This window comes from Collinsella sp. LCP19S3_F2 (assembly GCF_052121015.1).
In the GTDB taxonomy this organism is placed as follows: domain Bacteria; phylum Actinomycetota; class Coriobacteriia; order Coriobacteriales; family Coriobacteriaceae; genus Collinsella.
In genome coordinates, this window is record NZ_JBQKFA010000002.1 from 288,357 (window position 1) to 340,739 (window position 52,383).

Below are 52,383 nucleotides of genomic sequence, written 5' to 3' on the forward strand. Positions count from 1 at the left end.
CTTAATCTCTACTTTTGGAGTGATTTGGGCCGCTGACGGTGTCTCGGGGCGATGCACTCGCGCGGATGGGGCCGCTCGTTGTACCATAGCTGCAACTGACTCGTAAGGAGCATCCATGCCCATTCGCATCCCCGACGCCCTCCCTGCCGCCGCGCAGCTCGAGAGCGAGAACATCTTTGTCATGACCGAGTACCGCGCGCTGCACCAGGACATCCGTCCGCTGCGCGTGCTCATCCTCAACCTCATGCCAACCAAGATCGCCACCGAGACGCAGATCATGCGCAAGCTCTCCAACACGCCGCTGCAGGTAGAGGTGGACCTGCTGCGCACCAAGACGCACGAGGCCACGCACGTGAGTGCCGGCCACCTGGAGACGTTCTACCGTACGTTCGACGACATCCGCGATATCCACTACGACGGCCTGATCATCACGGGCGCGCCGGTGGAGCAGATGCCGTTCGAGGAGGTCGACTACTGGCCCGAGCTCTGCCAGATCATGGATTGGTCCACCACGCACGTGCACTCTACGCTGCATATTTGCTGGGGTGCACAGGCAGGGCTCTACCATCATTACGGTATCCAGAAGTGCGACCTGCCGGCCAAGGCGAGCGGCGTGTTTGAGCATTATCTGGTGAAGCCGCAAAGCCCGCTGGTCCGCGGCTTTGACGACCGCTTCTATGCCGTGCACTCACGCAATACCGATGTGCGCCGCGAGGACGTGGAGGCCGAGCCGCAGCTTGAGGTCGTGGCCGTATCAGATGAGGTGGGCCTGTACATCGTCAAGTCGACCGACAGTCGCCGCTTCTTTGTCTTTGGCCATCCCGAGTACGATACCGACACGCTGCGCCTGGAGTACGAGCGCGACGTGAAGCGCGGGCTCAACCCCCAGGTGCCGGCGCATTACTTCCCAGGTGACGACCCCACCGCCGAGCCGCGCAACGTCTGGCGCAGCCAGGCTCAGCTGTTCTACACCAACTGGCTCAACTACTACGTCTACCAGACCACGCCCTACGACCTGGCCCGCGCCGGCGAGGAGCACTAGGCTACGGCCGCGGTTGCGGTTGTGGCTTCGGCTGCGGCGTGACGAGCGTGGATTTTCGGATGCCCATCTTGCGGGTGCGATACAACGGCGGTTAGGCGCTGATGATGTGGGGTAGCGGCAGGTCGTGGGTGTCGGTGGGAACGTGGTCGACACGCTGCTCGTCAAAGGCGATGCCGATGATTTGGCATGCGGGCGAGATCGTGGGCAGGTAGCGGTCGTAGCAGCCGCCGCCGTAGCCCAGGCGCGCGCCGGTGTGGTCGAAGGCTACGAGCGGCACGACGATCATATCGAGCGCCTCGGCAGGCACGATAGGAAAGCGGCTGCTGTCGACGTCCATGGCTGCGAAGGCCCGCGTAGGGTGGGCGATAAACGGGGCCTCGGACGCATCGCCGGCAGCAACTGCCCGCATGCACATGCGCTGGCCACAAGCCACGGTGTCAGCTGCCGAGAACATGCACGGATAGGCCACGCGCCAGCCGTGTTTTGCGGCCGCTGCGGCAAACGCGGCAGGATCTGCCTCGGAGCCCATGGCGGCATAGACGGCAACGGTGCGCGGGGCCGCGGGACCCGAGCCGCCCAGCAACTCAACGAGCCGCGCGCATACAGCAGCAGACTTTGCCGCCCGCATATCCAAATCTAGAGCGTCGCGCCGGGCAATTATCGCCCGCCGCAACTCGGCCTTATCCATCCCGGCCCCTCTCTCAAACCTACCAAAAAGGGACAGGTTTATTTTGGTAGGTTTTATCTGGTCAAATGTCGAAACCACCACGCAAACCATCGCAAGGGGAGCAGTTCATGGACACCTTCGTGGGTTTTGACGAAGAGTGGGTGTTCGCGGCGGTGTGTCTCGATCTGTAACAGTAACTCGGCAAAATCGGGCCTAGATGTTACAGATTGAGACAAAGGGCCGGCGTCATCCGAAAACGTCTCGATTTGTAACATCTGGAGCCAATATTGCCGCCTAGATGTTACAGATTTAGACAAACTGGTGTGACGGGCTGAGCTGCCCCGCCCAAGCAGCGGCAAAAGAAAAGGTAGATTTTCAGGCATGTCCCAAAAATCTACCTTTGCTGTGCGTTAGCCCAGCAGGTCGATGACGTTGAAGCCGGCGTTGCTCTTGGCGATGACGTCTCGGCCGCCAAAGACGCAGGTGGGCGAGACGGCTGCGATGCGCGTCACGTCGGCGGCGAGTGAGCGCAACTCACCGGGCGTGGCGGCGAGCATCTGGGCGCGGCGCTCCTCGCGTGCATGTGGATCGAGTCCGGCCAGGTAGGTCGTGTTGCGGCGTTTGGTGAGCGCGTACGGCTTCACCGGCGCATCCATGCCGCTCACGCAGCTCACGATAAAGCCCTCAAAGGCTGCCTCGTCGGGCTCAAAACCGCCGAGCCATTCGCCTGCGCGCGCCACGCGCTCAATCGAGGGGTCGATTGCCGGGTCGCGGTAGGTGTAGAACGCCGCCTGACGCTCACCTGCCGCGCGGAATCCGCAGCCGTACGCCCCGCCTTTCACGCGGATCTCGTTCCACAGGTAGTCGTAGGAGAGCGCGTTGGCGGCAACCGCCCAGGCGCCCGTCACGTCAATGCCCAGGCGACGCGGGTCGCATGCGCTTGCCGCAAAGCAGATGTCGCTGGGGATGACAAAAGCCTCGTGGCGGTTGCACGGCGTCGGCACCACGAGCGTGTCGCGGCCGGCAACAGCACCGTCGCCCGCACCCAACCCCAGGTCGCCCGCGGCGGCCCAGTACGCGTCAAAGTCCTCATCGCTGCCGGTAAAGCTCGCCAGACAGCCGTCGGCCACAAAGATGCGGCCTGCCAGCTCGGCAAGCTTGGCGCGCAGATCGTCCAGGCGCTCGTCAAAGTGGTCGAGCAGATCGCGCAGGAACAAGTAGAAGTCCACGCCCGAAAGCTGCTCGCGCACCACGGCCGAAGGCGAGCTGTAGCTCATCGCGCGACCAAGCGCCGCCGAGTGGCCGTTGTTAATGAAGCCCTGCTCAAGCCCAATGCGAATCTGCGTGAGCACGTCGCGCACGCGGTCGGCGTCGGCATCGAGCAACAGCGTGCTCGACCACACCTCGCGCGGCAGGCTCGCCAGCGCATCGATCTTCTCGGACAGGGCGCCGGCGCTCACCAGCAGGTAGGGGCGCACGCCGTCCACGTCGGGCTGGGTCATGACCTCGGTCGTAAAGCTCAAAAAGCCCAGCTTGCCGGCGATAAGGTTGTCGAGCTCCTCGGCCGAGTGTTCGCTCGTGGGTAGCTGTTTGAGCAGGCGACAGAGCAGGGTCACATAGGGCAGGTCCTCAAACGCGACGCAGCTCAGGTCGAAATACTGCATGGCGTAGGCCAGGCGGTTGGTGGGGATGCCGTGGCGCAGGCAGGGGATGGGCGCGGTCGTGTCCACGACCAACGGCGGCTCGGGGCGCGCCTCGCCAATGTCGGACACGCGCAGGCGTGGCAGCGTGGCCTTGGCCTCGGGCGCGTCATCCGCCTCCTGCGCGGCGCGCAGCGCAGCCGTGCGCTCGACCACATCGGCCAGCTCGGCATCGGTCATGGCATCGCGCTTGGCTGCCAGCTCGGCGGCCTCGGCACTCTCCGCACCCTCGGCGGCATCCACCGGCACCAGCTCGACCAGCGCCATGTGGTCGTTTTCCAGCACGAGCTCGCGCAGCAGGTCCTCAAAATGGCTGCCGTCCAGCTCGCCGCGCAGCTCCTCGTACACCGGGCCGTACTTGAGCGCCAGCGTCGCGGCGTCGTCATCGTAGAGCCAGGTGCTCAGCGCGTCGCACGCAATGGCCACGCCGTCGGCGATACCGTAGTCGCGCTGGCGCAGGTCGTATTCGTTGCTGCTGATGATGGCCTCCAGGCGCTCGCGCGGAACGCCGTGCTCGCACAGGTCGCGGCAGGCGTCCTGGAACACGCGGCGCAGCTCGCGCGCCACGCCGGGCTGAGCGTTTTGCAGCATGATGAGCTCGTAGGGCTGCAGGCTCTCGGCCGCGGTGTAGCTCACCACGTTGCCGCCCAGGCCGGCGGCAAGAATGGCCTTCTTAACCGGTGCTTCGTTGGAGCCCAGCAGCGCCTCGAACAGGATGTCCGCGGCGATCGTGCGCTTGCGGTCGAGCGCGCTGCCCAGCACAAGACCCAGGCCCACCAGGGCGTTCTCGGGTGTGGTGGCCATCTCGACGCGCTTGTACTCGCAGGTCACGGGCGCCTGCACGACCAGCGGATTGGGCGCCAGCGTGGACGGGTCCTCGCCGGCGGCGACGGCTGCGTCCATGCGGCGGCTCGCGGCACTCGGCTGCGACAGATAGCGCTCGTCCAAAAAGGCCAGTGCACGGTCCACGTCCAGGTCGCCGTAGAGCGTGATGTAGGAGTTGGAAGGATTGTAGTGGCGCGCGTGCGTGTCCAGGAACTGCTCGTAGGTGAGCGCAGGGATCGCGCGCGGGTCGCCGCCGCTCTCGTGCGCATAGGCGGTGTCGGGATAAAGCGCGGCGTTGACGGCATCGTCCAGCACGCTCATGGGGTCGGACAGCGCGCCCTTCATCTCATTGAAAACCACGCCGTTATAGCGTAGGGTTCCCTCGCGCAGGCTTGCGGAACTGCCGTTGCCCTCGCCCTCGGCGCCCTTCGGCAGGTCCAGCTCGTAGTGCCAGCCCTCCTGCTCAAAAATGGTGGGCTTGGTATAGATGGCCGGGTTGAACACCGCGTCCAGGTACACGTCCATCAGGTTGTACAGATCCTGCTCGTTGGTGGTGGCGACGGGGTAGATGGTCTTGTCGGGGTAGGTCATGGCGTTGAGGAACGTCTGCATGGAGCTCTTGATCAGGTCGACGAACGGCTCCTTGACGGGAAATTTGGCCGATCCGCACAGCACCGAGTGCTCGAGGATATGGAACACGCCGGTGGAATCAGCCGGCGGCGTCTTAAAGCCAATAGCAAAAGCCTTGTTTTCGTCGTCGCACGCCAGGTACAGCAGGCGAGCGCCCGAGGCGGTGTGGCGCAGCACGTAGGCGTCCGAGTCGAGCTCGGGCACGGTCTCGCAGCGCTCGACGGCAAAACCGTGGCAGGTGGTGCCGGGCACCAGCAGCGCGGCGGCAGCGGTGCGCGGGTCGGTTGAGGTGGTGGGCATATGCAGTCTCCTTTGACGCCCCAGCGGGGGCGAATCGAGTCGAATCCTCGTGAGTATACCCATATGGGGCCGCGGCTCTGCGGCGAACTGGAGACGATGCCGGCGGATTGGACAAAGGCCCCGCGTGCCCGCCGCGCGAGCGTGGATATTCGGTCACACGAGCGCGGATTTTCGGACCGTCCAAAAATCCTCACTCACGTGGCGGCAACCAAGATAAGGCGGCCAGCGCCGGCTTGATGAATAGTGCCGAAAGACGTCCTATGCCTGCGCGTCCGCGTGTCCGGCCATCAGGAACAGCCTAAGAACCAGCTTGATGGCATATCCCGGTTTGATTTCTGCCGCGTCAAAGACGTGGCGCTCGGTGAGCTCGCTGCAGTATGCGTAGATATCGCGGATAAGGTCCGCGCCCGAAAGCGTAAACATGTAGCCTGCGTCCGAAAGCGCATTGGGCGCGGCGGGCAACTTGGCCATGTGGCAGAACGTTTGCAGGTCGGGCGCCATAACATTCTGGTAGTCGAGGTGGCCGCTGGCATCCTGTGCGGCAAGCTCCAATTGGCGCATAAAATCCAGCGCCGCCGCTAACACAAAGCTCGGCGTAGGCGCATTGACGTCCTGAGTAGTCGCCACAAGCCTGCCCGCTGCCTGCGTGACAAGCCAAGCGACCTCGCGCTGGCAACGCACGGCCTTGCGCGTCACCGGCTTGATGGACGAAGAAGAAACGCTTCCCTTAGGCGGATTCGAAGCAGCCATAAGACCCTCCCATGAACAATCCGGCCCAATAAGCCCGGATGAAACACGTGCTACATCAGTATACAGGGGAGTGGGATAGCGGGGTACGAGCGCGCCAGCGGCAAACCGAGAGCATCAACGATGTGCCGATCGCGGAAGAGATCTCGTAATAATTGACTCTCGGCCATATTATTGAGGGGCATGACTCGCGTTCGTATGGTTGTAGGTGCTGGCGATGAACGACATTGACCTTGCTGTTCCGTTGATGGATGGACCAAGCTATGACCGTGCCTGCAGTCTCGTGCCTTCCGAATACGTTGAGGCATGGGAGTGGTTTCTGGGTGAGGAGCAGCGCGGCGGCGTTTGGACCAACCTTCCGCACCGCACCAAGGAAGATAGCCCTCAGTATCAGTATCGTTTGAGAATTGGCGCGGACTTCTTTCCCGTAACGCGGGATTCAGGGATCTTCTGGCCGGGTCAGGACCGGGTGAAGCAAGATCCCAATAAGATCTTTGCGCTTTCGGTCCATAACTCTAAAAAGAGCTTCTACACCGATGTTCCTCCGCTCTATTTGGATGACGGTACGTGGGTCATTAAGTATTCGGTTCAAGCGCCAGGCGCCGTTGGTTCTCGAGACCAGAATTACAACCGTAAAATGCTCAACTGCATGGAATATGGCGTTCCAGTTGGAGTCATATTTGCAACCGAGGTGGGCTATAAGGTGCTCGGCCTTGCGTTTGTTGAACGGTTTGAGCCCGAAAACGGCTGGTTTGTTCTGCATGGTCCCGTTCATAAAGGCGGGCCTGATCCTCGTTTTGCGTCCGACATGAGCTATCTGAAGCACATGTCAGCCGACATTGAGTTTGCCGGGCAGAGTGCGACCGATGACGAAAAAGCTCGCTATGCGTTGAGACGCGAGCGATTGGGGCAGCAATGGTTCCGCAAGCAGCTCATTGCCGCCTATGATGGTCGCTGCGCGGTGTCGGGTTGTGGGGTTAACGAGGCACTGGAGGCTGCACATATCGAGAATTACTCGGGACCCAAATCGCAGGTTGCCAGCAACGGCATTCTGCTTCGGCGCGACTTTCATGCTCTATTCGATGCTCATCTGATTTCGTTTGAGCCTGTTTGCGGCGAATATCGGCTGTGCGGATCGTACCTGCTGGATAAGACCGACTACGCTTTCTTTGCAGGTGCGACGCTAAGGCAGCCGAATGAGCGTCAGTGGCGACCCAATGCGGTGTTTCTTGAGGCCCATCGCATTGAGTTTGATCGCTCGGAAAAGAAGCGTGAAAAGGCGGGGCTTCTGCCGTATTAGCGTATTTGGCTTTGGCGGTCTTTTACGATCGTGTTGTTTGATCGGATCGCGTGGCGATGCAATCTCGTGCACGCCCGCCGGTGCATGCTCTTCCTGATTTGGATAGCGAGAGAGGAGCGCGTGTGAGCTGGCGAGGCGATATTGCGATGGGGAAGTACGGAAAACTGCCGTGTGCCCTTATCGACAACAATATGTTTCCGGGAGTAGAGGTTGATTGCGGGTCGTTTGCCGTCGCCTGTCCTTATTGCGCCTCACAAATATCGTGTCTCGATATTCGGTTCATCGATGCGCGCGACAGACTCAGCGACGAAGTGAGAAAACGGACGGGCGTTCATATGCCGGTGTATCCGGAGAAATGCCCTGTTTGCGGCCTCGATATCGTGTATGACGTTTGCGACGAGGGATAGGCGATGCGGAGGAGCTGGCTGTGAAGGCCTCTCCGTCTCTACAAATAAACCCCCTCACCGAGCTTCTTGTGGAACTCGGCGTGATGGTCGCGTGCCCAGGTAAAGAGTGCCTGGTCAAAATTGGTATGCGTGGCCGGAACGCCAAAGACGCCGGCAACTTCGACGCGCACAAACTCCAGTGCCGGCAGCTTGTTGATGGCAGTGAGGGCAAACGGGGACGTGGGTTCTTCGAACAGATAGCGGCTGCCTTGCAGTGCGCCGCAACTGGTGCACGTGTTGCCGAGTGACGGGGCTTTGGAGGCTCGCGCGCCTACGGGCTTGTAGCCACAGCGCTTAGAAAGATAGTCGCGGATCTCGCCCGGGACGCAGCCAAGAGCGGGAACAATGGCGAGTGCGTTGGCATTGGTCGTGTCGATGGCAATGTGCCCGGCCTTGTTGGGTGCGTGCGCGATGGCGATGCCCTCGTCGTTATCGGTTCGATAGGGAATGCCGAAGGCCGCGACCGAGGTCTCTTTGTGACACTTCCAGCACTCGCGCTTGCCCAGTACTAGATATATATACGGCGCAGAGGGGTCGGATCGGTCAACACCGGGCAGCCACTCGGCAAAGGGCTCGGGGTTGACGCCGCTGGGTACATACCAGATCTTCTTGGTCCGGTCCCATTTGGCGCCCAGCGCCTTGGCTTCTTCTTTGCGCGAAAAGGGAACATCGAGCTCGGTGCGCATGGTGGCTCCTTGGTGCTGCAGGTGTAAGTGGCTCAAGGATACCGCAGGGTGTGGACGTTGTGGCGTTCTGCCGAGAAGCCGCGGTGCGGACTGGTTGGTTACGCCTTGGATAAACTGGCAAGTAGATGGTCGGCTTTTGGCCAGTTGGGCGGCAACCTTGCCAAAAACTTGACGGATTGCGGTTTGGGCATCGGCGGATGAACACTTTGGCGCACCTCGGCGAAAAAACCGCCGGTCGTTTACCGGAAACTTAACAGAACCGCCAGCCGCCGCCGGCGTGCGTGCTATCTTCGCGCCATGAGGTACTTTATCGTTTCACATAACGCCGCATTGGCGCTGTTGGCGCACATGCCGAACCCTCGCTTTGGGGATTCGGAGCCAGAGGTCGTGTCGATTGCAGGTGCCTGTGCGCTCTTGGACCAAGAAGCGCAGGAGGTTATCGATCGCTATGACCTGGGGATCGAAACGCTGGATTTGCTGGTGCCGTCGCGCGCCGGCCGTCGGCAGAGCAAGCATGTTAAGACGCATCTGTGCACCAACGAGCTCCCGGCGGGTTCGTTTATCTCGCTGGGCCACTGGATGGGCGACCTTGATGCGTATGTGTGCTCTCCCGAGCTGGCGTTTTTGCAGGCTGTGCACGATGGCGATGTGGCAGCGGCCGTCTATGCCGGCTATGCGATGACATCGGATTACCGGCTGGATAACCTTGCTCCCGGTGGGGTAACAGGCAGGGATACGGGCATGCGCGATAGCAGGCTCACGACTAAGGAGCTCATCGCGGCGTATATCGAGAAGTCACCCAAGGTGAGGGGTATTGCGAAGGCAAAGGCGCTGCTTGCATATGTGATCGAGGGGTCGCGCTCTCCGAGGGAGTCGGGGCTCTGCATGTTTATGTCGCTGCCTGCGCGCTACGGCGGGTATGCATTGGGTAAGGCCGAACTTAACAAGAAGGTCTTCATTCGCGATGGATACAATGACGGACGCGATCACAAGCTTCGCGTGTTGGAGCGCACACCCGACATAACGCTTACGGCTAAAGTCGAGGTGGGCATGGATAAAGTAAAGGCCGGACTGCTGCCAGAGGTGCTGACCGCGATGGTCGATTACGACAGCGATGCCATTCATGACGGACGCGAGAAGATTTACAAGGATGCCGAGCGCCGCAACGAGTTGGAGCTGTTAAGCGGCGTGGCACACTTCACCGTGACGACTGAGCAGGCAAATGACTACGACAAGCTCATCCGGCTGTGCGAACGCATCCGACGGAAGCTGCACCGGAACAAGCGACCCATTTTTAACAAGCCCATGAGCGAGGAGCAGCGATACTTTGCCCTCAAGCGCGTCGAAGTGAAGCGGTTTAAGCTTTGGCAGGCCGTAATCGAGGCGCGTCAACATTGGTAGGGGCGGTTGCTGGGCATGGGGCCAAGGGTCTCATTGTCAGGTCTAATACTTTCCCGAGAAGTGAACGAGTCAAAACGGACCCCCGAAACATCGACACTTTTGGTGGCTTATTTCCTGCGGTTTTATCATTGGAATCCTGCGGTTTTGGCTGTAAAAAGTGTGGATGCTTCGGGGGTCCAAATAAGGTCGTTCACTTCTCGGGAAAAGTATTAGACCTGATTATGGGAAGGCTGTCCGGATGTGGCCGCGAGGCTTGCGAAGGCCAGATCGGGGCAGTCGCCAAGGCTGTTTGGGTAATTTTGGGGCTGATTGGGGCGGTCGCCGGGGTTGTCTGGGCGACTTTGGGTGTGGCAGGGGTAATTGCCGGCGATACCGAAGCAACTTGGGGTCTGCCGGGATGATTACCGGTTATGTAGAGGCGGTATCAGCCTCGATTGGGATAGTTATTGGAGCTGCCGAAGCGGTTTTGGGTGCCACGGCGCCCTTTTGGCTTAGCACATAAAACAAAACAGCCCAGAGGCATAGCCTCTGGGCTGCGAACATTTGGTGGGCGTTAGAAGATTTGAACTTCTGACCTCTTCCGTGTCAGGGAAGCGCTCTCCCCCTGAGCTAAACGCCCGATCAAGGGTGCGCAAGTGCGCAAGGGATAATATAACGGAGCTTGAACTCGGTGGCAAGAATATTTTTTAAAATCGCTAACGTTGTGGAATCAAAGGGCTTTGTCGCGCCCATTTTAAAAGAGCTCGCTGCCGTGATTTGGCTGTCGCATAATGCAAATCCGTTGCGATGCCGAACAATGGAAGAGACGCCTGCGGAATTGTCCTACCGATAAGCGGACAAGCCCCCAGCTGGTGCCTTCGCCGTGGTAAGGTAAGCCGAATTGTTTCCAGACTGTTTCGGGGGAGCGGGATGAGCAAAGAGCGTGTCGAGCAGGTCGAAGGCGCAGGGACTTCGGTGCCGATGACCGATATATCGAACATTGATGTGCCCGAGGGCACCGATGAGCTCAGCCGCAGCACCCGCCGTGCATGGCGCGACCGCCTCAACGACGCCCAGACGCGCAAGATGATCGTGGGCATGTTGGCTACGCTCGTGGGCGGCTCGTTTTGGGGCTTCTCGGGCACCAGCGCGAGTTTTTTGTTCGATACCTACCATGTCGATACGCTGTGGCTTATGAGCATACGACAGATTCTCGCCGGCCTGCTCTTTATGGCTGTGGTTGTCACGCGCGACCGCGCACGCCTGGTTAAGCTCTGGACGACGCCGACCGACCGCAAGCAGCTGTTGCTCTTTACCGCCTTTGGCCTGCTGTTCAACCAGTTTTGCTATCTTTCGGCCGTGCGCCTGACCAACGCCGGAACCGCGACGGTCCTTCAGTGCCTGCAGCTGGTCATCATCATGGGATATACCTGCATCACCGATCGCCGCAAACCGCGCATGCGCGAGGTTATCGGTATTGGCCTGGCCCTTGGCGGCACGTTTTTGATCGCCACCGGCGGCGACCCCACGAGCCTGAGCATCTCGCCGCTCGGTCTGGTGGCGGGTTTTATGTGCGCGGTGAGCGCCACCTGCATGGCGGTGATTCCCGCCAAGATCCTGCCCGAATACGGCAGCCCCATCGTTACAGGCTCTGCCATGCTCACGGCAGGCGGGGTCTCGTGCGTTTTCGTGCAGCCGTGGGCTCATATGCCGGCCCTCGATACTGCTGCCGTCGAAGCGCTCGCGGTGTTTGTGGTCGTGGGCTCGTTTTTGGCGTACATGCTCTATATGCAGGGCGTCAAGGACATCGGCTCGGTGCGCGCGAGCCTCATCGGGACCGTGGAGCCGGTCTCGGCAACCATTACCAGCGCCGTTATGCTGGGCACGGTATTTTTGCCGACCGACCTTATCGGCTTTGCCATGATTATCGTAATGATGTTTTTAACGGTGTAGCCCCCGCGGTTGCTATTAAAGGATAATGGGCTGGCGGCGCGTTGCTTTGGCGGCGCGCCTTTGTCTACGGAAAGGACCTCTTATGAAGTACTTTGGCACCGACGGATTTCGCGGCGAGGCCAACGTTGGGCTGACCGTGGAGCACGCGTACAAGATCGGCCGCTTTGTGGGCTGGTATTACGGCGCCAGGCGCGGGGCCAAGGCACGCGTGATCGTGGGCAAGGACACGCGTCGTTCGAGCTACATGTTCGAGGCGGCGCTGGTGAGCGGCTTAGTCGCGAGCGGCGCAGACGCCTATATGCTGCACGTGATCCCCACGCCGGGCGTGGCGCACCAGACCGTGGAGGGCTGCTTCGATTGCGGCATCATGATCAGTGCGAGCCACAACCCGTTTTGCGATAACGGCATTAAACTGGTCAACAGCGACGGCTTTAAGATGGACGAGGACGTGCTGGAGCTCATCGAGGACTACATCGATGGCAAGAGCGAGGTGCCGCTGGCCACGGGCAACCACATTGGCGCCACGGTTGACTACATGCAGGGTCGCAACCGCTACATTGCCTCGCTCATCGCGAGCGCGAACTTTTCGCTGCAGGGCGTCAAGATCGGCATCGACTGCGCCAACGGCTCGGCGTCCTCGGTGGCCAAGCCGGTGTTCGATGCGCTCGGCGCCGATGTGCGCGTGATTAACGCCGCGCCCGATGGCTTTAACATCAATGTGGACTGCGGCTCTACGCATATGGAGCGCCTGCAGCGCCACGTGGTGGAGCAGGGCCTGGACGTGGGCTTTGCCTACGACGGCGATGCCGACCGCTGCCTGGCCGTGGACGAGCGCGGCCGCGTGGTCGACGGCGACCAGATTCTGTACGTGTGCGGCGTGTATCTTAACAAGCACGGGCGCCTCTCGGGCGGTACCGTGGTGCCGACGATCGCCAGCAACTTTGGCCTGATTAAGTCGCTGGAGCTTGCCGGCCTGAGTGCCGTGACCAGCGGCGTGGGCGACCGCCACGTGTATGCCAAGATGCGCGAGGGCGGCTACAGCCTGGGTGGCGAGCAGACAGGCCATACGATCTTTGGCGATATCGAGCGTACGGGCGACGGCATAATGACCTCGCTGCGTGTGATGGAAGTGATTCGTGCCGAACGCGAGACGCTTTCGCAGCTCGCGGTGCCGTGCAAGCTGCTGCCGCAGGCGCAGGTTGCCGTACGCGTGGCGGACAAGGATGCTGCGCTGGGCAACATGGGCGTGCAGGCCGCCATTGCCGAGGCCGAGGCGGCGCTGGCAGGCGAGGGCCGCGTGCTGGTGCGCAAGAGCGGAACCGAGTCGGTGATTCGCGTTTTGGCCGAGGCCCCCGACCAAGACGCCGCCGACGCCGCCATGAAGCGCATCGCCGCCGCGCTGGAGGCTCTGTAGTTACGCGGTTTTACCAAACCGCGTAACCGCTCGACGCTACAAACGGCCCCAAGCGGCAATCTGGCGTTCAATTTCAAGGGCGCGACCAGAAGGTCAGCGCCCTTTCATTTCACGTCACCTTGCTCGCTTGGGGCCGTTTTCGCTGACGTTGCCAAGACATCGACGTCAACATGGTTGGCGTTGGCGATGGCGTGCTGGTCAATCCTTACAGCTGGTACAGCGTGGTGAACTTGTCCTGCAGGTAGCTGCAGTAGTAGCGGGCATCGAATGCCATACCGCACGCGCCCTTGATGAGCTCCGGCGCGTCCTTGGCGCGGCCCCACTGCCAAATGTGCTCGCCCAGCCAAGCACGGACGGGTGTCAGGTCGCCGCTCGCACAGGCGCCGTTAAGGTCGACACCGTCGCGGCACATGGCCGGCACAAACATGGCATCGTAGGCGCTGCCCAGCGCATACGTGGGGAAGTAGCCAAACGAGCCGCCGCTCCAGTGCGTATCCTGCAGGCAGCCGCGCGTGTCGTCGGGAACAGGAATGCCCAGGTACTCGTCCATAAAGCGATTCCAAAGCGCAGGGATGTCCTTTGCCGTGGCCTCGCCGGCAAACAGCATGCGCTCAATCTCGTAGCGCACCATAATATGCAGCGGGTAGGTGAGCTCGTCGGCCTCGGTACGGATCAGCGACGGCTGAGCGATGTTCACGGCGTGGTAGAGCGTGTCCTCGTCCACGTTGCCGTAGACCTCGGGCGCGTGACGGCGCAGCACTTCGAGCAGCGGGCCCATAAAAGCGCGACTGCGGCCTACGGTGTTCTCGAAAAAGCGGCTCTGGCTCTCGTGAATGCCCATGGAGGTGCCGCCCTCCAGACACGTGCGCGCGTAAGCGGGGTTCACGCCCAGCTCGTACATGGCGTGCCCCGCCTCGTGGATGATGCTATAGACGTTGGAGATGCAGTCGTCCTCGTAGATGTGCGTGGCGATGCGCGCATCGCCCACCGAGAAGCCCTCGCTAAACGGGTGCTCGGTAAAGGCGAGCGTGGTGTCGTCCAGGTTAAGGCCGACGAGCTTCATCAGGTCGAAGCTCATGGCGCGCTGGGCGGCCTCGGGCACGCGGGCATGCAAAAAGTCGGCAGTAGGCTGCTGCCCGCGCTCGCCGATGGCGTGAACGAGCGGCACGACGGTGGCCTTGACCTCGTCACAAAACGCATCGAAGCTCTTGGCGGAAAGGCCGCGTTCGTACTGGTCGAGCCAAACATCGTATGGGTCGCGCTTGGGGTCCATGAGCTCGGCCTGATGCTTGAGCTGGGCGACGATTCTATCCACGTAGGGCTCAAAGCTCGCCCAGTCGTTGGCCGTCTTGGCCTTGTGCCACACGGCGTCGGCCTCGCAGGTGAGCCTGGTCCAGGCCTCGGCCTCCTCAGTAGGGATAACGCTGGCCTCGCGCTGGTCGCGGCCGAGCACACGGATCTCGTCGAGCAGCTGCGGGTCGTCGATCTTGCCGCCGGCGACGGTCTCGTGTGCCAGCGAGCCTACAAGCTCGACGGACTTTTTGCTGGTCAGGAGTTTGTGATGTTCGCCGGCAAGGGTGCCCATAGCATCGGCGCGGGCCGCAGCGCCGTTGGCGGGGGCAATCGTCGCGCCATCGAACTCGGCAATCTTGAGCAGGTACTCGCGGGTCCATAGTTTGCCTTCGAGCTTGCGGAGCTTCTTGATGCCCTTGCCCGCCTTGGCGTTCTTAGAGGCCTTGGCCACGGCGGCCTTGGCCTTCTTATCGAGTTTCTTTCCCATACCTATATCCTTGATCTCGCAGACCGGACGCCACGGGTGGGCGTGCGGCCAGTTTGCACAGCTACCTGCCTTGTACCCAGTGCGAACAAAACGGAACGCGGCGATATGCTCGCAGAATGTGCTATCCTATAGCCCAATGCGTTGACGGAGAGGGTTTTGCCCGCCGCGTCGCCGGCAAGAGAGGGAAGGTCATGGGCTGCAAGCCTTCCTGCGGTGGCAAGGGCCAAGCGTTCACTCCCGAGCAGCAACCTCAACGGGCGCGCGGCCAGCGGCGGCGAAGCCCCAGTAGGGAAGCCGTGAGCCTCGCGATAAGGGGCATAGAGTGGGCGCGGCGGGCCAGACATCCGCCGGGTCAAACAAGGTGGTACCGCGGAATTCAACCGTCCTTGGGCAATGCACATGCCCGAGGACGGTTTTTTGTTACCGAACCGGGCCGCGTTTTTGCAACGCCAGACGGCGGCAGTCGTCCTGGCGAGCGGGGAACGCGAGAGACGAAAGGGAAGACATGAGTCTGATTGATGATCTGGTCAAACTCGAGGAAGAGGCCAAGGAGCTCGTCGCAGGCGCCGACGACGCCGCCAAGCTCGAGGCTGCGCGCGTTGAGCTGCTCGGCCGCAAGGGTCGTATTACCGGCCTGATGCGCATGATGGGCAAGCTCGCCCCCGAGGATCGCCCTGTGATGGGCAAGCGCGCCAACGAGATGCGCCAGCTGATCGAGGGCATGCTCGACGAGCGCACCACCGAGATGAAGGCCGCCGCCCTCAAGCACGCACTGGAGCACGAGGCCGTCGACATCACGCTGCCGGGCATTCGTCCGCAGATCGGCCACCAGCACCTGATCAAGCAGATCATCGAGGAGGCCGAGGATATCTTTAGCGGTATCGGCTACACCGTCGAGTCCGGTCCCATGGTCGACACCTCCTACTACAACTTCACCGCGCTCAACGCCCCCATGGATCACCCGAGCCGCTCGGCCCGCGACACCTTCTATGTGGTCGACAACAACCCCGGCAGCGTCGCGCACCCCGAGGCGCATGCCCACGGCGAGTCCGACGTGCTGCTGCGCACCCAGACCTCGGGCGTGCAGATTCACACCATGGAGTCGCAGAAGCCGCCCATCTACATGATCTGCCCGGGCACCGTCTACCGTCCCGACACGGCCGACGCCTGTCACCTGCCGCAGTTCAACCAGATCGAGGGCCTGGTCGTCGACGAGGGCATCACCTTTGGCGATCTTAAGGGCACGCTCGACTGCTTTGTTAAGTGCATGTTTGGCGAGGACCGCAAGACGCGTTACCGTCCGCATTTCTTCCCCTTCACCGAGCCTTCCTGCGAGGTGGACGTGAGCTGCCACGTCTGCGGCGGCAAGGGCTGCAACTTCTGCAAGCACAGCGGCTGGATCGAGATCTTGGGCTGCGGCATGGTCGACCCCAACGTCCTGATCAACTGCGGCATCGACCCCGAGAAGTACACCGGCTTCGCCTTTGGCATTGGCGCCGAGCGCGTCGCTGCCCTGCGCTACGACCTGCCCGACCTCAGAACGCTCATGACAGGCGATATGCGTTTCCTGAATCAGTTTTAAGTTGACCTGTCCCGGCGGCTTCCCGAGCCACCGCACCTTGCCCCTCAAACCGTCGCTTGCGTACCCAAGTACGCGGCGCTCCTCTTTCGGGGCAATCTGCGGCACCTCGGAAACCCGTCTCCGTAGCTGGAGTTTTCCGTCTGTTTATTGCAGACGTTACAGATGAAAGGAGACCAGTTAGATGCGCGTTTCTTACGACTGGCTCAAGACCATGATCGATATTCCGGAGGATCCCAAGACCCTTTCGGACGAATATATCCGTACCGGCACCGAGGTCGAGGCGATCGACACCGTGGGCGAGTCCTTCGACCACGTGGTGACCGCCAAGGTGCTTACCAAGACCCCGCACCCCGATAGCGACCATATGTATGTGTGCTCGGTCGATGTGGGTGACAAGAACCTCGACGCCGACGGCAACCCCGCCCCGCTGCAGATCGTCTGCGGCGCGCAGAACTTCGAGGCCGGCGACCACATCGTCACGGCAATGATCGGCGCCGTGCTTCCCGGTGACGTCAAGATCAAGAAGAGCAAGCTTCGCGGCGTCGTGTCCATGGGCATGAACTGCTCCGCGCGCGAGCTCGGCCTGGGTGGCGACCACTCCGGCATCATGATCCTGCCCGAGGATACGCCCTGCGGCATGCCGTTTGCCGAGTATGTGGGCTCGAGTGATACCGTGCTCGACTGCGAGATCACGCCCAACCGCCCCGACTGCCTGTCCATGATTGGCATGGCCCGCGAAACCGGTGCCATTTTCGATCGCGATTTCCACGTTGAGCTGCCCGCCATCAAGGCGGAGACCGGCCGCGCGACCGACGACGAGCTTTCGGTCGAGATCGCCGACGAGGGCCTGTGCGACCGCTATGTCGCCCGCATTGTGCGCAACGTGAAGGTCGGCCCCTCGCCCGACTGGATGGTCAAGCGCCTTAACGCCCTGGGCGTGCGTCCGCACAACAACATCGTCGACATCACCAACTATGTGATGATGCTCACCGGTCAGCCGCTGCACGCTTTTGACCTGGACACCTTTGCCGAGCGCGAGGGCAGGCGCCGCGTGGTGGTTCGCGCCGCCCAGCAGGACGAGAAGTTCACGACCCTCGACGGCGAGGAGCGCACGCTCGACGCCGGCATGGGCCTTATCACCGACGGCGAGCGTCCCGTGGCGCTGGCCGGCGTTATGGGCGGCATGGATTCCGAGATCGAGGACGACACCGTCGACGTGATGGTCGAGAGCGCCTGCTTCGACGCCGGCCGCACCTCGCACACCAGCCGCGACCTGTCGCTGATCTCCGACGCCTCCATCCGCTTTGAGCGCCAGGTCGATGAGACCGGCTGCGTGGATGTGGCCAATGTTGCCTGCGCGCTCATCGAGGAGATCGCCGGCGGCGAGGTCGCTCCCGGCTACGTAGATGTGTTCCCCGCGCCCAAGACCATCGACAGCATTAAGCTGCGCCTGGCCCGCGTGCACGCCATCTGCGGCGCCGACATCGAGCCCGATTTTATCGAGCGCTCGCTCACCCGCCTGGGCTGCACCGTCGAGCGCGACGGCGAGGACTTTATGGTTACCCCGCCGAGCTTCCGCCCCGACCTGCCGCGCGAGATCGACCTGATCGAGGAGGTCCTGCGCCTGTGGGGCATGGGCCGCGTGACGGCGACCATCCCGGCTGCCAAGAACCACATCGGCGGCCTGACCCGCGAGCAGAAGCTTACCCGCAAGGTCGGCGAGATCCTGCGCGCCTGCGGCCTCAACGAGACCACGACCTTTGGCTTTGCCGCCCCGGGCGACCTGGAGAAGATCGGCATGTCCACCGAGGGCCGCGGCTGCCCCGTGGTACTTATGAACCCGCTGGTGGCCGAGCAGACCGAGATGCGCCGCTCGCTGCTGCCGGGCCTGCTGCGGTCTGTGGCGTATAACGAGGCCCATGGCACGCCCAACGTGCACCTGTACGAGGTCGGCAGCCTGTTCCACGGCCGCGAGAACGCCAGCCTGCCCAAGGAGACTAAGTCCGTGGCGGGCGTGCTCTCGGGCCAGTGGAGCGAGCAGTCTTGGAACATGAAGTACCGCAAGCTGCGTTTCTTCTTTGGCAAGGGCATTGTCGAGGAGCTGCTCGCCCAGCTGCGCATCGAGAAGGTTCGCTTCCGTCCCGTCGAGGGCGAGGGCTATGCCTTCTTGCAGCCGGGCCGTGCCGCCGAGGTTCTGTCTGGCGGCACCGTGCTGGGCTGGGTCGGCGAGATCCACCCCGAGGCGCGCGAAGCCATGGGCATCGACGAGGTCGTCGTTGCCTTTGAGCTCGACCTGGACAAGCTGATCAAGGGCGCCCGCAACCAGGAGAACTACCGCGAGTTCTCGCAGTACCCGGCTGTTGAGCACGATCTTGCTATCGTGGTCGACAACTCCGTGACTTGCGAGGACCTTGAGCGCCGCATTACCAGCGCCGGCGGCAAGCTGCTCGAGGGTGTGCGTCTGTTCGACGTCTACCGCGATCCGGTCCGCGTGGGCGTGGGCAAGAAGTCCATGGCCTTTGCGCTTACGTATCGCTCCGACGACCACACGCTTACCAGCGAAGAGGTCGAAAAAGCGCACCAGAAGATCGTCACCAAGGTGTGCAAGGGCGTAAACGGCGAGGTCCGCGGCTAGGTCCTGCACTGGGGTATGGGTCAGCGGTGGCTGCTGCCGAGCCTTACGTGACTGCTATCCTCGGTATAAGGCACTGCTGAGCCTGCATATATGACACGCGCATTACATAACGGCGTGCTGCTTTGTCGGCAGTGCGCCGTTTTGCTATGATAGCCCGTGGCGTGTTACGAATCTGACAATACGTAACACTGGCAAGGTGATTTAAGCGGCGTTGTAATTCTGTGCGCCGATAACCGGGAGGCGTACATGCACATTCCAGATAATTATCTGTCCCCGCAGACCGATGCCGTCATGGCAGTGGCGATGGTCCCTGTGTGGGTTCACTGCATCAAAAAGGTGCGCGCCACGCTCGACCGCGAGCACATGGCGTTCCTGGGTATCTGCGCCGCATTCTCTTTCTTGCTCATGATGTTCAACGTGCCGCTGCCCGGCGGTACCACGGGTCACGCCGTCGGCGGCGCGCTCATCGCGCTGCTGCTGGGCCCGGAGGCCGCGGCCATCGCGGTTTCGGTCGCGCTGGCGCTGCAGGCGTTGCTGTTTGGCGACGGCGGCATCCTGTCCTTTGGCGCCAACTGCTTTAACATGGCCTTCGTGCTGCCGTTTGCCGCCGCTATCGTGTTCCGTGCGCTCAACAGCCGTTTACACGACAAGAGATGGGGCACCTCGGTTTCGGCCGTCGTAAGCGGTTGGGTCGGCCTGTGCCTGGCGGCCCTGTGCACGGCGATCGAGTTTGGTATTCAGCCGATGCTCTTTACCAACGCTTCGGGCGCGCCGCTGTACTGCCCCTTCCCGCTGTCTATTGCAATCCCTGCCATGATGGTCCCGCATATGCTGGTTGCCGGCGTGGTCGAGGGCGTGGCGACGGCCGCCATCTACGGTTTCATTAAGAAGACGGCGCCGAGCGTTATCGTCGGGCCCGAGGCCGCCGATGGCCAGCTTGCTGCCGAGGGCGCTGCTGCCAAGAAGACCTCGCTGGTCCCCACGCTCATCCTGGTCGCCGTGCTTGTCGTGGCCACGCCGCTCGGCTTGCTTGCCACCGGTGACGCCTGGGGCGAGTGGGACGCTGAGGGCGCCGCGACCGCCGTTCAGGAGGCTGGTGACGACAGTCTGCAGACTTCGGTCGGTCTCGATACCCCGACCTTTGCCGATGCCCTGCCCACGGGCGATTATCTGCAGGCCTATTCCGAGGAGCAGGGCCTTGGCTTTGCCGGCCAGGCCGCGATGTATATTCTTTCGGGCGTGATTGGCGTGGCGGTGCTCACCATCGCCTTTCGCCTGATCTCGCTGACGGTTAAGGAAAGCGGATCCCATGGCGACGGTCGAGCTGCCTAGCTGGCTTGCGGCCGAGCAGTGTTATGAGCCCGCGGGGGCTCGGCATCGTGTGATGCAAAAGAATGTCCTGCACCTGGCGAGCCTGCTTGAGCGGGTTCGCCTAGGTGGCGGCGTGCATAAGGGCGGGTCGATTATCGACCGCGCCCTTTCTTCCGTTTCGGCGCCAGTGCGTTTGGTGGGGATGTTCGTCTGCGTCCTGTGCGTATGCCTGACGCAGAGCCCGCTGTACTTGATGCTGATGACAGCGATCGCGTTGGTGCTCGTTGCGGTGCGCCCCGTACGCGGGCTGCGCGCGACCTTTGTGCCGGCGTTGGCTGCCGCGGGGTTTGCCGTGGTTTTGGTGCTGCCGGCCCTGCTGCTGGGTGCTTCTGCCACGGACGCCATGCTCAAGATTGCGCTCAAGACCTTTGTTAATGTGTCATTGGTGCTGGGCGTTTCGCGGACGCTTACCTGGAGTCGCATGTCGGCGGCGCTTAAGATGCTGCACCTGCCCGACGAGGTTATCTTTACGTTTGATATGGCGCTCAAACACATCGAGGTGCTGGGTCGCACGGCGCACGACCTGTGCGAATCGGTCATGCTTCGCAGTGTGGGCCGCGCGCCTGCAGGATTTTCGCGTACCGATTCGATCGCGGGTATCATGGGCATGACCTTTATCAAGGCGATGGAATGCAGCCGCGCGATGGACGAGGCTATGCTTTGCCGCGGTTTTGCCGGCGCATATCCGGCGCCTGTACGGAACGGATTTGGCTGGCGCGACGCGGTCTATGCGGCTGTTGTGGTGCTGCTCGCCGTGTTGTGCGCGGTGCTGTAGCGCGGGCGGTCAAGCCGTCGATGTGAACAGGGAAGGGCGACGTTTTGGCAAACGATACAAATGGTGCGATGGGTGAGAGCGGTGCTGCCGGCGCCAAGGCCACGCCGCTCATCGAGTTTCGCGACGTGGTGTTTTCCTATGCGGGCCATACGGTGGTCGATGGCGTGTCGCTGCAGGTTAATCGCGGTGAACTGGTTGCGCTGCTTGGACCCAACGGCTGCGGCAAGACGACGATCATGCGGCTTATCAACGGCCTTGAGCTTGCGGATGCGGGTACGTACCTGTTTGATGGACATGTGGTCGATGCGGCATATCTCAAGGATTCCGCGACGGCCCAGCGGTTCCATCAGCGCGTGGGCTTCGTGTTCCAAAACGCCGATGCACAGCTCTTTTGCGCCACGGTCGGCGAGGAGGTCGTGTTTGGCCCGGCTCAAATGGGGCTTTCGGCGGACGAGCTCGGGCGCCGCGTCCGTGATGCCATGGAGCTGTTTCAGGTTGCCGATCTGGTCGATGCCTCGCCCTATCAGCTTTCGGGCGGGCAAAAGAATCGTGTGGCGCTGGCTGCCGTCGTGTCGATGAACCCCGATATTCTGGTGCTCGACGAGCCTACCAACGGACTTGACGAGGACTCTTGCGACATCGTGGTCAACTTTCTACTGGCCTATGTTGCTGCCGGTAAGACGGTCTTGATGAGCACGCATCATCAGGATTTAGTACGACGTCTTGGGGCCCGTGCGATTTATATCGATCGATATCACCACGTGGTCGAGGCTCCCGTGCCGTCATATGGAACCGAAAACGGTGCAGCAGAATAGTTGCCGCATAGTGGGGCTGCGGTCGCGCACGTGACTTGCTGCGAATGGTATAGTTATCCGGATTTTTACGGGGGTGGCTATGCCAAGTTGGAATATTCATATCGCTCAGACGGAACGACTTCTGGCGCGTGCCGGCGCGCTTGCCGATAACGTGCGCGACCGCAATGCCTTTTTGTTTGGCAGCGTGGTTCCGGACATTTTTGTGGGGTACATGGTTCCCGGTATTGCCGACCCCATCCCGTATCGCATCACGCACTTTGCCAAGCCCGAGCCCATTCCTAAGCCACGCGAGCATGAGTTTTGGGACACCTATGTGGCGCCGTTGCTTAAAGGTGCGCCGGCGGGTGCGCCGGCTGCAGCGACCTCGATTGTCGAAGAGCGTGAAAGGCTCAATCGGGTGCACTATCCGCAGCGCTACAAAGACGCCGAGCCGGTTGACGGCCCCGGTGCCGCCGAGTTTTCGCTCGCGCCCGATGACGTGGCGCAGTCGCTGCTCGATTTGACGCTGGGCGTTTGGTCGCATCTGGTGGCCGATACCGTGTGGAACACGCGCGTGAACCAATATCTCGAGGCGTGCGGCGGCAAGCCGTGCGAGGAGTTCCGCATTAAGAAGCAGGGAGACTTTGACTGGTTTGGCAAGACGCTCGGCATCGTTTCTATCCCGCGTGCGACCGATCGCCTCTATACCGCGGCGGCCCAGTTTGGTCAGTATTCGATTCCACAAGAGTATGTGCTCAAGACCATTGGCGTTATGCACGAGATTGTGCGCGAAAACCCCGGCGATCCGGATCATCCGTCGTACCGTCTGCTGACCGAAGAGTTCTTTGACGCAACGTTTACCGAGGTCGTCGAGCTAACCGAGGCGGGTTTTGCCGCCCGCGTTGCCGCTTCTGACGTCCCCGCAGTCCCTCTGATCGCTAGCTGCTAGCCGGCTGACTTCGCGGTGAACAGTTCATCCCAATTGACCAATAGCTCCCGCCGAAGGGTTTCTGCGGCAGTGAGTTCCAGCTTAGATTTTGGAACGTAAGGGAGCCCCGCCTTTTTATGAATTAGCTCGGCGATGCTGTTAAAGCTCTTCGTGTCCTTGATTTGATCATAGGTTATCTGGATAGCGTCATAGCCCATGCTTGTGAGGGCGGTGGTGCGCTCGGCATCGGAGAGGCTCGCGGCTTCGCTGTCATGGGCGGAGCGGCCTTGGCATTCCAGAATGACGCCCATGCTGTCGGTGCTGCTCTCTATGAGGATATCGGCGTAGCAGCAGGTTTTGTCATACAGTGAGCGCGCGGCGTCGCTGAGTGGGATGCGCACGTTGTTTGCGATATTGATGCCCATGCCGCCCTCGTTGCGGGGGAGCGAGACAAGCATGGAGGTCTGTACTTCGAAGGGCGAGGCGGTCTGTCCCGTCATGTGCTCGGCCGCCCAGCGCAGTTGTTTAACGCCGCGCAGGCCTGCGGCCTGCTTGGCGAACGCGGCAATATCCGCTGCGGAAAGAAGCGGCGTGCGCTTCCACAAGTTGGTGTCATTGCCCTTGGTGTCGACAACACGTTTCCAACCACAGTCGGGCGGAATGAGCTTAAGCGAAATTGCTTCATCGAGCTGCTGCTGCGCCCGTTTACAAGGCGTGAACACTGCAAAGGAGCCGCACATCTCGTAGCAAGCCATGAGTAACTGGTTGCGTGAGACCTGCGTAGCAAGGTTGAGCAGCGTAAACTCGGGCGACGTGACATCAAATCCATGCTCAGTCTGCCTAAACGACCCAGGAGGCGGCTCTTGGGTTAGCAGACGGCTATGAAATAGCTTTCCGTTCGCGCGCTGTTTTCTTTCGCCCACGAATCTCCAGACTGGTGTGCCGAGCAAGTCTTTAAATACTGGTTGTTTTGAGTAATGCACCAAGCGATGGTCATGGTCGGGCGGCAGGATTGCCGGATAGAGTCCCAGTATCTGGGGCGGTATGCGATAGTACTGAAAAGCCGTGGGTCCGCAGGCAAGAAATGACATAGCGATCCGATCGTTTGAGCGTAGTTTGGGCTAGAAAAGCTATCGGTTTCGGAAGTGCGGGGAAAAAGACAAACAGGTCAACCACAAGCGGTATTTAAGTCAACTTTATCAGGGGTTTTGTTGAAATAAAAGGGCTTGTGCTCGGGGGTAGGCGATTTTTCCCCGCACTTCCGAAAACGTGGTCGATTTAGACCTTGCTAAAACGATTTATCAGCCCTGTGTGAGGTGTGGGTTTGCCACCGGGCGAACACTTTTAGCGCTTGGGGCTTTATTTTTTGGGCCTCGGAGGGCGGATTTCGCGCTTTTGGTAAAGAAATGGGTGCGTGTCATGCCGTGCGGTAGGCATCGGCGCACAGAAAAAGGGCCCGGAAGGCAAAGCCTTCCGGGCCCTTTGCAATGCAAGCGTGCTAGCAAGTGCGATTTAGCGCACCTGAGCGACGTAGGCGACGTTGGTCGAGGAAACCTTGTCCTCAAGCTGGACGCTCATACGGGGATCGCCGGCGGTAGCGACGGTCAAATCGCCGGTCTCGACGTAGCCGAGCTCCTTAGCGGTCTCGATCGCCTTGACGATCGTGCCGTTGACGGTGCCCTGGGTAATCTCGGCCTTGTGCGGGATAACGCCCCAGTACATGATCATCTGCTGGACGGCCCACTCGTGGCGGGAGAACGCGCAGATCGGCATGTTGGGACGGAAGTGCGAGATCAGGCGAGCGGTACGGCCGGTGGTCGTCGGCACGGTGATGCACTTGGCGCCAACGGTGGTGGCCATGTTCACAGCGGACATACCCACAACGTTGTTGACGACGCGGGTGCCGTGAGCATCGGTCGGAACCTCGAGCGGAGCGTGAGCCGGGAGGTACTTCTCGGTCTCGAGAGCGATGCTGGCCTGCATCTTGACGGCCTCGACCGGGTACTTACCGGCAGCGGACTCGCCGGACAGCATGACGGCGTCGGTACCGTCGTAAATGGCGTTAGCAACGTCGGCAACCTCGGCGCGCGTCGGGCGCGGGTTCTGCTGCATGGAGTCGAGCATCTGCGTAGCGGTGATAACGGGCTTGTAGGCCGCGTTGCACTTGGCGATGATCTCCTTCTGGATGTGCGGAACGAGCTCGGGCTTGATCTCGATGCCCAGGTCGCCACGGGCGACCATGATGCCGTCGGAAGCCTCGAGGATCTCATCGAAGTTCTCGACGCCCAGGGCGCACTCGATCTTCGGGAAGATCGTCACGTGCTCGCCGCCGTTCTCGCGGCAAAGCTCACGGATGCCGCGGACAGACTCGCCGTCACGGATGAAGGAAGCGGCGATGTAGTCGATGTTCTCGGTCAGGCCAAAGAGGATGTCCTGACGATCGCGCTCGGTGATGGCGGGCAGCGAGATGTTGACGTTGGGCATGTTGACGCCCTTGCGCTCGCCGATCAGGCCGTCGTTCTTGACGACGCAGGTCATGTCCTGGCCGTCGACGGACTCGACCTCGAGAGCAACCAGGCCGTCATCGATCAGGATGAGGGAGCCCTTCTCGACCTCGGAGGGCAGAGCCAGGTAGTCGAGGGAGATGTGCTCAGCGGTGCCGTGGAAATCCTCGGACGTGGGCTGAGCGGTGACGACGATCTTGTCGCCGGTCTTGACGGCAACCTTCTTGCCGTCGACCAGAAGACCGGTGCGGACCTCGGGGCCCTTGGTGTCGAGCAGGATGCCGACGGGCATACCGAGCTCCTTGGAAATACGACGGACGCGCTCGATGCGACCGTGGTGCTCGTCGTAGGAGCCGTGCGAGAAGTTAAAACGGGCGACGTTCATGCCCGCCTTGATCATCTCGCGGATGGTCTCGTCGCTATCGCAGGCGGGACCCATGGTGCATACAATCTTAGTGCGCTTGTACATTCAGACCTCCATCTGACATCGTCTTGCGCTGATAGATAAACCATAAGAAATAAAACTGAGTTGATTATAACGAAATACCGACCGAATACCCCAAAAAATCGACCGTATGCCGAATTAGAAGTTCTTTTTTTACGGAAAAAACGGTATATGAAAAAACTTTACCAACCGCTCTAACCGCTGCTATCTGGGCGATATTTTAGTTTGGCGACACGCCTAAGAAAAAACGTTTTATCAGTATTGAGCATCACACGGTCCGCATCGTTGCATACGGACCATATTTCCAAATGGATTGTTTTGGCTAGACGCGTCGCTTTGGGGTACCATAGCTCCACTATCAACTGCCGCTCAGCACGGCAGCCTTGATGAGCCCTTGCCCTTCTCCTGGGAATTATGATCGGGCATCAATCTGCTGAGTGGCCCGAATCCCAGGAGGGGACTCTATATGCAAAAGGAATACCTGTCCGCTGCGGCGGAGGTGCTCAGCGACCAAGGTGTCGATGAGAACCTCGGCCTGAGCAACGACGAGGCGTCGTCGCGCCTCGCCAAGACAGGCCCTAACAAGCTTGAGGAAGCCGAGAAGACGCCGCTGTGGAAGCGTTTCTTTGAGCAGATGGCCGACCCCATGGTCATCATGTTGATCGTTGCCGCCGTTATCAGCGCGCTCACGGGCATGGTTAAGGGCGAGGCGGACTTTGCCGATGTCGCCATCATCATGTTCGTCGTTATCGTCAACTCGGTGCTGGGCGTGGTCCAGGAAGCCAAGAGCGAGGAGGCCCTCGAGGCCCTTCAGGAGATGAGCGCCGCGCAGTCCAAGGTTCTACGCGACGGCAAACTCGTGCACCTGCCGAGCGCCGAGCTCGTACCCGGCGACGTGATCATGCTCGAGGCGGGCGACTCCGTCCCGGCCGACTGCCGCGTGCTCGAGAGCGCCACGATGAAAATCGAAGAGGCCGCGCTCACCGGCGAGTCGGTGCCGGTCGAGAAGCACGCCAACGTGATCGAGCTTGCCGCGGGCACCGATGACGTGCCGCTCGGCGACCGCAAGAACATGTGCTACATGGGCTCCACCGTCGTGTACGGCCGTGGCCGCGCCGTCGTGGTCGGCACCGGCATGGATACCGAGATGGGCAAGATCGCCGGTGCCCTGGCCGAGGCCAAGGAAGAGCTCACGCCGCTGCAGGTGAAGCTCGCCGAGCTCAGCCGTATCCTCACCATTATGGTGATCGTCATCTGCGTCGTGATCTTTGGCGTCGACATCGTCCGCCACGGCGTGGGCAACGTCCTTACCGACCCGACTGCCCTGCTCGACACCTTTATGGTCGCCGTCTCGCTCGCCGTCGCTGCCATCCCCGAGGGCCTGGTCGCCGTCGTGACCATCGTGCTGTCGCTTGGCGTGACCAAGATGGCCAAGCGCCAGGCAATTATCCGCAAGCTCTCTGCCGTCGAGACTCTCGGCTGCACGCAGACCATCTGCTCCGACAAGACCGGTACCCTTACCCAAAACAAGATGACCGTCGTCAAGCACGAGCTCGCTGCGCCTAAGGAGAAGTTCCTGGCAGGTATGGCGCTGTGCTCCGATGCCCAGTGGGACGAGGAACTGGGCGAGGCCGTGGGCGAGCCGACCGAGTGCGCGCTCGTCAACGATGCCGGAAAGGCGGGCCTCACCGGTCTGACTGCCGAGCACCCGCGCGTGGGCGAGGCCCCGTTTGACTCGGGCCGCAAGATGATGTCCGTGGTCGTTGAGACCCTGGACGGCGAGTACGAGCAATACACCAAGGGCGCGCCCGACGTGGTGATCGGCCTGTGCACCCACATCTACGAGGGCGATAAGGTCGTCCCCCTGACCGAGGAGCGTCGTGCCGAGCTCGTGGCCGCCAACAAGGCCATGGCCGACGAGGCCCTGCGCGTGCTGGCGCTGGCAAGCCGCACCTACACCGAGGTCCCAAGCGACTGCAGCCCCGCCGCGCTCGAGCACGACCTGGTCTTCTGCGGCCTGTCCGGCATGATTGACCCGGTCCGCCCCGAGGTCGCCGACGCCATCCGCGAGGCCCACGATGCCGGTATCCGCACCGTCATGATCACGGGCGACCACATCGACACCGCCGTGGCCATTGCCAAGCAGCTGGGCATCGTCGCCGATCGCAGCCATGCCATCACCGGTGCCGACCTCGATCGCATGAGCGACGAGGAGCTCGACGCGCACATCGAGGACTACGGCGTGTACGCCCGCGTCCAGCCCGAGCACAAGACCCGCATCGTCGAGGCTTGGAAGTCGCGCGACCAGATCGTGGCCATGACGGGTGACGGCGTCAACGACGCCCCGTCCATCAAGCGCGCCGACATCGGCGTCGGCATGGGCATCACCGGTACCGACGTTACCAAGAACGTTGCCGACATGGTGCTTGCCGACGACAACTTCGCCACCATCATCGGTGCCTGCGAAGAGGGTCGCCGCATCTACGACAACATCCGCAAGGTCATCCAGTTCCTGCTTTCGGCCAACCTTGCCGAGGTGTTCTCGGTGTTTATCGCCACGCTCATCGGCTTTACCATCTTCCAGCCGGTGCAGCTGCTGTGGGTGAACCTGGTTACCGACTGCTTCCCCGCGCTCGCGCTGGGCATGGAGGATGCCGAGGGCGACATCATGAAGCGCAAGCCGCGCAACGCCAAGGACGGCGTCTTTGCCGGCAATATGGGTCTGGACTGCGTGGTCCAGGGCTTGATCATTGCCGCGCTGGTGCTGGCGAGCTTCTTTGTGGGCGTGTACTTTGACATGGGCTACATCCACATCTCCGATATGATCGCCGGCGTCGCCGACGAGGAAGGCGTGATGATGGCCTTCATCACGCTCAACATGGTCGAGATCTTCCACTGCTTTAACATGCGCAGCCGCCGCACGTCGCTGTTTAAGATGAAGAAGCAGAACAAGTGGCTGTGGGCCTCTGCCGCGCTGGCGCTGGTGCTGACGGTGATCGTAACCGTGCAGCCGACGCTTGCCGAGATGTTCTTTGGCCCCGTGACGCTTGAGCTCAAGGGCGTTATCGCCGCGCTGGGCCTTGCCTTCCTGATCATTCCGCTGATGGAGATCTACAAGGCGATCATGCGCGCGGTGGAGAAGGAGTAGGTCGAAAGGCCATCCTTCCCACCGGCCCGACCGCCTGCGGGGTTTCTTCTTCGCTGGTCCTCGCGCTTCGCGCTGCGGGATCGTTCGGGAGAAAGGGCTTCCGGGGCGGGCCCTGCGGTATCCTTGCTGGCTTTTCTCCCGCGCGGATGATAAAGGGCTGAGGGAAAGTATGTGAGCTGGTCGGGCTTTGCCCGGCCAGCTCTTTTTGATTTAAAATACCTGCTCAGTTGTGATTTGTGGTGCTGGGAGGCGCTTGTGGGTAAAGCTAGGGCTAAGGCGAAGAAAAAGACGACGGGGGCGCGAGCCAAGCGTGATCGTCGTCGGAAGCTTGCGACCGAAGCCCCCGCGTCTGCCGAGGAGCTGCTGGCGAGCGTACCGGGACTCGATGCGCTGCAGGATGTTCCGGCGTTTGGCGATCTGCCGGTCGCCGCGGCTCAGCAGGCAGCATTTGACGATTTTTGCGCCCAAGCCGAGGAGCCCGAGCAGATGCAGCTGGGTGCCGTGGTGCGCTTAGATCGCGGGTTTCCGCTGGTGGCGACGGCCGACGATACCTTTCGTGCCGAGCATGCCGTGGGGTTTGCCAAGTCGCGTGGCGAGGACGAGGTACTGCTGCCGGCTGTGGGCGACCGTGTGGCGGTGCGTCGTGCACCCGGGCACGACATGGGCGTAATCGAATGCGTCCTGCCGCGACGCACGAGTTTTGAGCGTTGGCGTGGCCGCGCCCGCGGCGAGCGTCAGGTGCTTTGTTCCAACGTGGATAGCGTGCTGATCGTGCAGGCACTTGGCGCCGGCGAAGTGCTGCTCGACCGCGTGGCGCGCTCGCTGGTTTTGGCGCTCGACTGTGATGCCGAGCCGGTGGTGGTGCTTACCAAGGCCGACCGCTGCGAGGCCGCGGAACTCGAGCGCGATCTGGATCGCGTGCGCCGTCTGGTGGGCCCGGACGTGCGCGTGATCGTGACGTCCTCTGCCGAAGGCCGTGGTTTGGATGAGGTGCGCGCCTGTGTGCCGGCGGGAACGTGCGCCATGATCCTGGGTGAGTCGGGGGCCGGAAAGTCGACGCTGCTCAATGCGCTGCTGGGCCACGATGCGCTGGCTACCGGTGGCGTGCGCGAGCGCGACGACCAAGGCCGCCATACCACGGTCGCGCGCGTGATGGTGGCGCTGCCGGGCGACGCCGGCGTCATTGCCGACGCTCCGGGCCTGCGCAGTTTGCCGCTCGTTGGTCACGAGCGGGGCCTGGCGCGTGCCTTCCCCGAGATCGTCGAGGCGTCGCGTGCGTGTCGGTTTGGCGACTGCACGCATACCCACGAACCGGGCTGCGCCGTTCGCGAGGCCGCCGATGCCGGGCAGATCGATGGCCTGCGCCTGGAAACGTTCCAAAACTTGGCGTCATCCATGCGTGTGAGTGCCCAAATGCTCGATCCCGATGTCCATCTGTAATTGAATTTATCTATGACAGCCGTCTTCCAACTGTGCGGGAGGCGGCTTTTTTACTGGCGATGCGCCCTTAAATGAGCGTTTTGCCGACGCGCTGACCAAAACCTTGCCGCGGGCTTGACGGGTTGGTCAGCTCTTGGCTGGTAATTGGTTTGACACTTAAAACCAAGATGGTGATCGTGCTGTTTTGTTGCTTGGCCGCTCGGACAATAGTGGTACGGGCATCCCATCCGCCCAGTGCTGTCTTGAGAGGAGCTGCCGTGAACAAGAGCAAGCGCATCGCCATCAGTCTGGCAGCGGGCGTGCTCGCCGCGGCACTCTGCATGGTTTACGGGTCATCGGTTCGTTCGCGGGCTGAGCAGGCCCAGGCCGAAACCTTGGCCAAATACGGCGGCGATCGCGTCGAAGTTTGCGTTGCCGCACGTGATATCGATGTGGGTGAGACCCTCGACGAGACCAATGTCGTAACCCAAGAGTGGCTCGCGAGCCTGCTGCCGCGCGATGCGGCGACCGAACTGCGCCAGGTGCGTGGCGACGTGACGACCTCGCGTATTCCCAAAAATGCCGTGGTCTGCGATGTCTACACCAAAGCCGAGAGCCATACGCTCGAGGTGCCCAAGGGCAAGGTTGCCGTTTCGGTGGCGGTCGATGCCGAGCATTCGGTGGGCGGAGCCGCAGGCGTGGGCAGCTATGTGGATGTGTACGTGCAAAAAGACGGCGTGACCGACCGGCTGTGCGGCGCGTATGTGATCGATACCAGCGACGAGGCCGGTGCCACGCGCGAAGGCAAGGTCGAGTGGGTGACGCTGGCGGCCGACCCCAAAGACGTCAAGGAATTGCTGGGAGCCTCGGGCAAGGGAACGGTCAGCTTGACGATTCCCGCCACGGCACGCGGCAAAAAGAGCGGAGGCGACGAGTGATGAAGGCGATCTGGCTTGCGTGCTGCGCGTGTGGCGATTACGGACTGCTGCAGCAGGAAGTCGAGGGCCGCGATGCGGGCGCGCAGGTGCTTCGCGTGGGCGACCTAGACGGGTTGGTGTCTATGGCTCGGGCGTTTCCTTCGCGCCGTGGCGCTGCCATTATCGCGGCATCCCTGTTTGATACTAAAGATGTGCGAGAGACCGTCGCGCGCCTGACTGCCGAAGGACGCGTGAGCCGCGTCGTCGTGTTGATAGAGGCGCTCGATCCGTCGGATATCGAGGGGCTGTTTCGCGCGGGGGCGACCGAGGTCATCGCTGCGCACAGCATATGCGGCAGCGGACATGTGGGCGAGGGAGCGGTTGATTCCGATTGGGGCGTGTCGCCTGAGCCCGATGTTTTTGTTGATAGGGAACCCGGGGCGCCTCGCGCTACAAGAGGCCCGCGTGTTGATGACTATGGGAAAGCGGAAGCCGAGCATGTTCGGCGCCCCCCGGGCCCCCTTGCATGTGGTGACGTCGGAGCGTCGGTGCCGTATGGCGAAGACCTCCTGGCCGTAGATATGGGATACGTGCACGGCGTGAGCCTGGCCGATGGACTCGATGAGGTCGAGGGCCTTGTCGCGGGTGATGGTCCGCACGTCGACGTGACAGCGGAATCCCCAGTTCCGCCCCTACCGTTTGAGCAGCCTGCCGTGCCGGCGTGGACGCAGCACTTGGGTGCGGCTGGCGAGACGGGGACGTTGCCGCCCACGTCGTCAGCCCCTGCACCGCTGGCAGACACTGCGTCGACGTCGCATCGAGCTCCGGTCATCTGCGCCGTCTCGGGATCGGGCGGCTGTGGCAAATCGACGATTGTCGCCACGATGGCGCATGCCGCTTCGTTGCTGGGTCTGCGAGCTGCCGTACTCGATTTGGACCTAATGTTTGGAAATCTCTACGACTTGCTGGGCGCCGATGCCCCGCATGACATGGCGACACTTATCGAGCCGTCGGTCGCGGGCGCACTTGCGGAGCCAGACGTGGTCGCTGCATCGATGCGCGTTGCCCCAGGCGTTACGCTTTGGGGGCCTGTCGCAGCGCCCGAGCGCGCCGAGCTCATGGCGCGTCCGGTAGAGCTGCTGCTCGACATCTTGCGTCGTGAGTCCGACGTGGTCCTTATCGATACCTCGGTCTTTTGGGGCGATGCCGTGGCGGCTGCGGTGGCGGCGTGCGACCGTTGCCTTGTCGTGGGTGATGCGGCAGTTTCTTCCGCGACGTCTGCAGCGCGCGTCATTGAGCTGGCGAGCCGTGTGGGCGTGCCGCGCACGCGCATGAGCGCCGTATTCAACCGATTCGGCGCGCGTGGGGCGGACGAGGATGTCGCCATGCGCTTTGAGATTGCCTGTGCGTTGAGCTCCAAGATTCGTATCGCCGATGGCGGGCAGGATCTCGCCGCGCTCATGGCGTTTGGGCGCGCTGACGAGGCAGTGGGGCAGACCAGCGCTTTTGCGACCAGCGTGCGCGAGGCCACGCGTGAGATGCTCGTGGAACTGGGGTGCGCCGTCGGCCCTTGGAGCGATATGGTCGCCGACCGTGCAACGCGCACCGAACGCCCGCGCATCCGCCTTCCCTGGTCGCGTGAGGGTGATTGCCGATGAGCCTGCAAACGAGAATTAAAGCAGCCGGTGCGGCAGCGGCGGCGGCACCTGTCGATGTGGGACGGCGCCGCGCGGTCAAGCGCCGCACCAAGCGGGCCGTGATGGACCGCGTGGGCTACGACGAGGTGGCACGCATCAGTGCCTACGTCGATCCGGTTCTTGCCCGCTCGGAATTGCGTCCTGCGGTGGAGGCGGCACTCAACGTGGAAGAACCGACCGACCTGGCGACGCCCGAGCGTGAGACCATCATCAACGAGATCTTGGATGACGTGGTGGGCTTGGGCCCGCTGCAGCCGCTCATCGAGGACGACACCGTCACCGAGATTATGGTCAACGGTTGCCGCTCGGCTTTCTTTGAGCGCGGCGGGGTCTTATACCCCATCGAGCATGCGTTTGAGGATGACGAGCAGATTCGCGTGCTCATCGACCGCATCATCTCGCCGCTGGGCAGGCGTATCGACGAGCGCAGTCCCATCGTCAACGCCCGCCTCAAGACAGGTTATCGCGTCAACGCGGTGATTCCGCCCGTGGCGATCGATGGGCCGATCCTCACTATCCGCAAGTTCTCGGATCGCATCTGTTCGTTGGACGAGCTTGTGGGTCTGGGGTCGCTGCCGCTTTGGTATGCGCAACTGCTTTCGTGTGCAGTGTCGCTGCGCCAAGATTTGGCGGTTGCGGGTGGTACGGGGTCGGGCAAGACTACGCTGCTCAACGCGCTATCGTGCGAGATATCTACCGGCGAGCGCATCGTGACGATCGAGGATTCCGCCGAGCTCAAGTTCGCGCATCACCCGCATGTGGTTCGCCTGGAGGCGCGCGAGGCTTCAATTGAGGGTGAGGGTGCGGTGACAATCCGCGACCTGGTGACCAACGCCCTGCGTATGCGTCCCGACCGTATTGTGGTGGGTGAGGTACGCGGTGCGGAATGTTGCGACATGCTGCAGGCCATGAACACGGGCCACGATGGGTCGCTCACCACGCTTCATGCGGGCACCGAGCAAGAGACCGTGGTGCGTTTGACGCTGCTTGCGCGCTATGGCATCGATCTGCCGAGCGAGCTTATCGAGGAACAAATCGCTATGGCGCTTGACGGCATCGTGATGTCCGAGCGCCATGCGGACGGCCGGCGTTTTGTGTCCTCCTATTCGGGGGTGCGACGCGGCGCGTCGGGTGGCGTGGAACTCGAGCGCTACGTGACCTTCGATGCCGCCGAGCGCACCTGGACCCTCAACCGCGAGCCGCCGTTTATCGCAGAGGGCTTGCGCTCGGGAACGCTTACGCAGGAGGAGGTGGAGGAATGGAGGTCGTTGTGCCCCTCGTCGTAGGGGGCCTTGCCGGGTTTTCGGTCGCGACGGTATGCGGAGTGGAGCCTCATGTGCCGAGGGTGCCGCCGGCGGAGCTGGTGCGCCAGACGCTCGAGACGGCGGCAGAGAAGCTGCCGCGTGAGCTGGTGGAAAACGATCTGCTGAAAAAGATCGCCCGCTCCTGGGTATCGTTGGTTCCCGTGCGCCGCATCGGTCTTGTCGTTGAGGATGATGCTTCACGCTTGGCGTTCCTGTTGCTATCGAGTGGCGTCTGCTGCCTTGCGCTTGCCGTGGTGTCGCTATCGCCCATCGGCTTTGTTTTGGGGGCGGTTGCGCCCTTTGCCGCGGGCGCCGCACGCGACATCTTTGACCACCGACGCGAGCAGCGCGATGTGGAGGAAGCCATGCCCGAGGCCTTTACGGCACTTTCCATGTCGCTTGCCTCGGGACATTCGCTGGCCCAGGGCATGCGGTTTGTGGGCGCTCACGCGCAAGAGCCGGTGCATACCGAGTTTCTGCGGGTAGCGGCGGCGATCGACTGTGGCATTTCGGCTGCCGATGCGCTCGACGACCTGCTTGTCCGCATCGACGCCCCCGGGCTTTCGCTTGTCACGTTGGCGCTCAAGGTGTCGCAGCGGACCGGTGCCCCGCTTGCCGATCTGCTGTCCGAGGCGTCGAGAATGGTGGGGGAGCGTATCGAGCTCAAGCGCCGCCTGGATGTCAAAACGTCGCAGGCGCGCATGTCGGCGCATATGGTCGCGGCGATGCCGGCGGGTATGTGCGCGGTGCTGGCCCTGCTTTCGGCAGATTTTCGCTACGGTCTCGCAACGCCGGTAGGCGCCGGCGCCGTGGTTCTGGGGCTTGCCCTTAACGGCGTCGCCCTGGTGGTTATCCGGCGCATTATGCGGGTGGAGCTGTGAGCGCCCTGGTTGCCGCCGCGGCTTGCCTGTGCGCCTTCGGCGTATTTGTCGCGACGGGCCTGGAGCGCTCGGATGTGCGCAAGACCATGGAGATTTTCAGGGGCGAGGCGGTGCTAGTCGTTGCTGCGGCCCATTCGGTGATCGATTCCGCTATTGCGTGGGTGAGGGGCGCATTTGGCGTGGACAACTCAGCGCAGGTTTCGCTCGGTGAGGTGTCCGAGATGATTGATGTGGTGCGCCTGGGGCTTTCCGCCGGCCTTTCGTTCGATGCGGCGCTCGAGATCTTTTGCGCCAATTGTCGATCGACGCTGACTGTTCGGCTTGAACGGGCATGCATGGCGTGGCAGGTGGGCGTGGGAGCGCGCGAGGACGAGTTGTTGGCGGCCGCGCAGGACCTGGACGTGCGGGCGCTCGAGACCTTTGCCATTACGGTGGGTCAAGCGCTCGCCCTGGGTGCCCCGCTTGCCGAGACCCTTGCTGTCCAAAGTCGCGAGATCCGCGCCGCCCATCGTGCCGCGGTCGAGCGCGAGATTGAACGAGCGCCCGTCAAGCTGCTGATTCCCACCGGCACGCTCATCTTGCCGGCACTGCTGTTATCCATATTGGGCCCGCTGCTGGGAGCAGGCGGGATGATGTAGGGAGGAATACATGAACAAAATGGCTGACGTTATGGGTAGGGTTTGGAGCCGGACGCTTTACCGTGCAATGCGTTCCTGTCAACGTGCCAAGGCGCTGGTGCAGGAGGAAAGCGCGCAGGGTACCACCGAGTACGCCATCTTGGTCGGCGTGCTTGTGGTAATCGCGATCATTGCCATCGTTGCATTTAAGGGCAACGTCGAAAAGCTATGGAACGCGATCAAAGACGGCATCAACAGCCTGTAGAAGGCGGGCATTCTGTTGGCGTGCTGCTGGTGCTCGCTTGCCTGATTGTGGCGATAGCGGCGACGCTCTGGGGGCTGAATGCCGTGCGACAGCAGCGTTCTGGGGCCGTCGCGGATGGGAGCTCGGGCGCGGTGGCGCCTCCCGATGACAAAGCGCGGGACACGGCCGACAGGGATGCCGCCGTCACGGCACAAACTTTTCTGCGCGCCCTCGACGAACGGGCGGATGCTGCGGCGGGTCCATCTGCGGACAACGCAGTCGCAGCCCGGCTGACATGGGCCGAGGAGCGACCGATGACCGAGGCTGCCGCGGACCTGTTGCGTGTTTATCGCGAGGTGCCCACAGCCCAGCTCGCTCTAAGCGGTTACCTCGACATCAAGGGCAACGTATGGGGCGCCATCGTGCGCGATGGGCGCGGCTGGGTCGACATGGTGACGGTTGCCGCGGATGCCGGCGACGCCTCGTGCCGCTTACGCGCGGTGCGCTTGGTTCCGCAAGCATCGGGGTCAAAGGAGGGATCGTGAAATGCTTGACGTTTTGCGCGAGGAGTCTGCCCAATCGACCGTTGAGTACGCCATCGTCACCATGGCGCTGCTTTCCATCGTGCTGGCGATTGCGGGGCTTTGGCGCGCCGGCACCGACGGACGCTTGGCGGCGTTGGCTGCACGGGCGGCGTCCCATGGCGTCGCCTCGACATCGGTTATCGACGCCGCCGCAGGCGCCAAAGACATCGCGCTCTATTGATATCGCGCGCGAGGATTGGGCGCAGTCCACGGTCGAGGCCGCTTTTTTGCTGGCGACGTTTTTGACGCTCATCCTGCTTGTGCTGCAGCCGGTGTGCCTGCTCTATACGCGTGCGGTCATGGAGTCTGCCGCCGCCGAGACGGCGCGGCTCATGACCACGACGACGGCGGAGGACGACGACCTCAAGGAGTTTGCCCGCCGCCGTCTCGCCGCGGTGCCCGATGTCTCGATCTTTCACGCCGGCGGACCGCTGTCGTGGGATATCGAGCTTGGCCGGGCGGGCGCAGGGGGCGTTTCGTCTGTATCTATCGCGGGTGATGTAAAGCCGCTGCCCGTGATCGGCGCGTTCGCGCAGGCCATGGGCAATGTGGGGGGAGGAGGAAATGTTGAGTTGAAAGTCGACGTTTCGTACCGATCGCGTCCCGGATGGCTGGAGGGAGACTATGATTCGTGGATTGCCGCGTGGGATTAGGCGTCGCCTGCTGCGAATGATGCGAGGGCTCGTGTGCCGTTGCCGGTCGAATGCCCGCCGCAAGCGGGGCGGCTTCATGGGCCGCTCCGGTATCGACTTGTTTATCGAGGACGGTGCCTACACTACGCTTTCTTCGGCGGTCGTCATACTTGTGGTGCTTACGCTGCTGTTTTCGTCGACGGCGGCGATATGGAGTATGTCGCGTGCCGGGGATACCCAGGTGGCGGCCGATAGCGGTGCTCTGGCGGGTGCCAACGTGATATCGTCCTACCATACAGCAGCCACGGTGGTGGATGCGAGCATTTTGAGCTTGGGCTTGGCGGGGTTTGCCACAATCGGCACCGGCTTGGTTGCCATGCTGGTGCCGGGTGGGAAAATAGCCGCAAGCGATATGGTCGATACCGGGATTGAGATTATTAAGACGCGCAATAGGTTTGCCAAAAGTGCGTCGGAGGGTTTGCAAAAAGTCGAAACGGCTCTGCCATATCTGGTTGCCGCGCGAGCTACGCAGGCTGTTTCGGCGCAGGATACCGATAACGTGACCTATACCGGCACAGCGCTCGCCGTGCCCAGGACATCGGAGTCGGACTTTGTTGCGCTCGAGGGATCAGAAATCTCGACCGATGCCATCGAGAGCACCTCAAAAGACCTTGACTATGCTGCCAAGGAACTGAAGAAAGCGTCCGAGAAAACGTCAAAGGCCAAGGAACGCGCCTGGCTTGCCGACTGCGGCGGATCGGACAGAGGCGCAGTCGGAAGCTGTTCGTGCATGTGGGAACGCGCGAGGAGCTTGGCGAAGCTTTCGGATATTGAGAATCCGCACTATGCCTCGAGTGTCACATGGGAGCCGCAAGTGGCGCTCGATCGCGCGAAGGCCTATTACCGCCGGCGCCTGGCAAACGAGGCGCCTCAGGGCTCAAGCGTCGAGACGAAGGCGGAGTCGGCGGCGCGCAAGGCGTTTTACACCTATGCGAGTACAGAGGTCAATCGTGCATATGTAACCGAGGACGGAGATGAAGTCACTTCCCATATCCCGCTGTTGCCGCGCAACTCTGAAGAGGTGCGAGCGACGGAACTCTATACCGATGCGGCGTGGCCAATTAGTACCATCGATGACAAGACGTATCTGCATTACGGAACGAGTTGCCCCAACTATAAGAAGGGGTCGCCAGGCGGGTTAGCCTCGGTTGCTGATTATGACGGGCAGGACAGATGCAACAGATGCCATTTTGGCGTTTCGTCGCTCGGTGCCGTTGCAGCGCCTTCGACTTCTATCGAAAACGGCTTCGAGTATCACTTTGACGAGTTTAAAGGGGCTCTGGAAGATTACGTCGAATGTCGCAACAAAGAGCTCGAGCTCATGCGTCAGACCGAGGACGAGGCCGATCGCGCGGGTAATGCGTTTGACCAGGCCATCAAGGCGCTTTCGGGCGAGCGGCCGCGTATCGCCCCGCCCGGCCGAAACGGCGTGGTCGCCTTTGCGGTCTCGGGCGATATGACCAGTCCCGGTAAGCTCAACTCTTCATTCAATAAGCCGGTTACGCTCGGCAGTCGCGGTGCAATCTCTGCCGCGGTCTTGGCTCCCGACAACGCGACGGCGCAAAACAACGTGCTCTCGCGGTTTTTCTCGACAGTGGAAGAGCGCTCGGGCGGCGTTGCCGGCGTACTCGATGGCGTCATGGATGTTTGGGGACGCCTGCTTGTGGGATACGGAGACATCCAAGGTTCGGCCGACGAACTTATGGACGAGATGATTAAAGACCTAGGAGGGGGCAGCGGCGCGTTGGGCTCCATTGCATCGTGGCTCGGCGATACCGTTTCGGCGTCCGTGGCGGCGCTGGGTTTGGAACCGTGCGACTTGCGCCTGCGAAAGCCGGTGCTGACCGATTCCGCTAACGTCATTAAGAGTCCGGGGTCTGACATTGCCGGTCTCTCTCAAGCGCAAGACAAACTGCGAGGTATTCCGTTGGGCGTGACCGATCCCAAGGCGCTTTGCGAGGCGTTGGAATATCAAGTCGAACGCACCATTAGCGGTACAGTGTTCACACTTGCGGAGATTCCGTTGCCCGGCGGTGGTTCCATCCCGCTTACCGTCGATGTCGCCACGCTGGTTGGCGCTCTGGGCGGTGGGTCGTAATGAGTATCCGCATGCGTCTGCGCGAGGAGCGCGCCCAGGCGACGGTCGAGATGGCAGTGGTCGCTCCCGTTTTGCTGGCGCTTGCGCTCATTGTGTACAACGTCATGGTCTTTGCCGGCGCCGTTGCGCGCTTCGATCGCGTGGTGCCCGATATCGTGCTGGCGCACGCTGTGGCGCCGGAAGGGGAGGGCGACAAGAGCTCTGCCGATGCCTCGGTGCGTGTCCAGTCCGAGATTCAGGCGGCTATGCAGGGCTATGATCTGCAGGTCGAGGTCTCGAGCGAGCAGAGCTCGGTGTCGTCTGACGGCGGCTTGCTCTCTCTGTCCGGGACGTTTAGGACCTATGCCTGCGTCATGTACTATGAGCCGTGGCCTAGATTGCTTAGCATTGCCGGCGTTTCTCTGGGGACGCCGGCGAAGCTGTCGCACGAGCGCGCGGTTACGGTCGATCCGTGGCGACCGGGGGTGGTCATGTGAGCGCCGTCTTGTCTTATATCGCCTACGCGCGTGCGCTCAATAGGCTCGGTTGGTCGCCGGCAGAGTTTATGGTGGCAGAATCGTTTGGCGCACGCTTGCGCGGCATGCTGGGCCGCGTGCCGATTACGGCTGACGGACTGCCGCTCGTCATGGCGTTTCCGTCCTGCTCTTCGGTTCACACCTGTTTTATGGCTTATCCCATCGACATTGCCTTTATTGATTGCAGCGGCAATATCCTTGCACGCTACGAAAATGTCCGCCCCTGGCGCATGTGCTCCTGTCCCGGTGCTTGGGCGGTGCTGGAACGCCCTTCAGTCTTTGTATCGCCCACTGTCTTGCAACGAGTGCAGGCTTGAAGGCCCTGAGCGAAAAACTTCTTGCGGCCGGTTGATGTCTCTGACGTGCTGCTTTACAGAACCGAGGTGGTGTCCAAAAACTTTTTTCAAATTCTCGGTTGACCGGAGCGCGTCCTTGGTTATACTAATCAAGCCTTGAAACAAGGCACACCTCAAATGGCTGGGTAGCTCAGTTGGTAGAGCAGAGGACTGAAAATCCTCGTGTCAGGGGTTCGATTCCCTTCCCCGCCACCTTGAATTGACTAGGACCTCTGCGAAGGGGTCCTTTTCTTTTATGTAGCCCCCGCACGGAATCGAACCCCGCGAGGGCGCGGAGCTGAGGAAACGCGATAGCGTTTGCCAGCGTAGCTCGCAAGGCGCGCAAGCGCCGCAGCGGTCCGTCCGCGCAGCGCGCGGACGCGATTCCCTTCCCCGCCACCTTGAATTGACTAGGACCTCTGCAAAGGGGTCCTTTTCTTTTATGTGGACCCGCGGAAAACGCATCCCAGAATTTCAATCCTGAGCGGGATGCGCTTTCCGCTTTAGGGGCGCTTGGGAAAATGCGACCCGGAATGACGTGAAATTACGGGACATGCTTTCCGGTTGGGCCTGCTGGCGGAAAATACATTCCATTATTGAGCAAAAAAACGGGATGCGCCTTCCGGCGCCTGCTTTCGGCGCGCGTGCACATCTTGGCGTACCATCTCGGGTGTGCCCGCCCAGACATTACTCCTACTTTTGCGCCACTTTGCAGACCGTTCGATCGGCTGTCCGTGTGCGCGGGTATACTCAAAACGATACTTTTCCTATGCAATACGATGCGGGTTCGCCCTGCACGATTCGAAGGGGGCCGTGATGGAGAGGATACTCGGCGTTAATCTCTCTGGCTGGTTTATTCCCGAGCCTTGGGTGACCCCGTCGCTGTACGCGGCGACAGGTGCGTCCAATGCGGCGGAACTGCAAGAAGCCATGGGCACTGCTGCCTATAACGAGCGCATGCGTCGCCATTATGAGACATTCGTAAGCGAAGATGATTTTCGCCGTATGGCGCAGATTGGTCTCAATGCCGTGCGTTTGCCGGTGCCCTGGTATGCCTTTGGCTCGCAGGAGTCCGATGCGTCCTACATTTCGGTTATCGACTACATTGACCGTGCAATTGAGTGGGCTGCCAAGTACGACATTCGCGTGCTGCTCGATCTAGCGACTGTGCCCGGTGGCCAGGGCGATTCCAACGATTCGCCCACCACGCCGGAGGCTGTTGCCGAGTGGCATTCGTCCACCAACGGTCGTCACGTTGCACTCGACGCGCTGGAGCGTTTGGCCGATCGCTACGGCGAAGCCGAAAGCCTTCTGGGCATTGAGCTGCTGGATGCACCTCGAATGAGTGTCCGCAAGAGTCTCTTTACCATGACGGATGGCATTCCGGCCCACTACCTGCGCAATTTCTATCGCGATGCCTACGAGCTCGTCCGTTCGTATATGCCCGAGGATAAGATCGTCGTCTTTTCGTCCTCAGGACATCCCAGCGAGTGGAAGCATTTTATGCGCGGCGCCAAGTACAAGAACGTCTACATGGACCTTCACCTGTACCATTACCGCGACGAGCATGCACTCGACATCACGAGCCCCCGCGGGCTGACGACGGCGATTTCGCGTAACAAGCGCGAGCTTAAAGAAGCGATTTCAACTGGGTTCCCCGTGCTGGTGGGCGAATGGTCGGGCGCGGCGATCTTTGCCAACTCGTCGGTTACGCCCGAGGGCCGCAATGCCTACGAGCGCGTGTTTATCGCCAATCAGCTGGCTTCGTTTGCGCCGGCTGCCGGTTGGTTCTTCCAAACGTGGAAGACCGAGAAACGCATCGCAGCATGGGACGCCCGCGCGGCGCTCGGTACGCTCGAGCGCGGCATGATTGAATAGGTTGATATGACGCAAAACAGCGCCCGTACGGGCAAACTCTATGTGGTCGGAACACCCATCGGCAACCTGGGCGACCTGTCTCCGCGCGTTGGCGAGGCGTTTGCCGCCGCCGATGCGATCTGCTGCGAGGACACGCGCGTGACCTCAAAGCTACTGATGCACCTGGGCATTTCCAAGCCGCTTGTCCGTTGTGACGAGAATGTGATCGCCAGCCGCGCCACCGGTCTGGTCGACCGCCTGCTGGCGGGTGAGACCCTTGCCTTTGCCTCGGATGCCGGCATGCCGAGCGTGTCCGATCCCGGCCAGGCGCTGGTCGAAGCGGCGCGTGAGGCCGATGTGCCCGTCGAAGTTATTCCCGGGCCCTCTGCTTGCGTCACAGCGCTCGTTTCGTCCGGCATTCCCTGCGAGCATTTTTTCTTCGAGGGCTTTTTGGGCCGAAAGCACGGCGACCGCGTACGCCGTTTGCAGCGCCTTGCCGTGGTGCCCGGCGCGCTCATCTTCTACGAGTCTCCACATCGCATCGTGGCGACGCTCGAGGCCGTGGCAGAGGTCTTTCCCCAACGTGAGGTTGCCGTCTGCCGCGAACTCACCAAGCTGCACGAGGAGGTCTTGCGCGGGCCCGCCGCCCAGCTTGCCGAGAGGCTGCGTGCTCGCGGCGAAGTAAAGGGCGAGATTGCGCTGGTCATTGCGCCACCGAGTGAAGACGAGGAGACCGGCATCGTGCCGGTTGGCGCAGCGGCAGCGGATCCCGATGAGGCCCTGCGCGCGGATATCCGTGTCGCGCTCGAGGAGGGGGAGCCCGCCTCTGCGGTGGCCAAGCGCCTGTCTCAGAAGTATTCACGCCGCAAGCGCGATGTCTATGCCATGGTGCTCAATATGCAATAGATGGAGGATATCCAGCCCTTGCGTTAGAATCATCCCCTGTATGCAACGTTTTTCTGGAGGACAAACCCCATGGATCAAAGCAAGCCTTCGTTCTTTATCACGACGCCCATCTACTACGTCAATGCCGATCCGCATCTGGGCACGGCTTATTCCACCATCATCGCCGACGTCCAGGCTCGCTATCGCCGCTCCGCCGGCTATAACGTCAAGTTCCTGACCGGCATGGACGAGCACGGCGAGAAGGTCGCCGAGGCCGCAGCCAAGCATGGCATGACGCCGCAGGAGTGGACCGACAGCCAGGCTCCGCACTTCAAGGAGCTTTGGAGCAAACTCGAGATCTCCAACGACGACTTCATCCGCACCACCGAGCCGCGCCAGCATCATGCGGTGCAGTATCTGTGGGAGCGCATGAAGGAGTCTGGCTACCTGTATAAGGGCAGCTACGACGGTTGGTACTGTGTGCCTGACGAGACTTACTTTACCGACACGCAGGTCCAGAAGGGTGACGAGGAATACGGCAGCGTCGGCCAGCACCTGTGCCCCGACTGTCATCGTCCGCTCGAGCGCGTGCAGGAGGAGTCCTACTTCTTCAAGCTTTCCGCTTTCCAGGACAAGCTGCTCAAGCTCTATGACGAGCATCCCGATTTCGTCGAGCCTGCATTCCGCATGAACGAGGTGCGTAGCTTTGTCGAGGGTGGCCTCAACGACCTTTCCGTGAGCCGTACGAGCTTTGACTGGGGCATCCAGGTTCCATTCGATGAGGGCCATGTGACCTATGTGTGGTTCGACGCGCTGCTCAACTACATGACGGCTGTCGGCTACGGTGTCGACACCGACGAGGCCCGTGCCGAGCTGGCCTATCGCTGGCCTGCGCAGTTCCACATTGTGGGCAAGGACATCATTCGCTTTCACTGCGTCATTTGGCCCGCTATGCTCATGGCCATTGGCGAGGCTCTGCCCGAGCACGTCTTTGCTCACGGCTTCCTGACCGTGCGCAATGCCGAGACTGGCAAGGCCGAGAAGATGTCCAAGAGCCGTGGCAACGCCATTGCCCCGCAGGATGTTATCGACATGCTGGGCGTCGAGGGTTATCGCTACTACTTTATGACCGACGTGGTCCCCGGCACCGACGGCGCTATCAGCTTCGATCGCATGGAGCAGGTCTACAACGCCGATCTCGCTAACAGCTGGGGCAACCTCATCTCGCGTTCGCTCAATATGAGCGGTAAGTACTTTGATGGTTGCGCGCCCGCCAAGCCCGCATCGTTCGATGCGTTCGATAACCCGCTGGCAAAGATCGCCGATGGCCTGGCCGAGCGCTACATGGCCAAGATGGATGTGCTCGATTACGGTGGAGCCAAAGACGAGGTTATGGAGCTCATCCACGCCGCCAACCACTACATCGAGGACTCCGAGCCCTGGGCACTTGCCAAGGACGAGGCCAAGGCCGACGAGCTGGCGTTTGTGATCTACAACCTCCTCGAGGCCATCCGCATTGCCGCTCACCTGCTGATGCCGCTCATGCCCCAGACTTCTACCGAGGCCCTGCGCCGCCTGTCGTGCGAGGACGAGGCCGCGAGCGACGATCTCAAGGGCATTTGCGCTTGGGGTCTGCTTGCCGGTGGTCAGCCCGTCGAGAAGGGTGAGCCGCTGTTCCCGCGCCTGGGTTAAGACGCCGCGCGCCATATCGGCAATCTGCTGTTTAGGTGTAAGGGCATGGCCGCAACGGTCCATGCCCTTTTGTTTCAAGACGCCGCCACCATGCTAAGGAGGCAACTATGACAACTTCGCCTTTGGCAAACCCCACGGCAACAAGGGAGCTGCTGGAGGAGTTTGGCCTTGCGACCAAGCATCGCCTGGGCCAGAACTTCCTGATCGACAACCATGTGATCGAGCGTATTTGCGAGCTTTCCGAACTTGCGGGCGATGAGCGCTTGCTCGAGGTCGGTCCGGGCGTTGGAACGCTCACGCTTGCGCTGCTTCAGGAGGCGGCGTGCGTCACGTCGATTGAGGCCGATCCCGAGCTCGAGCCGGTGCTCGATGCCCATGCCGCCGACTATGCCAACTTCCGCTTTATCATGGGCGACGCGCTCAAGGTGTGCCCGGAGCAGATTGAGCAGGCCGCGGGCGGTGAGCCGACGGTATTTGTCGCGAACTTGCCCTATAACGTGGCAGCGACGATCATTCTGCAGTTCTTCCAGACGATGCCCGCGCTCAAGCGCGCCGTCGTCATGGTTCAAAAGGAGGTTGCCGATCGCATTGCCGCAACGCCGGGCAACAAGACCTACGGCGGCTATACGGCAAAGCTCGGCCTGTATGCGCAGGTGACGGGTCGCTTTGAGGTGCCGCCGCGCTGCTTTATGCCGGCGCCGCATGTGGATTCGGCCGTCGTGCGCATCGACCGTGTCGACGGCGTAGCGCCCGAGGGGCTTGATCGCGAGTTTGTGGCCCGCGTGATTGACGCTGCGTTTGCTCAGCGTCGCAAGACCATCCGCAATTCCATGAGCGCCAACGGCTTTGCCAAGGACGTGCTCGATGCCGCCTTTGAGGCTTGCGGCATCGCGCCCACCGCACGCGCCGAGACGCTTGGCGTTGCCGATTTTGTCCGTCTGGCTCAGGAGCTAATCCATGATGCCTAATGACGAGCGCGTGACGTTTACCAAGAAAAAGAAAACGGTTGCTTGCCCCGTGCCCTTGGCGCCGCTTGCCGATACGCACGCGCACCTGCTCTCGTTTTGGGGCAAGGAAGTACCCGAGACGCTTGTGCGCGCCAAGGCTGCAGGCGTCGACCTGTTGGTGACGATCTTTGATCCCATTGCCGACAAACGCAGCGTGACGGACTATAGCGACTGGCTGGTGCGCGAGATTTTGCCGATGCGCGAGATTCCGCAGATAAAGTATCTCGCCGGTGTGCACCCCTATGGTGCACCGGACTATACCGATGACATTCATGCACAGGTCGTTGCTGCGCTTGATGATCCCTTATGCGTCGGTATCGGTGAGATCGGTCTGGACTACCACATGGATTACGACGACGACATCGCGCCGGCGCCCCACAGCGTGCAGATCGACTGTATGGCGCGCCAACTCGAGGTTGCCGTACGCCGCAATGTGCCGGTAGAGCTGCATCTGCGTCATGAGGACACGGACGAGGAGCGCTCCTCGCATGTGGATGCGTACAACGTGCTGCGCGAGGTGGGTGTGCCTCAGGCCGGTTGCGTGCTGCACTGCTTTGGCGAGGATCGCGCCACGATGGAGCGCTTTGTGGGTTTGGGCTGCTATATCGCCTATGGCGGCGCGGCCACCTTTAAGCGCAACAATGATGTGCGCGAGGCATTCGCGGCGACCCCGCTCGATCGAATTTTGTTCGAGACGGATTGCCCGTATATGGCTCCGGAGCCCATTCGCGGTCTTGAGTGTGAGCCGGCAATGATTTCCATCACGGCAAACGCGCTGGTCAACGACCGTGTCGATCGTACTGGAGAGAAAGCAGAGGCAATTGCGCAAGCTGCGTGGGACAATGCCTGCAAACTTTTTCAAAAATAGTTCTTGCGTTCACGGTGGCGCTCCGTTATTCTAATTCCTGCACGCGGGCGTGGCGGAATTGGCAGACGCGTACGGTTCAGGTCCGTATGGGGGCAACCCCATGAAGGTTCAAGTCCTTTCGCCCGCACCATTGATTGAAAGAGCTCCCAGCAATGGGGGCTTTTTTGTTATGGGCCCATCGCAGGGACTTGAACCTGCGAAGGAGCGAGCGTCAAGAAAACGCGGAGCGTTTTTAGCGAGCTGGCGAGTCCGCCGGCAGGCGGGCGAAGCCGGTGCGGATCCGCGCAGCGGATACGCGGACGTCCTTTCGCCCGCACCATTGATTGAAAGAGCTCCCAGCAATGGGAGCTTTTTTGTTATGGGCCTCCTGATGGTGTCACATGGCTGCTTTGTGCGGGTATCCTAGTGCCAACGTGTGCCCATCGGAGGAGAGACCATGCTGTTATCCGGTATTATCGCTGCCCTTACGAGCCTTCTACTTCCCATCATCATTTTGTTGCTACTGCTTCCCAACGCCTGCTATGTCGTTGAACAGCAGCATGCTGTGATCATCGAGCGCCTGGGCAAGTTTAACCGCATCGTCAACGCGGGTTTCCACATGAAGGTGCCCGTGATCGACCGCAAGGCCGCCACGGTGAGTCTGCGCACCATGAAAAACGGTTTTGGGATCGACGTTAAGACCCAGGACAACGTGACTATCGGCCTTGAGGTCTCTGCTCAGTACCACGTGAGCTATGACATGGGAGCCGGCCCGGCAGATTCGGGCATCTACAAGAGCTACTACATGCTGCAGGAGCCCGTCGACCAGATGCGCGACTTCATTACCGATGCCCTGCGCTCTTCCATCCCTGTCTATACCCTTGATGAGGTCTTTGCCAAGAAGGATGACATTGCCAAGGACGTCAACGCCACCGTATCCGAGCAGATGGCCGCCTACGGCTTTACCCTCGTGTCGACGCTCATCACCAAGATCGCGCTGCCGACCGAGGTCGAAAACTCTATGAATGACATCAACGCCGCCCAGCGTAAGCGCGCTGCTGCGCAGGAGCTCGCTGAGGCCGACCGCATCAAGCGCGTTACCGAGGCGACCGCCGAGGCCGAGGCAATGGAAAAGGCGGGCGAAGGCATCGCCAACCAGCGCAAGGCCATCGCGCTGGGTATCAAGGATTCGCTCGAGATTATCCAGGAGACGGGCGTCGGCAACGATGAGGCCAACCAGCTGTTCATGTTTACGCAATGGTCCGAGATGATGACGGAGTTCGCTCGCACGGGTAAAACATCGACGGTCGTGCTGCCGAGCGACTTTTCGCAGTCGGCCTCTATGTTCGAGCAGATGCTGACCGCCGGCAAAGTTCAAAACGATTCGAAGGAGTAGGCGCGCGTGAAGTGCACCGTTGTATGCGTCGGTAAGCTCAAAGAGCGTTTTTGGAAGGATGCCTGCGCCGAGTACACCAAGCGCCTGGGCGCCTATGCCAAGGTGGATATGCGCGAGGTGGCCGATATCGACCCGGCCAAGGCGGGCGGCGTGGATGCCGCGCGCGACAAGGAGGGAGCGGCGATTCTTGCAGCCCTGCCGCCCCGAGCGCATGTGATCCTGCTGGCCATTGAGGGCAAAGAGCGCTCGAGTGAGGAACTCTCGGCGCGGCTCGATGATCTTATGTTGCGAGGCAACAGCGACATCGCCTTTGTGATTGGCGGATCGGACGGCGTGAGCGACGATGTTCGCTCACGAGCTGACGAAATGCTCAGCTTTGGACGCATTACCTTGCCGCATAACTTGGCGCGCGTGGTGCTGCTGGAGCAGGTCTACCGCGCCTGCAAGATTAGCCGTGGTGAGCCGTATCACAAATAGGTCGGCAACACGAAACAATGCCGTGGGACAATAGCTCTCGATTTGAAGAACCTGTCTGAGAGGACTATGAGATATGAAGATTGGATTTGTCGGTTTTGGCAATATGGCGAGCGCTATGGCCGATGGCTGGATTGCCGCCGGTGTGGCTGCGAGCGACATGTGTGCCTGCGCGGGCCGCTACGATGCCCTGGTTGAGCGCTGTGAGGCGCGTGGGATACTTGCCTGTCGTGATGCGGCGGAGGTTGTCGCTGTATCCGATATCGTGGTTGCTGCGGTCAAGCCGTACATGATCGAGAAGGTCTTCGCTCCGCTCAAGGATACTCTTGCCGATAAGGTCGTCCTTTCGGTCGCCTGGACTTGGGACAGTGCCAAGTGGGAGCAGGTTCTGCCGGGTGTCGCGCACATCTCGACGGTCCCCAATACACCGGTTTCGGTGGGCGAGGGCGTCATTGCCTGCGAGAAGTCCTCTACGCTCAACGGCGAGCAGCGTGCCGTGGTGCTCGACCTGCTCGGAAAGCTTGGCACTGTCGTTGAGCTCGATACGAGCTTGCTGTTTGTGGGCGGTACCGTGGGCGGTTGCGCCCCGGCATTTGTTGCCATGGCGATTGAGGCCCTGGGCGACGCGGCCGTCAAGCACGGCATTCCGCGCTCCGACGCCTATCGCATTGTGAGCCAGATGGTTCTGGGTACGGCGAAACTGCAGCTTGCAACTGGGCAGCATCCTGCGGCGATGAAGGATGCCGTGTGCTCGCCCGGCGGCGCAACCATCAAGGGCGTCGTCGCGCTCGAGGACGCCGGCATGCGCAGCGCCCTGGTCAAGGCCATCGACGCCACCCTTCAGTAAACCTGCCATTTAGGGACAGGTTTATTTTGGCAGGTTTTTCCCGCGGTTTTATCTCTATAGCGAAAAGCGCCCCGCAACCGGGTTGATACCGGTTGCGGGGCGCTTGCGTTTGCCCAGATAAAACCGACCAAAATAAACCTGTCCCTAAATGGCAGGTTAGTCCCAGAAGCTGTCTTGATCTTCTTCGGATTTGGGCCCGCGGTCGACGTAGAGCTTATGGGTGCGCTTCTCCATTACAAAGGCAAGAATCGCAAACAGCAGGATGCCGCCGGCGAAAAGGATGGCAAAACCGGTACGGGTGCCAAACAAAAAGGAAAAAACTGCGTCCATTGGGTGCCTTCTTGCGTAGTTGAGTTGGGTCGTAAACGCTCATAAGTATATACTTGCCCATACATGTACAAGGTTGCAACCTAAATGGAATGTATATCGCCGGAGGATCTAATGCTTGATATCAAGTTTGTTCGCGAGAACCCCGATGCCATCGATACCGCCATGGCTAACCGCCAGACGTCTTGGGATCGCGAGAAGTTCTTTGAGCTCGACGATGAGCGTCGTGCCGTCATCACCGAGGTCGAGGAGCTCCAGGCCACGCGTAATGCCGAGTCCAAGAAGATCGGCGCCCTGATGAAGGAGGGCAAGAAGGACGAGGCCGAGGCCGCCAAGGAGGCCGTGCGCGCCGTCAACGAGAAGATCGACGGTCTGGCCGAGCGCCGCACCGTTCTCGAGCAGGAGCAGTACGACTTTATGGCTCACCTGCCCAACATTCCCTGCGAGGCCACCCCGTACGGCAAGGACGAGGACGAGAACATCGAGCGCCGTCGTTGGGGCACCCCGCGTGAGTTCGACTTCGACTTTAAACCGCACTGGGATCTGGGCACCGACCTCGACATCCTCGACTTCGAGCGCGGCAACAAGCTCTCCGGTAGCCGCTTCACCGTTCTCGGTGGCGCCGGCGCCCGTCTGGAGCGCGCCCTCATCAACTTCTTCCTCGATACGCACACCAGCCGTGGTTTTAAGGAGTGGTGGCCGCCCATCGTCGTCAAGCGTCAGACCATGTTTGGCACGGGCCAGCTGCCCAAGTTCGAGGACGACGCCTATCATGTCTCGGGCGATAACTTCCTGATCCCCACCGCCGAGGTCGTGCTTACCAACCTGCACGCCGGCGAGGTTCTCGATGCCGACACCCTGCCGCGCCGCTACACCGCCTTCACCCCCTGCTTCCGCGAGGAGGCCGGCTCTGCTGGTCGCGACACCCGCGGCATCATCCGCCAGCACGAGTTCGACAAGGTCGAGATGGTCAAGTTTGCCAAGCCGGAGGAGTCCGACGAGGAGCTCGAGAGCATGACCGCCGAGGCCGAGTTCCTGCTTCAGCAGCTGGGTCTTCCGTATCGCGTGATTAGCCTGTGCACCGGCGACCTTGGCTTCTCTGCCCGTCAGACCTACGACATCGAGGTCTGGCTGCCGAGCTACAACGCCTACAAGGAGATTAGCTCCTGCTCCAACTGCGGCGACTTCCAGGCCCGTCGCGCCAACATCAAGTATCGCGATCCCGAGAACTTCAAGGGCTCGCGCTACCTGCACACCCTTAACGGTTCCGGTCTGCCGGCTGGCCGCACCATGGCCGCCATTCTGGAGAACTACCAGAACGCCGACGGCACCATTACGATCCCCGAGGTTCTGCGTCCTTACATGGGCGGCCTCGAGAAGATCGAGCCGGTCGCGTAGGTTTGCTGCATAAGCGATTTGCGGGGGCGCCCCTATCCGGGGCGCCTTTTTTGTGCGCGGAGCCTTACCATGTCGCGCGGACAGCTCAATAGAAAACACACGAACAAATGTTCTGTATACGATCGTCTACCTGCTATGCTTTTACTAGATACGAGCGAGAGAAGGGGGATGTGATGGACCTGTTTGATGAGCGGGTAGTTTTGTTTGAGAGCGATGAAGGTGGGGAGCACCTGCTAGTTACGTGTGAGCCATCGGGTATGGGTGGCTTGGTGGTGAGGCAAACGAGCGAGGGTCCGTTGACCCAATGGTGCTTTGAGGAGTCACCACATGTAGTTGAGACCTTTGTGACGCACGAAGGGCTTACAACACTCGAACGGTTCTATGGAGTCGGGACTTCTAACCAGGTGGCACGCATGCTGAGTATCTCGTTTGCCGAGTATGATTGCGCCCAGCGGGTGCGCTCGCTATTGAGGGAACTCGGTGTTGGGTTCGATGTGGTTGAAAAGCCGATCGATCGTATGGGAAACGGTGATACATGCGGAGCTGCATGAGGAAAATGGTCTAGAAAAAAAATCAAGATTGTGCTTGACTCCAATTAACTAAAATGGTTTCATATGTCTTGCGCTGCGGCGTTACCTCAGCTGGATAGAGGGTCTGACTACGAATCAGAACGTCATAGGTTCGAATCCTATACGCCGCACCAATCGAACTTGAAGCCTCCGGCAACGGGGGCTTTTCTTTTTTGGAAGCCATGCATGGATTCGAACCTCGGTCGAGGCGCGAGCGTAAAGAAAACGCGGAGCGTTTTTAGCGAGCGGGCGAGCGCGCCGGCAGGCGGGCGAAGCCGGTGCGGATCCGCGAAGCGGATGCGCGGAATCCTATACGCCGCACCAATTGACTTTAAAGCTCCCGGCAACGGGGGCTTTTCTTTTTTGGAAGCCATGCATGGATTCGAACCTCGGTCGAGGCGCGAGCAGCATAATCACCACATCGTAAAATTTTTTCAAATTGTCGCTTGACCCGTCGGGGCCTCGCGTGCATAATAATCCGTGCGTTGCGGCGTTACCTCAGCTGGATAGAGGGTCTGACTACGAATCAGAACGTCATAGGTTCGAATCCTATACGCCGCACCAATTGACTTTAAAGCTCCCGGCAACGGGGGCTTTTCTTTTTTGGAAGCCATGCACGGATTCGAACCTCGGTCGAGGCGCGAGCGTAAAGAAAACGCGGAGCGTTTTTAGCGAGCGGGCGAGCGCGCCGGCAGGCGGGCGAAGCCGGTGCGGATCCGCGAAGCGGAT

General features: G+C 61.2%; 44 protein-coding genes and 5 tRNA genes. 39 read left to right on the plus strand and 10 right to left on the minus strand.

Annotated features, from left to right (window positions below):
- Positions 1–115 precede the first annotated feature (115 nt).
- Positions 116–1,042, plus strand: a complete 927-nt coding sequence (gene metA / locus ACTQX9_RS02900) for a homoserine O-acetyltransferase MetA (protein ID WP_427795205.1) — start codon at positions 116–118, stop codon at positions 1,040–1,042.
- 91 nt (positions 1,043–1,133) lie between these two features.
- Here the strand turns inward: metA and ACTQX9_RS02905 are convergent, their stop codons facing one another.
- The 3 genes from ACTQX9_RS02905 to ACTQX9_RS02915 form a co-directional block, all read right to left on the minus strand.
- Positions 1,134–1,730 carry a 5-formyltetrahydrofolate cyclo-ligase gene (locus ACTQX9_RS02905; RefSeq protein WP_441540440.1) on the minus strand — a complete coding sequence of 199 codons (597 nt, stop codon included), beginning with the start codon at positions 1,728–1,730 and terminating at the stop codon, positions 1,134–1,136.
- 389 nt (positions 1,731–2,119) lie between these two features.
- Complete coding sequence (locus ACTQX9_RS02910) at positions 2,120–5,164, minus strand: insulinase family protein (protein WP_441540441.1); 3,045 nt, start codon at positions 5,162–5,164, stop codon at positions 2,120–2,122.
- 258 nt (positions 5,165–5,422) lie between these two features.
- On the minus strand, positions 5,423–5,914 hold the full coding sequence (locus ACTQX9_RS02915) for a hypothetical protein (RefSeq protein ID WP_441540442.1): 492 nt from the start codon (positions 5,912–5,914) through the stop codon (positions 5,423–5,425).
- 214 nt (positions 5,915–6,128) lie between these two features.
- Here ACTQX9_RS02915 and ACTQX9_RS02920 point away from each other — a divergent pair, with 214 nt between their 5' ends.
- Entirely contained in the window at positions 6,129–7,211 is a 1,083-nt protein-coding gene (locus tag ACTQX9_RS02920; RefSeq protein ID WP_441540443.1) for an HNH endonuclease, read from the plus strand.
- A 445-nt stretch (positions 7,212–7,656) separates the two neighbouring features.
- On the opposite strand, the gene ACTQX9_RS02925 is transcribed toward ACTQX9_RS02920, so the two are convergent.
- Complete coding sequence (locus ACTQX9_RS02925) at positions 7,657–8,343, minus strand: DUF5710 domain-containing protein (RefSeq protein WP_441540444.1); 687 nt, start codon at positions 8,341–8,343, stop codon at positions 7,657–7,659.
- Positions 8,344–8,730: 387 nt separating this feature from the next.
- On the opposite strand from ACTQX9_RS02925, the gene ACTQX9_RS02930 reads away from it, so the two are divergent.
- Entirely contained in the window at positions 8,731–9,744 is a 1,014-nt protein-coding gene (locus ACTQX9_RS02930; protein WP_441540445.1) for a hypothetical protein, read from the plus strand.
- A gap of 544 nt (positions 9,745–10,288) precedes the next feature.
- Here ACTQX9_RS02930 and ACTQX9_RS02935 read toward each other — a convergent pair.
- A tRNA-Val gene (locus ACTQX9_RS02935) sits at positions 10,289–10,363 on the minus strand.
- A 290-nt stretch (positions 10,364–10,653) separates the two neighbouring features.
- Between ACTQX9_RS02935 and ACTQX9_RS02940 the strand changes: the two genes are divergently transcribed.
- Together ACTQX9_RS02940 and glmM are read left to right on the plus strand one after the other, a co-directional pair.
- Positions 10,654–11,676 (plus strand): DMT family transporter, encoded by a 1,023-nt coding sequence (locus tag ACTQX9_RS02940; RefSeq protein ID WP_441540446.1) that lies wholly within the window; start codon positions 10,654–10,656, stop codon positions 11,674–11,676.
- A gap of 82 nt (positions 11,677–11,758) precedes the next feature.
- Positions 11,759–13,090, plus strand: a complete 1,332-nt coding sequence (gene glmM / locus ACTQX9_RS02945; RefSeq protein ID WP_427747843.1) for a phosphoglucosamine mutase — start codon at positions 11,759–11,761, stop codon at positions 13,088–13,090.
- Positions 13,091–13,295: 205 nt separating this feature from the next.
- Here glmM and ACTQX9_RS02950 read toward each other — a convergent pair whose 3' ends face one another.
- The gene (locus ACTQX9_RS02950; protein ID WP_441540447.1) at positions 13,296–14,870 is read right to left on the minus strand and encodes a carboxypeptidase M32; all 1,575 of its coding nucleotides are present in this window, start codon (positions 14,868–14,870) and stop codon (positions 13,296–13,298) included.
- Between the two features lie 505 nt (positions 14,871–15,375).
- On the opposite strand from ACTQX9_RS02950, the gene pheS reads away from it, so the two are divergent.
- The 6 genes from pheS (at position 15,376) to ACTQX9_RS02980 (ending at position 22,976) form a co-directional block, all read left to right on the plus strand.
- Entirely contained in the window at positions 15,376–16,452 is a 1,077-nt protein-coding gene (gene pheS, locus ACTQX9_RS02955; RefSeq protein WP_441540448.1) for a phenylalanine--tRNA ligase subunit alpha, read from the plus strand.
- Between the two features lie 181 nt (positions 16,453–16,633).
- On the plus strand, positions 16,634–19,087 hold the full coding sequence (pheT, locus tag ACTQX9_RS02960; RefSeq protein ID WP_441540449.1) for a phenylalanine--tRNA ligase subunit beta: 2,454 nt from the start codon (positions 16,634–16,636) through the stop codon (positions 19,085–19,087).
- A gap of 246 nt (positions 19,088–19,333) precedes the next feature.
- Positions 19,334–20,419, plus strand: a complete 1,086-nt coding sequence (cbiM, locus tag ACTQX9_RS02965; protein ID WP_441540450.1) for a cobalt transporter CbiM — start codon at positions 19,334–19,336, stop codon at positions 20,417–20,419.
- Entirely contained in the window at positions 20,397–21,233 is an 837-nt protein-coding gene (locus ACTQX9_RS02970) for an energy-coupling factor transporter transmembrane component T family protein (RefSeq protein WP_441540451.1), read from the plus strand. The genes cbiM and ACTQX9_RS02970 overlap by 23 nt, the downstream gene beginning before the upstream one ends.
- Before the next feature lie 44 nt (positions 21,234–21,277).
- Complete coding sequence (locus tag ACTQX9_RS02975) at positions 21,278–22,048, plus strand: energy-coupling factor ABC transporter ATP-binding protein (RefSeq protein WP_441540452.1); 771 nt, start codon at positions 21,278–21,280, stop codon at positions 22,046–22,048.
- A gap of 79 nt (positions 22,049–22,127) precedes the next feature.
- Positions 22,128–22,976, plus strand: coding sequence for a hypothetical protein (locus ACTQX9_RS02980; protein WP_441540453.1), 849 nt, complete (start codon positions 22,128–22,130; stop codon positions 22,974–22,976).
- Here ACTQX9_RS02980 and ACTQX9_RS02985 read toward each other — a convergent pair.
- Positions 22,973–24,046 (minus strand): hypothetical protein, encoded by a 1,074-nt coding sequence (locus ACTQX9_RS02985; RefSeq protein ID WP_427795924.1) that lies wholly within the window; start codon positions 24,044–24,046, stop codon positions 22,973–22,975. The two genes, ACTQX9_RS02980 and ACTQX9_RS02985, sit on opposite strands and share 4 nt — an antisense overlap.
- Positions 24,047–24,467: 421 nt before the next feature.
- Positions 24,468–25,928 (minus strand): pyruvate kinase, encoded by a 1,461-nt coding sequence (pyk, locus tag ACTQX9_RS02990; RefSeq protein ID WP_427793920.1) that lies wholly within the window; start codon positions 25,926–25,928, stop codon positions 24,468–24,470.
- Between the two features lie 442 nt (positions 25,929–26,370).
- On the opposite strand from pyk, the gene ACTQX9_RS02995 reads away from it, so the two are divergent.
- The 24 genes from ACTQX9_RS02995 (at position 26,371) to proC (ending at position 49,360) form a co-directional block, all read left to right on the plus strand.
- Complete coding sequence (locus ACTQX9_RS02995; protein ID WP_427795219.1) at positions 26,371–29,052, plus strand: cation-translocating P-type ATPase; 2,682 nt, start codon at positions 26,371–26,373, stop codon at positions 29,050–29,052.
- 486 nt (positions 29,053–29,538) lie between these two features.
- A complete protein-coding gene (rsgA, locus tag ACTQX9_RS03000; protein WP_427795936.1) occupies positions 29,539–30,492 on the plus strand; it encodes a ribosome small subunit-dependent GTPase A in 954 nt (317 codons plus the stop codon).
- Positions 30,493–30,749: 257 nt separating this feature from the next.
- Positions 30,750–31,409, plus strand: coding sequence for a Flp pilus assembly protein CpaB (gene cpaB, locus ACTQX9_RS03005; protein ID WP_427719097.1), 660 nt, complete (start codon positions 30,750–30,752; stop codon positions 31,407–31,409).
- Entirely contained in the window at positions 31,409–33,046 is a 1,638-nt protein-coding gene (locus ACTQX9_RS03010; RefSeq protein ID WP_441540454.1) for a nucleotide-binding protein, read from the plus strand. The genes cpaB and ACTQX9_RS03010 overlap by 1 nt, the downstream gene beginning before the upstream one ends.
- Positions 33,043–34,371 (plus strand): CpaF family protein, encoded by a 1,329-nt coding sequence (locus ACTQX9_RS03015; RefSeq protein WP_441540455.1) that lies wholly within the window; start codon positions 33,043–33,045, stop codon positions 34,369–34,371. The genes ACTQX9_RS03010 and ACTQX9_RS03015 overlap by 4 nt, the downstream gene beginning before the upstream one ends.
- A complete protein-coding gene (locus ACTQX9_RS03020; protein WP_441540456.1) occupies positions 34,344–35,270 on the plus strand; it encodes a type II secretion system F family protein in 927 nt (308 codons plus the stop codon). Before ACTQX9_RS03015 ends, ACTQX9_RS03020 begins: the two co-directional genes overlap by 28 nt.
- A complete protein-coding gene (locus tag ACTQX9_RS03025; RefSeq protein WP_441540457.1) occupies positions 35,267–35,908 on the plus strand; it encodes a type II secretion system F family protein in 642 nt (213 codons plus the stop codon). The genes ACTQX9_RS03020 and ACTQX9_RS03025 overlap by 4 nt, the downstream gene beginning before the upstream one ends.
- A 10-nt stretch (positions 35,909–35,918) precedes the next feature.
- A complete protein-coding gene (locus ACTQX9_RS03030) occupies positions 35,919–36,152 on the plus strand; it encodes a hypothetical protein (RefSeq protein ID WP_427719148.1) in 234 nt (77 codons plus the stop codon).
- A gap of 293 nt (positions 36,153–36,445) precedes the next feature.
- A complete protein-coding gene (locus ACTQX9_RS03035) occupies positions 36,446–36,676 on the plus strand; it encodes a hypothetical protein (RefSeq protein ID WP_154517646.1) in 231 nt (76 codons plus the stop codon).
- Position 36,677: 1 nt separating this feature from the next.
- Positions 36,678–36,896 (plus strand): hypothetical protein, encoded by a 219-nt coding sequence (locus ACTQX9_RS03040; protein WP_154517649.1) that lies wholly within the window; start codon positions 36,678–36,680, stop codon positions 36,894–36,896.
- Entirely contained in the window at positions 36,832–37,368 is a 537-nt protein-coding gene (locus ACTQX9_RS03045; RefSeq protein ID WP_441540458.1) for a TadE/TadG family type IV pilus assembly protein, read from the plus strand. Before ACTQX9_RS03040 ends, ACTQX9_RS03045 begins: the two co-directional genes overlap by 65 nt.
- Positions 37,340–39,505, plus strand: coding sequence for a hypothetical protein (locus ACTQX9_RS03050; RefSeq protein WP_441540459.1), 2,166 nt, complete (start codon positions 37,340–37,342; stop codon positions 39,503–39,505). The genes ACTQX9_RS03045 and ACTQX9_RS03050 overlap by 29 nt, the downstream gene beginning before the upstream one ends.
- Positions 39,505–39,981, plus strand: coding sequence for a hypothetical protein (locus ACTQX9_RS03055; RefSeq protein WP_441540460.1), 477 nt, complete (start codon positions 39,505–39,507; stop codon positions 39,979–39,981). Before ACTQX9_RS03050 ends, ACTQX9_RS03055 begins: the two co-directional genes overlap by 1 nt.
- Positions 39,978–40,337 carry a DUF192 domain-containing protein gene (locus tag ACTQX9_RS03060; protein ID WP_441068991.1) on the plus strand — a complete coding sequence of 120 codons (360 nt, stop codon included), beginning with the start codon at positions 39,978–39,980 and terminating at the stop codon, positions 40,335–40,337. Before ACTQX9_RS03055 ends, ACTQX9_RS03060 begins: the two co-directional genes overlap by 4 nt.
- Before the next feature lie 158 nt (positions 40,338–40,495).
- A tRNA-Phe gene (locus tag ACTQX9_RS03065) sits at positions 40,496–40,568 on the plus strand.
- A gap of 603 nt (positions 40,569–41,171) precedes the next feature.
- Positions 41,172–42,233, plus strand: a complete 1,062-nt coding sequence (locus ACTQX9_RS03070; RefSeq protein ID WP_441540461.1) for a glycoside hydrolase family 5 protein — start codon at positions 41,172–41,174, stop codon at positions 42,231–42,233.
- A 6-nt stretch (positions 42,234–42,239) separates the two neighbouring features.
- Positions 42,240–43,118: a 16S rRNA (cytidine(1402)-2'-O)-methyltransferase gene (gene rsmI / locus ACTQX9_RS03075; protein WP_441540462.1), complete on the plus strand. Its 879-nt coding sequence runs from the start codon at positions 42,240–42,242 to the stop codon at positions 43,116–43,118.
- 69 nt (positions 43,119–43,187) lie between these two features.
- On the plus strand, positions 43,188–44,789 hold the full coding sequence (metG, locus tag ACTQX9_RS03080) for a methionine--tRNA ligase (RefSeq protein WP_154517665.1): 1,602 nt from the start codon (positions 43,188–43,190) through the stop codon (positions 44,787–44,789).
- Positions 44,790–44,896: 107 nt separating this feature from the next.
- Entirely contained in the window at positions 44,897–45,757 is an 861-nt protein-coding gene (rsmA, locus tag ACTQX9_RS03085) for a 16S rRNA (adenine(1518)-N(6)/adenine(1519)-N(6))-dimethyltransferase RsmA (protein WP_441540463.1), read from the plus strand.
- Positions 45,747–46,664 carry a TatD family hydrolase gene (locus ACTQX9_RS03090; RefSeq protein WP_441540464.1) on the plus strand — a complete coding sequence of 306 codons (918 nt, stop codon included), beginning with the start codon at positions 45,747–45,749 and terminating at the stop codon, positions 46,662–46,664. The genes rsmA and ACTQX9_RS03090 overlap by 11 nt, the downstream gene beginning before the upstream one ends.
- A gap of 43 nt (positions 46,665–46,707) precedes the next feature.
- A tRNA-Leu gene (locus ACTQX9_RS03095) sits at positions 46,708–46,794 on the plus strand.
- A 306-nt stretch (positions 46,795–47,100) separates the two neighbouring features.
- Positions 47,101–48,039: an SPFH domain-containing protein gene (locus tag ACTQX9_RS03100; RefSeq protein WP_117848150.1), complete on the plus strand. Its 939-nt coding sequence runs from the start codon at positions 47,101–47,103 to the stop codon at positions 48,037–48,039.
- 6 nt (positions 48,040–48,045) lie between these two features.
- Positions 48,046–48,516: a 23S rRNA (pseudouridine(1915)-N(3))-methyltransferase RlmH gene (gene rlmH, locus ACTQX9_RS03105; RefSeq protein WP_370450649.1), complete on the plus strand. Its 471-nt coding sequence runs from the start codon at positions 48,046–48,048 to the stop codon at positions 48,514–48,516.
- Positions 48,517–48,589: 73 nt separating this feature from the next.
- Complete coding sequence (proC, locus tag ACTQX9_RS03110; RefSeq protein WP_441042466.1) at positions 48,590–49,360, plus strand: pyrroline-5-carboxylate reductase; 771 nt, start codon at positions 48,590–48,592, stop codon at positions 49,358–49,360.
- Positions 49,361–49,516: 156 nt separating this feature from the next.
- Here the strand turns inward: proC and ACTQX9_RS03115 are convergent, their stop codons facing one another.
- A complete protein-coding gene (locus tag ACTQX9_RS03115) occupies positions 49,517–49,690 on the minus strand; it encodes a DUF6724 family protein (protein ID WP_195838594.1) in 174 nt (57 codons plus the stop codon).
- A gap of 111 nt (positions 49,691–49,801) precedes the next feature.
- Between ACTQX9_RS03115 and serS the strand changes: the two genes are divergently transcribed.
- From serS to ACTQX9_RS03135, 4 genes are all read left to right on the plus strand, one after another.
- Positions 49,802–51,085: a serine--tRNA ligase gene (gene serS, locus ACTQX9_RS03120; protein WP_441044830.1), complete on the plus strand. Its 1,284-nt coding sequence runs from the start codon at positions 49,802–49,804 to the stop codon at positions 51,083–51,085.
- A gap of 173 nt (positions 51,086–51,258) precedes the next feature.
- Positions 51,259–51,636, plus strand: coding sequence for a hypothetical protein (locus ACTQX9_RS03125; RefSeq protein ID WP_441540465.1), 378 nt, complete (start codon positions 51,259–51,261; stop codon positions 51,634–51,636).
- A gap of 75 nt (positions 51,637–51,711) precedes the next feature.
- A tRNA-Arg gene (locus tag ACTQX9_RS03130) sits at positions 51,712–51,788 on the plus strand.
- A gap of 353 nt (positions 51,789–52,141) precedes the next feature.
- Positions 52,142–52,218 (plus strand) — tRNA-Arg (locus ACTQX9_RS03135).
- Here ACTQX9_RS03135 and ACTQX9_RS03140 read toward each other — a convergent pair.
- Positions 52,204–52,383: hypothetical protein (locus tag ACTQX9_RS03140; RefSeq protein WP_441540466.1), on the minus strand; the 180-nt coding region annotated here is incomplete at its 5' end. The genes ACTQX9_RS03135 and ACTQX9_RS03140 overlap by 15 nt on opposite strands.

What these genes read in the sequence shown, in the direction of transcription:
- rsgA (WP_427795936.1), top strand. Translation starts at nt 29,539, where the DNA reads ATGCAGCTGGGTGCCGTGGTGCGCTTAGATCGCGGGTTTCCGCTGGTG.
- ACTQX9_RS03050 (WP_441540459.1), top strand. Translation starts at nt 37,340, where the DNA reads ATGATTCGTGGATTGCCGCGTGGGATTAGGCGTCGCCTGCTGCGAATG.
- rsmI (WP_441540462.1), top strand. Translation starts at nt 42,240, where the DNA reads ATGACGCAAAACAGCGCCCGTACGGGCAAACTCTATGTGGTCGGAACA.
- ACTQX9_RS03090 (WP_441540464.1), top strand. Translation starts at nt 45,747, where the DNA reads ATGATGCCTAATGACGAGCGCGTGACGTTTACCAAGAAAAAGAAAACG.
- metG (WP_154517665.1), top strand. Translation starts at nt 43,188, where the DNA reads ATGGATCAAAGCAAGCCTTCGTTCTTTATCACGACGCCCATCTACTAC.
- pheS (WP_441540448.1), top strand. Translation starts at nt 15,376, where the DNA reads ATGAGTCTGATTGATGATCTGGTCAAACTCGAGGAAGAGGCCAAGGAG.
- serS (WP_441044830.1), top strand. Translation starts at nt 49,802, where the DNA reads ATGCTTGATATCAAGTTTGTTCGCGAGAACCCCGATGCCATCGATACC.
- ACTQX9_RS02970 (WP_441540451.1), top strand. Translation starts at nt 20,397, where the DNA reads ATGGCGACGGTCGAGCTGCCTAGCTGGCTTGCGGCCGAGCAGTGTTAT.
- ACTQX9_RS02920 (WP_441540443.1), top strand. Translation starts at nt 6,129, where the DNA reads ATGAACGACATTGACCTTGCTGTTCCGTTGATGGATGGACCAAGCTAT.
- ACTQX9_RS03040 (WP_154517649.1), top strand. Translation starts at nt 36,678, where the DNA reads ATGCTTGACGTTTTGCGCGAGGAGTCTGCCCAATCGACCGTTGAGTAC.
- ACTQX9_RS02980 (WP_441540453.1), top strand. Translation starts at nt 22,128, where the DNA reads ATGCCAAGTTGGAATATTCATATCGCTCAGACGGAACGACTTCTGGCG.
- pyk (WP_427793920.1), bottom strand. Translation starts at nt 25,928, where the DNA reads ATGTACAAGCGCACTAAGATTGTATGCACCATGGGTCCCGCCTGCGAT.
- pheT (WP_441540449.1), top strand. Translation starts at nt 16,634, where the DNA reads ATGCGCGTTTCTTACGACTGGCTCAAGACCATGATCGATATTCCGGAG.
- ACTQX9_RS02925 (WP_441540444.1), bottom strand. Translation starts at nt 8,343, where the DNA reads ATGCGCACCGAGCTCGATGTTCCCTTTTCGCGCAAAGAAGAAGCCAAG.
- ACTQX9_RS03010 (WP_441540454.1), top strand. Translation starts at nt 31,409, where the DNA reads ATGAAGGCGATCTGGCTTGCGTGCTGCGCGTGTGGCGATTACGGACTG.
- ACTQX9_RS02915 (WP_441540442.1), bottom strand. Translation starts at nt 5,914, where the DNA reads ATGGCTGCTTCGAATCCGCCTAAGGGAAGCGTTTCTTCTTCGTCCATC.
- glmM (WP_427747843.1), top strand. Translation starts at nt 11,759, where the DNA reads ATGAAGTACTTTGGCACCGACGGATTTCGCGGCGAGGCCAACGTTGGG.
- ACTQX9_RS02995 (WP_427795219.1), top strand. Translation starts at nt 26,371, where the DNA reads ATGCAAAAGGAATACCTGTCCGCTGCGGCGGAGGTGCTCAGCGACCAA.
- rsmA (WP_441540463.1), top strand. Translation starts at nt 44,897, where the DNA reads ATGACAACTTCGCCTTTGGCAAACCCCACGGCAACAAGGGAGCTGCTG.
- ACTQX9_RS03045 (WP_441540458.1), top strand. Translation starts at nt 36,832, where the DNA reads ATGGCGTCGCCTCGACATCGGTTATCGACGCCGCCGCAGGCGCCAAAG.
- ACTQX9_RS03030 (WP_427719148.1), top strand. Translation starts at nt 35,919, where the DNA reads ATGAACAAAATGGCTGACGTTATGGGTAGGGTTTGGAGCCGGACGCTT.
- ACTQX9_RS02950 (WP_441540447.1), bottom strand. Translation starts at nt 14,870, where the DNA reads ATGGGAAAGAAACTCGATAAGAAGGCCAAGGCCGCCGTGGCCAAGGCC.
- cbiM (WP_441540450.1), top strand. Translation starts at nt 19,334, where the DNA reads ATGCACATTCCAGATAATTATCTGTCCCCGCAGACCGATGCCGTCATG.
- ACTQX9_RS03015 (WP_441540455.1), top strand. Translation starts at nt 33,043, where the DNA reads ATGAGCCTGCAAACGAGAATTAAAGCAGCCGGTGCGGCAGCGGCGGCG.
- ACTQX9_RS02910 (WP_441540441.1), bottom strand. Translation starts at nt 5,164, where the DNA reads ATGCCCACCACCTCAACCGACCCGCGCACCGCTGCCGCCGCGCTGCTG.
- ACTQX9_RS03100 (WP_117848150.1), top strand. Translation starts at nt 47,101, where the DNA reads ATGCTGTTATCCGGTATTATCGCTGCCCTTACGAGCCTTCTACTTCCC.
- metA (WP_427795205.1), top strand. Translation starts at nt 116, where the DNA reads ATGCCCATTCGCATCCCCGACGCCCTCCCTGCCGCCGCGCAGCTCGAG.
- ACTQX9_RS03070 (WP_441540461.1), top strand. Translation starts at nt 41,172, where the DNA reads ATGGAGAGGATACTCGGCGTTAATCTCTCTGGCTGGTTTATTCCCGAG.
- proC (WP_441042466.1), top strand. Translation starts at nt 48,590, where the DNA reads ATGAAGATTGGATTTGTCGGTTTTGGCAATATGGCGAGCGCTATGGCC.
- ACTQX9_RS03115 (WP_195838594.1), bottom strand. Translation starts at nt 49,690, where the DNA reads ATGGACGCAGTTTTTTCCTTTTTGTTTGGCACCCGTACCGGTTTTGCC.
- ACTQX9_RS02940 (WP_441540446.1), top strand. Translation starts at nt 10,654, where the DNA reads ATGAGCAAAGAGCGTGTCGAGCAGGTCGAAGGCGCAGGGACTTCGGTG.
- ACTQX9_RS03125 (WP_441540465.1), top strand. Translation starts at nt 51,259, where the DNA reads ATGGACCTGTTTGATGAGCGGGTAGTTTTGTTTGAGAGCGATGAAGGT.
- ACTQX9_RS03055 (WP_441540460.1), top strand. Translation starts at nt 39,505, where the DNA reads ATGAGTATCCGCATGCGTCTGCGCGAGGAGCGCGCCCAGGCGACGGTC.
- ACTQX9_RS02985 (WP_427795924.1), bottom strand. Translation starts at nt 24,046, where the DNA reads ATGTCATTTCTTGCCTGCGGACCCACGGCTTTTCAGTACTATCGCATA.
- ACTQX9_RS02905 (WP_441540440.1), bottom strand. Translation starts at nt 1,730, where the DNA reads ATGGATAAGGCCGAGTTGCGGCGGGCGATAATTGCCCGGCGCGACGCT.
- ACTQX9_RS03020 (WP_441540456.1), top strand. Translation starts at nt 34,344, where the DNA reads ATGGAGGTCGTTGTGCCCCTCGTCGTAGGGGGCCTTGCCGGGTTTTCG.
- ACTQX9_RS03035 (WP_154517646.1), top strand. Translation starts at nt 36,446, where the DNA reads ATGACCGAGGCTGCCGCGGACCTGTTGCGTGTTTATCGCGAGGTGCCC.